Origin of the sequence: Pseudomonas sp. A-B-19 (assembly GCF_019947515.1) — a bacterium.
Taxonomy (GTDB): domain Bacteria; phylum Pseudomonadota; class Gammaproteobacteria; order Pseudomonadales; family Pseudomonadaceae; genus Aquipseudomonas.
On sequence record NZ_JAGYGN010000029.1, the window covers coordinates 1 to 57,671 of the forward strand.

Annotated in this window: 51 protein-coding genes and 1 pseudogene; 18 read left to right on the forward strand and 34 right to left on the reverse strand. The window is 55.4% G+C overall.

Annotation, left to right across the window (positions count from 1 at the left end; translation table 11 throughout):
* Nucleotides 1–271: 271 nt before the first annotated feature.
* From KGA81_RS24785 to mfd, 3 genes are read right to left on the reverse strand one after another with little or no spacing between them, the layout of a single operon-like run.
* Nucleotides 272–2,965 (reverse strand): DEAD/DEAH box helicase, encoded by a 2,694-nt coding sequence (locus tag KGA81_RS24785; RefSeq protein WP_223549382.1) that lies wholly within the window; start codon nt 2,963–2,965, stop codon nt 272–274.
* A gap of 6 nt (nt 2,966–2,971) precedes the next feature.
* Nucleotides 2,972–3,550, reverse strand: a complete 579-nt coding sequence (locus KGA81_RS24790) for a CsiV family protein (RefSeq protein ID WP_223549385.1) — start codon at nt 3,548–3,550, stop codon at nt 2,972–2,974.
* Nucleotides 3,551–3,560: 10 nt separating this feature from the next.
* Entirely contained in the window at nt 3,561–7,010 is a 3,450-nt protein-coding gene (gene mfd / locus KGA81_RS24795) for a transcription-repair coupling factor (protein ID WP_223549387.1), read from the reverse strand.
* Between the two features lie 363 nt (nt 7,011–7,373).
* Here mfd and KGA81_RS24800 point away from each other — a divergent pair, with 363 nt between their 5' ends.
* The 3 genes from KGA81_RS24800 to KGA81_RS24810 all read left to right on the forward strand — a co-directional run bounded on the left by KGA81_RS24800 (nt 7,374) and on the right by KGA81_RS24810 (nt 10,770).
* A complete protein-coding gene (locus KGA81_RS24800; RefSeq protein WP_223549389.1) occupies nt 7,374–8,837 on the forward strand; it encodes a glyceraldehyde-3-phosphate dehydrogenase in 1,464 nt (487 codons plus the stop codon).
* Nucleotides 8,838–9,053: 216 nt separating this feature from the next.
* Complete coding sequence (locus KGA81_RS24805) at nt 9,054–9,539, forward strand: hypothetical protein (protein WP_223549391.1); 486 nt, start codon at nt 9,054–9,056, stop codon at nt 9,537–9,539.
* A gap of 115 nt (nt 9,540–9,654) precedes the next feature.
* A complete protein-coding gene (locus tag KGA81_RS24810; protein ID WP_223549393.1) occupies nt 9,655–10,770 on the forward strand; it encodes a polymorphic toxin type 44 domain-containing protein in 1,116 nt (371 codons plus the stop codon).
* Nucleotides 10,771–10,819: 49 nt separating this feature from the next.
* Here KGA81_RS24810 and KGA81_RS24815 read toward each other — a convergent pair whose 3' ends face one another.
* Nucleotides 10,820–11,155, reverse strand: coding sequence for a hypothetical protein (locus KGA81_RS24815; RefSeq protein ID WP_223549394.1), 336 nt, complete (start codon nt 11,153–11,155; stop codon nt 10,820–10,822).
* A 722-nt stretch (nt 11,156–11,877) separates the two neighbouring features.
* On the opposite strand from KGA81_RS24815, the gene KGA81_RS24820 reads away from it, so the two are divergent.
* From KGA81_RS24820 to sthA, 3 genes are all read left to right on the forward strand, one after another.
* On the forward strand, nt 11,878–12,234 hold the full coding sequence (locus KGA81_RS24820) for a hypothetical protein (protein ID WP_223549397.1): 357 nt from the start codon (nt 11,878–11,880) through the stop codon (nt 12,232–12,234).
* A 608-nt stretch (nt 12,235–12,842) separates the two neighbouring features.
* Complete coding sequence (locus KGA81_RS24825; protein ID WP_223549399.1) at nt 12,843–13,865, forward strand: FAD:protein FMN transferase; 1,023 nt, start codon at nt 12,843–12,845, stop codon at nt 13,863–13,865.
* A gap of 207 nt (nt 13,866–14,072) precedes the next feature.
* Entirely contained in the window at nt 14,073–15,467 is a 1,395-nt protein-coding gene (sthA, locus tag KGA81_RS24830) for a Si-specific NAD(P)(+) transhydrogenase (protein WP_223549402.1), read from the forward strand.
* Nucleotides 15,468–15,509: 42 nt separating this feature from the next.
* On the opposite strand, the gene KGA81_RS24835 is transcribed toward sthA, so the two are convergent.
* Complete coding sequence (locus KGA81_RS24835; RefSeq protein ID WP_223549404.1) at nt 15,510–16,232, reverse strand: glycerophosphodiester phosphodiesterase; 723 nt, start codon at nt 16,230–16,232, stop codon at nt 15,510–15,512.
* A gap of 14 nt (nt 16,233–16,246) precedes the next feature.
* On the reverse strand, nt 16,247–16,828 hold the full coding sequence (locus tag KGA81_RS24840; protein WP_223549406.1) for a PilZ domain-containing protein: 582 nt from the start codon (nt 16,826–16,828) through the stop codon (nt 16,247–16,249).
* Nucleotides 16,829–16,922: 94 nt separating this feature from the next.
* Between KGA81_RS24840 and KGA81_RS24845 the strand changes: the two genes are divergently transcribed.
* From KGA81_RS24845 to KGA81_RS24855, 3 genes are all read left to right on the forward strand, one after another.
* Complete coding sequence (locus tag KGA81_RS24845) at nt 16,923–18,173, forward strand: lipoprotein-releasing ABC transporter permease subunit (RefSeq protein ID WP_223549408.1); 1,251 nt, start codon at nt 16,923–16,925, stop codon at nt 18,171–18,173.
* A 7-nt stretch (nt 18,174–18,180) separates the two neighbouring features.
* Nucleotides 18,181–18,864, forward strand: coding sequence for a lipoprotein-releasing ABC transporter ATP-binding protein LolD (gene lolD, locus KGA81_RS24850; RefSeq protein WP_177323267.1), 684 nt, complete (start codon nt 18,181–18,183; stop codon nt 18,862–18,864).
* A 63-nt stretch (nt 18,865–18,927) separates the two neighbouring features.
* The gene (locus tag KGA81_RS24855) at nt 18,928–20,172 is read left to right on the forward strand and encodes a lipoprotein-releasing ABC transporter permease subunit (protein WP_223549411.1); all 1,245 of its coding nucleotides are present in this window, start codon (nt 18,928–18,930) and stop codon (nt 20,170–20,172) included.
* 293 nt (nt 20,173–20,465) lie between these two features.
* Here the strand turns inward: KGA81_RS24855 and KGA81_RS24860 are convergent, their stop codons facing one another.
* On the reverse strand, nt 20,466–21,815 hold the full coding sequence (locus tag KGA81_RS24860) for a heavy metal sensor histidine kinase (RefSeq protein ID WP_223549413.1): 1,350 nt from the start codon (nt 21,813–21,815) through the stop codon (nt 20,466–20,468).
* Nucleotides 21,815–22,495, reverse strand: coding sequence for a heavy metal response regulator transcription factor (locus KGA81_RS24865; protein ID WP_223549415.1), 681 nt, complete (start codon nt 22,493–22,495; stop codon nt 21,815–21,817). The genes KGA81_RS24860 and KGA81_RS24865 overlap by 1 nt, the downstream gene beginning before the upstream one ends.
* Before the next feature lie 155 nt (nt 22,496–22,650).
* On the opposite strand from KGA81_RS24865, the gene KGA81_RS24870 reads away from it, so the two are divergent.
* On the forward strand, nt 22,651–23,187 hold the full coding sequence (locus KGA81_RS24870; RefSeq protein WP_223549417.1) for a plastocyanin/azurin family copper-binding protein: 537 nt from the start codon (nt 22,651–22,653) through the stop codon (nt 23,185–23,187).
* 61 nt (nt 23,188–23,248) lie between these two features.
* Nucleotides 23,249–24,079: an NADPH-dependent 7-cyano-7-deazaguanine reductase QueF gene (gene queF, locus KGA81_RS24875; protein ID WP_223549419.1), complete on the forward strand. Its 831-nt coding sequence runs from the start codon at nt 23,249–23,251 to the stop codon at nt 24,077–24,079.
* Between the two features lie 325 nt (nt 24,080–24,404).
* Here the strand turns inward: queF and KGA81_RS24880 are convergent, their stop codons facing one another.
* A complete protein-coding gene (locus KGA81_RS24880; protein ID WP_223549421.1) occupies nt 24,405–24,668 on the reverse strand; it encodes a DUF4404 family protein in 264 nt (87 codons plus the stop codon).
* A 109-nt stretch (nt 24,669–24,777) separates the two neighbouring features.
* Nucleotides 24,778–25,398 carry an HAD family phosphatase gene (locus KGA81_RS24885; protein ID WP_223549423.1) on the reverse strand — a complete coding sequence of 207 codons (621 nt, stop codon included), beginning with the start codon at nt 25,396–25,398 and terminating at the stop codon, nt 24,778–24,780.
* A 201-nt stretch (nt 25,399–25,599) separates the two neighbouring features.
* On the opposite strand from KGA81_RS24885, the gene KGA81_RS24890 reads away from it, so the two are divergent.
* The 3 genes from KGA81_RS24890 (at nt 25,600) to rssC (ending at nt 28,500) form a co-directional block, all read left to right on the forward strand.
* Nucleotides 25,600–26,289, forward strand: coding sequence for a VacJ family lipoprotein (locus KGA81_RS24890; protein WP_223549425.1), 690 nt, complete (start codon nt 25,600–25,602; stop codon nt 26,287–26,289).
* A gap of 547 nt (nt 26,290–26,836) precedes the next feature.
* On the forward strand, nt 26,837–28,018 hold the full coding sequence (gene rssB / locus KGA81_RS24895; RefSeq protein WP_223549426.1) for a two-component system response regulator RssB: 1,182 nt from the start codon (nt 26,837–26,839) through the stop codon (nt 28,016–28,018).
* Nucleotides 28,018–28,500, forward strand: a complete 483-nt coding sequence (rssC, locus tag KGA81_RS24900) for an anti-sigma factor antagonist RssC (protein WP_223462651.1) — start codon at nt 28,018–28,020, stop codon at nt 28,498–28,500. Before rssB ends, rssC begins: the two co-directional genes overlap by 1 nt.
* Before the next feature lie 762 nt (nt 28,501–29,262).
* Here the strand turns inward: rssC and tal are convergent.
* On the reverse strand, nt 29,263–30,189 hold the full coding sequence (tal, locus tag KGA81_RS24905; protein WP_223549428.1) for a transaldolase: 927 nt from the start codon (nt 30,187–30,189) through the stop codon (nt 29,263–29,265).
* Between the two features lie 473 nt (nt 30,190–30,662).
* On the opposite strand from tal, the gene KGA81_RS24910 reads away from it, so the two are divergent.
* Complete coding sequence (locus tag KGA81_RS24910) at nt 30,663–31,037, forward strand: hypothetical protein (RefSeq protein ID WP_223549430.1); 375 nt, start codon at nt 30,663–30,665, stop codon at nt 31,035–31,037.
* A 74-nt stretch (nt 31,038–31,111) separates the two neighbouring features.
* A complete protein-coding gene (locus KGA81_RS24915) occupies nt 31,112–31,738 on the forward strand; it encodes a hypothetical protein (RefSeq protein WP_223549432.1) in 627 nt (208 codons plus the stop codon).
* A 35-nt stretch (nt 31,739–31,773) separates the two neighbouring features.
* Here the strand turns inward: KGA81_RS24915 and KGA81_RS24920 are convergent, their stop codons facing one another.
* A complete protein-coding gene (locus tag KGA81_RS24920; protein WP_223549434.1) occupies nt 31,774–32,046 on the reverse strand; it encodes a hypothetical protein in 273 nt (90 codons plus the stop codon).
* Between the two features lie 4 nt (nt 32,047–32,050).
* Between KGA81_RS24920 and KGA81_RS24925 the strand changes: the two genes are divergently transcribed.
* A complete protein-coding gene (locus tag KGA81_RS24925) occupies nt 32,051–32,332 on the forward strand; it encodes a hypothetical protein (RefSeq protein WP_223549436.1) in 282 nt (93 codons plus the stop codon).
* Between the two features lie 78 nt (nt 32,333–32,410).
* Here the strand turns inward: KGA81_RS24925 and KGA81_RS24930 are convergent, their stop codons facing one another.
* The 22 genes and pseudogenes from KGA81_RS24930 to KGA81_RS25035 all read right to left on the reverse strand — a co-directional run bounded on the left by KGA81_RS24930 (nt 32,411) and on the right by KGA81_RS25035 (nt 55,341).
* Nucleotides 32,411–32,800, reverse strand: a complete 390-nt coding sequence (locus KGA81_RS24930; RefSeq protein ID WP_223549438.1) for a VanZ family protein — start codon at nt 32,798–32,800, stop codon at nt 32,411–32,413.
* Nucleotides 32,797–34,881: a YjbH domain-containing protein gene (locus KGA81_RS24935; RefSeq protein WP_223549440.1), complete on the reverse strand. Its 2,085-nt coding sequence runs from the start codon at nt 34,879–34,881 to the stop codon at nt 32,797–32,799. Before KGA81_RS24935 ends, KGA81_RS24930 begins: the two co-directional genes overlap by 4 nt.
* Nucleotides 34,878–35,609 carry a capsule biosynthesis GfcC family protein gene (locus KGA81_RS24940; RefSeq protein WP_223549499.1) on the reverse strand — a complete coding sequence of 244 codons (732 nt, stop codon included), beginning with the start codon at nt 35,607–35,609 and terminating at the stop codon, nt 34,878–34,880. The genes KGA81_RS24935 and KGA81_RS24940 overlap by 4 nt, the downstream gene beginning before the upstream one ends.
* A gap of 32 nt (nt 35,610–35,641) precedes the next feature.
* Entirely contained in the window at nt 35,642–36,301 is a 660-nt protein-coding gene (locus tag KGA81_RS24945) for a YjbF family lipoprotein (RefSeq protein WP_317850816.1), read from the reverse strand.
* Between the two features lie 13 nt (nt 36,302–36,314).
* Nucleotides 36,315–37,427: a polysaccharide biosynthesis/export family protein gene (locus KGA81_RS24950; protein WP_223549442.1), complete on the reverse strand. Its 1,113-nt coding sequence runs from the start codon at nt 37,425–37,427 to the stop codon at nt 36,315–36,317.
* An 88-nt stretch (nt 37,428–37,515) separates the two neighbouring features.
* Nucleotides 37,516–37,800 (reverse strand): hypothetical protein, encoded by a 285-nt coding sequence (locus KGA81_RS24955; protein ID WP_223549444.1) that lies wholly within the window; start codon nt 37,798–37,800, stop codon nt 37,516–37,518.
* Nucleotides 37,801–38,102: 302 nt separating this feature from the next.
* A complete protein-coding gene (gene galE, locus KGA81_RS24960; protein ID WP_223549446.1) occupies nt 38,103–39,176 on the reverse strand; it encodes a UDP-glucose 4-epimerase GalE in 1,074 nt (357 codons plus the stop codon).
* Between the two features lie 156 nt (nt 39,177–39,332).
* Nucleotides 39,333–39,500, reverse strand: a pseudogene (gene cpsB / locus KGA81_RS24965) (mannose-1-phosphate guanylyltransferase/mannose-6-phosphate isomerase); the annotation flags it as partial.
* Between the two features lie 518 nt (nt 39,501–40,018).
* The gene (locus tag KGA81_RS30105) at nt 40,019–40,138 is read right to left on the reverse strand and encodes a hypothetical protein (protein ID WP_317850817.1); all 120 of its coding nucleotides are present in this window, start codon (nt 40,136–40,138) and stop codon (nt 40,019–40,021) included.
* Nucleotides 40,139–40,506: 368 nt separating this feature from the next.
* Nucleotides 40,507–41,214 carry a WecB/TagA/CpsF family glycosyltransferase gene (locus KGA81_RS24975; protein ID WP_223549449.1) on the reverse strand — a complete coding sequence of 236 codons (708 nt, stop codon included), beginning with the start codon at nt 41,212–41,214 and terminating at the stop codon, nt 40,507–40,509.
* Nucleotides 41,215–41,399: 185 nt separating this feature from the next.
* On the reverse strand, nt 41,400–42,644 hold the full coding sequence (locus KGA81_RS24980) for an O-antigen ligase family protein (RefSeq protein ID WP_223549451.1): 1,245 nt from the start codon (nt 42,642–42,644) through the stop codon (nt 41,400–41,402).
* Nucleotides 42,645–43,065: 421 nt separating this feature from the next.
* Nucleotides 43,066–43,278, reverse strand: a complete 213-nt coding sequence (locus KGA81_RS24985; protein ID WP_223549453.1) for a hypothetical protein — start codon at nt 43,276–43,278, stop codon at nt 43,066–43,068.
* A gap of 268 nt (nt 43,279–43,546) precedes the next feature.
* Nucleotides 43,547–44,674 carry a glycosyltransferase gene (locus KGA81_RS24990; protein WP_223549455.1) on the reverse strand — a complete coding sequence of 376 codons (1,128 nt, stop codon included), beginning with the start codon at nt 44,672–44,674 and terminating at the stop codon, nt 43,547–43,549.
* A gap of 111 nt (nt 44,675–44,785) precedes the next feature.
* Nucleotides 44,786–45,121: a UDP-N-acetylglucosamine 2-epimerase gene (locus tag KGA81_RS30305; RefSeq protein ID WP_223549457.1), complete on the reverse strand. Its 336-nt coding sequence runs from the start codon at nt 45,119–45,121 to the stop codon at nt 44,786–44,788.
* A gap of 55 nt (nt 45,122–45,176) precedes the next feature.
* Nucleotides 45,177–46,613, reverse strand: coding sequence for a lipopolysaccharide biosynthesis protein (locus KGA81_RS25000; RefSeq protein ID WP_223549460.1), 1,437 nt, complete (start codon nt 46,611–46,613; stop codon nt 45,177–45,179).
* 39 nt (nt 46,614–46,652) lie between these two features.
* The gene (locus KGA81_RS25005) at nt 46,653–47,822 is read right to left on the reverse strand and encodes a glycosyltransferase (protein ID WP_223549462.1); all 1,170 of its coding nucleotides are present in this window, start codon (nt 47,820–47,822) and stop codon (nt 46,653–46,655) included.
* 307 nt (nt 47,823–48,129) lie between these two features.
* Nucleotides 48,130–49,251, reverse strand: coding sequence for a DegT/DnrJ/EryC1/StrS family aminotransferase (locus KGA81_RS25010; RefSeq protein ID WP_223549463.1), 1,122 nt, complete (start codon nt 49,249–49,251; stop codon nt 48,130–48,132).
* Between the two features lie 3 nt (nt 49,252–49,254).
* Entirely contained in the window at nt 49,255–49,836 is a 582-nt protein-coding gene (wbpD, locus tag KGA81_RS25015; RefSeq protein ID WP_223549465.1) for a UDP-2-acetamido-3-amino-2,3-dideoxy-D-glucuronate N-acetyltransferase, read from the reverse strand.
* A gap of 7 nt (nt 49,837–49,843) precedes the next feature.
* Entirely contained in the window at nt 49,844–50,794 is a 951-nt protein-coding gene (gene wbpB, locus KGA81_RS25020; protein ID WP_223549467.1) for a UDP-N-acetyl-2-amino-2-deoxy-D-glucuronate oxidase, read from the reverse strand.
* 79 nt (nt 50,795–50,873) lie between these two features.
* Nucleotides 50,874–52,187, reverse strand: a complete 1,314-nt coding sequence (gene wbpA / locus KGA81_RS25025) for a UDP-N-acetyl-D-glucosamine 6-dehydrogenase (RefSeq protein WP_223549469.1) — start codon at nt 52,185–52,187, stop codon at nt 50,874–50,876.
* Nucleotides 52,188–52,634: 447 nt separating this feature from the next.
* Nucleotides 52,635–54,863 carry a polysaccharide biosynthesis tyrosine autokinase gene (locus tag KGA81_RS25030; protein WP_223549471.1) on the reverse strand — a complete coding sequence of 743 codons (2,229 nt, stop codon included), beginning with the start codon at nt 54,861–54,863 and terminating at the stop codon, nt 52,635–52,637.
* 37 nt (nt 54,864–54,900) lie between these two features.
* The gene (locus tag KGA81_RS25035; protein ID WP_223549473.1) at nt 54,901–55,341 is read right to left on the reverse strand and encodes a low molecular weight protein-tyrosine-phosphatase; all 441 of its coding nucleotides are present in this window, start codon (nt 55,339–55,341) and stop codon (nt 54,901–54,903) included.
* Between the two features lie 648 nt (nt 55,342–55,989).
* On the opposite strand from KGA81_RS25035, the gene rfaH reads away from it, so the two are divergent.
* Nucleotides 55,990–56,520: a transcription/translation regulatory transformer protein RfaH gene (gene rfaH / locus KGA81_RS25040; RefSeq protein WP_223549504.1), complete on the forward strand. Its 531-nt coding sequence runs from the start codon at nt 55,990–55,992 to the stop codon at nt 56,518–56,520.
* Nucleotides 56,521–57,671 lie beyond the last annotated feature (1,151 nt).

Consider the following 57,671-nt stretch of genomic DNA (forward strand, 5'->3'; position numbering starts at 1 on the left):
GAAAACCTCAGCGCTTTTCGAGGTTTTCCGGCAGCGGCGCAAACAGCGCCTCGATATCATTGCTCTGCAGATTCCAGTCCCCGGCCTTGCGCCCATCCAGCACGCCGGCCGTGAGTCCTTCGCTGGCAAGCCAGCTCCTACAGGTTCAGTGGCGTTCGTTAACATTGTGTTTGGCGCCACAGGTTTGGTGGCGTGCGCAGAAGTTGTGTCCGACGCACTCACTGTAGGAGCTGGCTTGCCAGCGAAGAGGCCGGTTCAGGCGCCGAAGATCTCAACGCTTCTCGAGGTTTTCCGGCAGCGGTGCAAACAGCGCCTCGATATCATCGCTCTGCAGTTTCCAGTCCCCGGCCTTGCGCCCATCCAGCACGCCGGCCGCGAGGTCGGATTTTTCTTTTTGCAGGTGCTGAATCTTTTCTTCCACGGTGCCGCGCGCAATCAGTTTGTAAACGAACACCGGCTTCTCCTGGCCGATGCGATACGCGCGGTCGGTCGCCTGGTTTTCCGTCGCCGGGTTCCACCACGGGTCGTAATGAATCACCGTGTCCGCTTCGGTCAGGTTCAGGCCAACGCCACCGGCCTTCAGGCTGATCAGAAATATCTGACGTTTGCCGCTCTGGAATTCCTTCACCGGTGTGCGGCGGTCGCGGGTCTGGCCGGTCAGCAGGGCGTAGGCCACGCCGCGTTTGTTCAGTTCGTCTTCGATCAGCGACAGCATTGAAGTGAACTGCGAGAACAGCAGGATCCGCCGACCTTCCTCGAACAGTTCCTCGAGCATTTCCATCAGGCTGTCGAGCTTGCCTGACGTGCTGCCACGGCTTGGCAGGGTCGCCTCGTTGACCAGGCGCAAATCGCAGCACACCTGACGCAGCTTGAGCAGGGCTTCCAGAATGATGATCTGGCTGCGGGCCACGCCTTTGCGGGTGATCTCGTCGCGGACTTTCTTGTCCATGGCCAGGCGCATGGTTTCGTACACGTCCCGTTGGGCTTCGTTGAGTTCGACCCAGTGGATGATCTCGGTTTTCGGCGGCAACTCGGTGGCCACCTGTTCCTTGGTGCGGCGCAGCAGGAAAGGTCTGATCCGGCCGTTGAGGTGCTGGAGCCTGACCTCGCTGGTGCGTTTTTCAATCGGCACGCGGTAATCGCGGTTGAAGCTTTTGACGTCGCCCAGCCAGCCGGGCAAGAGGAAGTGAAACAGCGACCAGAGTTCACCGAGATGGTTTTCCAGCGGTGTGCCGCTCAGGCACAGGCGCTGCCGGGCGTTCAGTTCACGGGCTGCGTGGGCTGCCTTGCTGGCGGGGTTCTTGATGTATTGCGCTTCGTCCAGCACCAGTATGTGCAAGGGCTGCGTCGCCAGGCGTTCGACATCCTTGGGCAGTAGCGCATAGGTGGTCAGGATCAGATCGTAGTCGGCCAGCTTGTCGAAGTGCTTTTTGCGGTTGGCACCGTACAGCGCCAGCACCTTGAGCTGTGGCGTAAAGTGCGCCGCTTCATCGAGCCAGTTGGGGATCAGGCTGGTTGGCATCACGACCATGCACGGCCGATCGAGGCGGCCGGCGTTTTTCTCGCTCAGCACATGCGCCAGTGTCTGCAGGGTTTTGCCCAGGCCCATGTCGTCCGCGAGAATTCCACCCACTTCCAGCTGCCGCAGCGATTGCATCCAGCTCAGGCCTTCAAGCTGATACGGACGCAGTGTCGCATTCAAGCCTTCCGGGGCGGTGGCCGTGTGGTCCTTGATGTCGCGCAGGCGCTGGGCAAAGGTGCGGATCTGTTCGCCACCCTCCCAGAGCAGTGGCATGTCTTCCAGCGGGTTCAGGCGCGTGGCATCGGCCTTGCTCAGGCGCAGCGTGGTGTCGCCGGGCTCCTGCAGGTAGAACTCGCCGAGGGTGGCCAACACCGGCTTCAAGCGGCCGAAGGGCAGGGCGACTTGCAGCGGGCCGTGCTCTGAGTTCGGGCGATTGGGGATATTGACCAGGATCAGTTCGTCGTCGCGTCGTCGGGCCAGGCGTTCCGGGTTGAGGATCTCGGTGTGGGAGCGCATCAGGTTGAGCAGGATCGGCAACAGGCTCAGGCGTTCGCCGTTGACGATGATCCCCAGTTCCAGGTCGAACCAGTCGCGCTCCGGTGCCTGTTCAACCGTGGCGTACCAGTCGTCTACCGCCGTCAGGTCGAAACCGAAGTCCTCGTCGATCTGTAATTCCCAGCCCTGGGTGCGCAACTTCGGCAGTTCATTGAGGGTAAAGGTCAGCCAGGCGCTATCATTGACCATCTCGAACAGCTCGCCGGCACTTTCCGGCAGGGCCTTGCTTTGTCGGGTGGCGACTTTGAAACCGAGGATTCGCAGCTGTTCCCGGTAGGACTGTTCCACTTCCGGGTGGCGTTTTATCCGCAGCGTCTGGGTTTCCTGGCGTATCAGGATGTCGGAGTTTCTCTGTCCGCAAACGTACTCGTCCAGGTAACTGAAAGACAGTGCCGCCCGATGCTGTATGTACCGCTGCATTCGGCCGTTGCGCGGTTCGAACGCACTGAACTCGATGCTCGCCAGCCACAGGCGCGGGACGGGTTGCACATTGTCCACCAGCACTTGCGGCGGGGCTTTCGGGCTGCGGTTTTCCAGGACTGCCTGGAGTTTTTCCAGCAGTTCGGCGTCTTTGGCGGCGGCGGGGTAGTTGAGGGTTTCCTGCACTTGCAGGAGTACCGCTGCGCAATGTTTGCAGTTGTTGTGGACCGGGCACGAACAGGTGGCGTCGACCATCAGCAGCGTGCCTTTGGCTGACTCGCGCAGGCGAATGGTCTGACGGTAAACGTTACTGCCAGAGCCTTCGCAAGCGGCGATGATCGTGGCGTCGCCGGCCTCGACGATCCTGACACGGTTCTCCAGCGCGTAACGGCGACCACGCTCCAGGCTCTGTTCCTTGAATCGGCTGACCCAGGATGGTGCCAGGGGTTTGCTCAGGGTCGCGGACATAGGGAATCAGTCCGGAATTTCTTCGGGAGCAGCTCGGGGGGCGGGGGCTGTCAGCGAAGTGATCTTGATCAGCAGGCCGAGATGGCCATTGTCGAGGAAGTTCAGTTGGCCGTTCTTGGTGTGGCTTTCCTGTTTCAAGCGCTCGCTGGCGGTCACCATGCCATTGGCATCGATCTGATTGACCCAGAAATCGGCGTCGACGTCGGTAAAGCGTCCCAGCTTCATGCTCAGCGTGCCCTCGATCGGGAACTGACCATATTGCTCCTTGCCGTCGCTGATCGCCACTTTGCTGGCCGTTTCGCCGAGGGGCTGTTGCCAGGCCTTGTGCATCAACACCGTGTAGTCGGCGCTGCTGGTGAGCTTTTCCACTTCGCCATTCAGGCTTGGCGTACGCAGGTTGTCGGGGCTGACGGGTTGGGCGCCAGCGGCCCAGTCTTCCGGCGCGGCGCGGCTGACAATCGCCGGCACGGCGTTTTGACGGACCAGAATCATTTCGACCTGATACAGGTCATCGGCAAATGCCGTGGGTGCGACCAGCGCTGGAATGAGCAGGGTCAGCAGAGTCAGTGAGCGAAACAGGCGCATGCGGCGTCCTTCAAGCAGTTTTCGGAACGAGGCGCTCGAACAGCGCCTCTACAGTATTAAAGCGCTCTTCCGGGCGCTCCATCGGAACCATGAACTTGAACATCGTGGCGCCTTCGAATTTGTAGCGTTTTGGCTGACCCTGGATCAGCTTGATCAGGGTCAGCGGGTCGACCGGCGTCTGCGCGGCGAACTCGACGCGACCGCCTTGCGGGCCGCCATCGACTTTCTTGATGCCCAGTTGTTCGGCCTGCAATTTCAATGCAGTGATGCGGATCAGGTTCTTGGTCGGTTCCGGCAACAGACCGAAACGATCGATCATCTCCACTTGCAGATCCTTGAGGCCTTCCTCATCGGTGGCCGAAGCAATGCGCTTGTAGAGAATCAGGCGGGCGTGGACATCCGGCAGGTAGTCCTCGGGAATCAGCGCCGGAACCCGCAGGTTGACCTCCGGACCACCACCGAGCGGCTGATCGAGGTTTGGCTGCTCGCCCTTGCGGATCGACTTCACGGCGCGCTCGAGCATTTCCATGTACAGCGTGAAGCCGACCGCCTGGATCTGCCCGCTCTGACCGTCGCCGAGCAATTCGCCGGCGCCGCGGATTTCCAGGTCGTTGGTGGCGAGCACGAAGCCCGCGCCAAGGTCCTGGGTGTTGGCGATCGCTTCCAGGCGCTTTTCCGCGTCCGGGGTGATTTGCTGGCGCGGTGGCGTCAGCAGGTAAGCGTAGGCCTGGTGGTGGCTGCGTCCGACCCGGCCGCGCAACTGGTGCAACTGGGCCAGGCCGAACTTGTCGGCACGCTCGATGATGATGGTGTTGGCGCTCGGCACGTCGATGCCGGTCTCGATGATGGTCGAGGCGATCAGCACGTTGAAGCGCTTGTGGTAGAAGTCGCTCATTACCTGTTCGAGATCGCGTTCGCGCATCTGCCCGTGACCGATGCCGATCCGTGCTTCCGGTACCAGTTCGGCGAGGTCGGCGGCGCACTTCTCGATGGTCTTCACATCGTTGTGCAGGTAATAGACCTGGCCGCCACGCAGCAACTCACGCAGCAAGGCCTCTTTGACCGTGCTCTTGTTCTGCTCCATGACGAAGGTGCGTACCGACAGGCGACGGGCCGGCGGCGTGGCGATGATCGACAGGTCGCGCATGCCCGACACCGCCATGTTCAGCGTGCGCGGAATCGGCGTGGCGGTCAGGGTCAGGATGTCGACTTCACTGCGCAGGGCCTTCAGTTGTTCTTTTTGGCGTACGCCGAAACGGTGTTCCTCATCGATGATCACAAGGCCGAGGTTTTTGATCTTCACGTCGTCCTGCAACAGCTTGTGTGTGCCGATGACGATGTCGATCTTGCCTTCGGCCAGGTCCGCGACCGCCGCATTCACTTCCTTGGCCGACTTGAAGCGGCTCATCACTTCCACGGTCACCGGCCAGTCGGCGAAGCGGTCTCGGAAGCTGTTGTAGTGCTGCTGGGCGAGCAGGGTGGTCGGCACCAGGATCGCCACCTGGCGACCGCCGTGGACTGCGATGAACGCCGCGCGCATCGCCACTTCGGTCTTGCCGAAGCCGACGTCGCCGCACACCAGGCGATCCATCGGCTTGGGCGCGAGCATGTCCTCGCGCACCGCTTCGATGGTGGTTTGCTGGTCCGGGGTTTCTTCGAACGGGAAACCGGCGCTGAAGGTGGCGTAGTCGGCTTTCGGATCGGCAAATGCGTAGCCTTCGCGGGCGGCGCGGCGGGCATAGATGTCGAGCAGCTCGGCGGCCACGTCACGCACCTGTTCGGCGGCTTTGCGCTTGGCTTTCTGCCAGGTCTCGGAGCCGAGACGGTGCAGCGGGGCCAGCGCGTCGTCGCTGCCGGTGTAACGGGCGATCAAATGCAGGTTGGCCACCGGCACATAAAGCTTGGCACCCTCGGCGTATTCCAGGGCGAGAAATTCGGCGGCCTGGTTGTCGATCTCCAGCGTGGCGAGACCGAGGTAGCGACCGACACCGTGGTCGATGTGCACCACCGGCGCACCTTCGCGCAGTTCGGTGAGGTTCTTGATGACGGCATCGTTGTTGGCATCGGCGCGTTTTTCGCGGCGTCGGCGTTGCATCACGCGCTGGCCGAACAACGGGCTTTCGGCGACGAGGGCCAGGGCCGGGTCGTCGAGCAGCATGCCTTCGTCGAGCGGTGCGATGGTAATCGCCAGGCGTTCCTTGCCGGCGACAAAGTCCGGCCAGCTATCGACGGTCTTCGGTCGCAGCTTCAGGCGTTCCAGCAGTTCCAGCAGCACCTCGCGGCGGCCTGCGGATTCGGCGGTGAACAGCACGCGACCGGGGAACTGGTCGAGGAACCCGGCCAGTGCCGCCATTGGCTGAGTGGCCTTGGCTTCGATGGCCAGGTTCGGCAGTTCTTGCGCGGGGAAGCGCTCGCGACCGCTACCGCTTTCCACGTCCTGTTGACTGACCACCACGCGCGGCCAGTTCTTCAGGCGCGCGAAGCAGTCTTCCACCGGCAGGAACAGTTCTGCTGGCGGTAATAAAGGCCGGGAGGGGTCGACGCGGCGTTCTTCATAGCGATTGCGCACGTCGTTCCAGAAGTTTTCCGCGGCTTGCTCGATACCCGGCAGGGAAAACACTTGGGTGTCCTGGGGCAGGTAATCGAACAGCGTCGAGGTTTCTTCGAAGAACAGCGGCAGGTAGTACTCGATACCGGCCGGGGTAATCCCGCTGCTCAAGTCCTGGAAAATCGGGCAGCGGCGGAAGTCGACGTCAAAACGCTCACGAAAGCGCGCCTTGAAACGGGTGACCGCTTCTTTCTGCAACGGAAACTCTTTGGCCGGCAACAGCTTGACCGATTCGACCTTGTCGATGGAGCGCTGGTTCTCCGGGTCGAAGGTGCGCAGGGTTTCGATTTCGTCGTCGAACAGATCGATGCGATACGGCAGCTTGCTGCCCATCGGGAACAGATCGATCAGCGATCCGCGAACGGTGAACTCGCCGTGCTCATACACCGTATCGACGTAGCGATAGCCCGTGGCTTCAAGGCGGGTACGCATTTGCTCGACGTCGAGCTTCTGACCGATATCCAGCACCAGGCTGCTGCCGAGCAGGAATTTGGTCGGCGCGAGGCGATGCAGGGCGGTCGTGATCGGCACCACCAGCACGCCATGGCTCAGTTCCGGCAGCCGGTAGAGGCTGGCGATGCGCTGGGAAATGATGTCCTGGTGCGGCGAGAACAGGTCGTAGGGCAGGGTTTCCCAGTCGGGAAAGTGCAATACGGGCAAATCCGGGGCGAAGAAACCCAGCTCCTGTTCCAGCCGTTCGGCACTTTGGCTGTCGGCGGTCAGCAGCAGGGTAAAGCGCTTGGCAGCGCTGGCGGCCTCGGCGATGGCCAGGCTCAGGGCGGCACCGGGCAGGTTGCCCCAGTGCTGTTTACCTGCCGCGGCAGGGAGAAGCGGTAGACGCAGAACGGGCACGGAAGGTTGAGCTCCAAGCGTTGCGACAAAGTCGGTAATTGTAGCGGTCTACGATGCCGCCTGTCAGTTGCTGACTGCGTCTAAAGCATGGGTTTGGTGAAATGTAGTGGTAAAGACAAAATTCGGCGGATTTTTGCCGGAAATTGCTGGATATGTAGTGACAAAAACAACGAGTGTTACGGAGGGTTACGGATAACGAAGCGTGACCTCCAAAAAATTGACTACGCTGCAAGCCCCGGTTTTATTGGGCTGGCGCGAAGCGTAAGTTTTTTGAACGACGAATTGTTACGTAAAGCACGACGGGCGCGCATTGCTACCGCGGTCACTCGGCGGCATAATGTAGCCCCTTTTTTCTGCCCCTACATGTGGAAGGTTCCCGTGACTCAGAAGCCCGACCAGTGTCTTGGTGAATGGATCGACCGTGAAGCACTCGCAGAAGCGATGATTCCGCTTATCGGTCAGCTCTACCGCAATAACAACGTGGTGAGCTCGATCTATGGCCGCAGCCTGATCAATCGTTCAGTCATTGCGATTCTCAAAGCTCACCGCTTTGCTCGTCACCGTCAGTCCGACGAAAGCGAGCTGTCCGTCCACGAAACATTCCCGCTGATCAAGGCGATGAGCGAGCTCAAGCTCGGTGCCGCTTCGGTGGACCTGGGCAAGCTGGCGGCCAAATTCAAGGCCGAAGGCAATGGCCGTACTGCCGAGCAGTTCGTCCGTGAAGAACTGGCCGACGTGGTTGGCCAGCAAAACGCTTCGGCCCGCAAAGGCACCGACGTTGTCCTCTACGGCTTCGGTCGTATCGGCCGTCTGCTGGCGCGCATCCTGATCGAGAAAACCGGTGGTGGCGACGGCCTGCGCCTGCGCGCCATCGTGGTCCGCAAGGGCGCCGAGAACGACCTGGTCAAGCGCGCCAGCCTGCTGCGCCGCGACTCGGTCCATGGTCCGTTCGATGGCACCATCACCATCGATGAAGCCAACAACACCATCACCGCCAACGGCAACCTGATCCAGGTGATCTACGCCAAGAGCCCGGCCGAAGTCGACTACACCCAGTACGGCATCGAAAACGCTCTGATCGTCGACAACACCGGTGTATGGCGTGACGCCGACGGCCTGGGCCAGCACCTGGCCTGCCCGGGCGCTGCCCGCGTGATCCTCACCGCACCTGGCAAGGGCGCGCTGAAGAACATCGTGCACGGTATCAACCACGGCGACATCAGCCCTGACGACAAGATCATCTCGGCGGCTTCCTGCACCACCAACGCCATCGTGCCGGTGCTCAAGGCAGTCAACGACAAGTACGGCATCATCAACGGCCACGTCGAAACCGTTCACTCGTTCACCAACGACCAGAACCTGATCGACAACTTCCACAAGGGCAGCCGTCGTGGCCGCGCCGCGCCGCTGAACATGGTCATCACCGAGACCGGTGCCGCCACCGCAGCCGCCAAGGCGCTGCCAGTGCTCAAGGGTAAGCTGACCGGCAACGCGATTCGCGTGCCTACGCCGAACGTGTCGATGGCCATCCTGAACCTGAACCTGGAAAAGGCCACCACTCGCGAAGAGATCAACGAGTACCTGCGCCAGATGGCCATGCACTCGGACCTGCACAAGCAGATCGACTACGTGAGCTCCCAGGAAGTGGTTTCCACCGACTTCGTTGGCTCGCGCCACGCAGGCGTAGTGGACGCGGAAGCGACCATCACCCAGGATAACCGCGTTGTTCTGTACGTCTGGTACGACAACGAGTTCGGTTACAGCTGCCAGGTGGTTCGCGTGATGGAAGACATGGCCGGTGTAAACCCGCCAGCATTCCCGCGCTAAGCCTTTAGCGGCACATGAAGCGCCCCGACTTTGGTTGGGGCGTTTTTGTTTGTGCGCTCCGCAATAAATACGCTTTAGAAGCAATCCTGTAGGAAAAGGATCGTTTCTTTTGGCGAAATTTCTGAATCATTCTTTTGACCCTGCCGTGAGGGTCGCGACGCTGTTAGCGTCCGCCGCATTATTTCTGAACACCCTTCCAGGGATAAGGATTTTGAAATGAATGCACCCTTGCAGCCTTTGTATACCAACGATGTTTCTCCAGAGTATCTGCGCAGTCTGGACAATCCACACTTCACCGAGCAGCAAATTGCGCAATTCCATGAGCACGCCCAGGTGGTTGTGCGTCAACAGCAGGCTTATATCGACACTCATCCTGCTATCGCCATCTTCCGGTGCGCAACCGAGGGCAGCCACACCCGTAACGGCGGGGTGATCCAGCAAGGGACAGGGCCGCTGGAGTTCAAGTTGGAAAATGGACGCTCGGTGCGCGTAGCGCGCAAAGGCGACTACGTCCTGTATGCCGATGGCAGTACGGCGCAAATCATCACCGGCGCAGGGCTAGACAACAATGATGTGGCGCTGGTCGGCAGCGTGCTCAGCAATGGCGACGAAATCATCAATACACCGCAAGGCGGCTACGTGTTTATTGCGCGCGAAGGTGTGTCGATGGGCGAGGATTTTTTGCCATCGGTCGCGGACTGAGTGGCGAAGTCTGGCGCTGTCCAAAGCTGTCTCAGTGCTGCGTTGCTTAAATGCTCACGCAGCTGATGGTCGAAAACTTTCTGGACTCGGCCGGAAGTAACGGAGAAAAAACTCAATGAAAGAAGGACATTTCATCGGTCTGAATGACCGAACCACCTGTGGTGGCAAAGTTCTGGATGGTGACACCCGGATCATGATGTATGGCGTTGCCCACGCCTGCGATGGTGATCGGGTCACCTGTGGAAAAGACGGGAAGACCTATCGGATCGTCGGTGGCATTTCGCACATGATCAGTCATGGAAAGCTCATGGCTGGTACGCTGGACAGTTACAGCAACTGCCCCTGTAAAGCTCGGCTGATCCCCACCGTAATGACGGCCACGTATCAAAGCAACGCAAGCCCTGTGCAGCCGGCCGCGAGGGCTGCAGGCTCACCGGCGGCCCCGGCTGAAAACAGCTTTACAGCCAGGCCTCAGGTGGTTGATCTGAAGCTGGCAGATAAAATCTCTGCACCACCCGCCGACTTTGGTGGAAGCGAAGCCTGTAACCATCCAGACCAGATGGAAGAGCTTGCCAGCTACATCGCAGGTGAGATGAACAGGAACATCAAGCATCCGTCCGTGTTGAAAATGAAAGAGCTGATGAGCTACGACAGCAGTGCGGAAGCCAGGAAATTTCGGGCGTTACCCTGGTACGCCAGGCTGGCTGGACCACCAAATTTCAACGGAATTGCATGGACGAAGAAGCTTGAGGCGATGGCGATCTGGACGAAGCAGGTGGGTCAAAATATGGAGTGGGATCACAAGCCGAAGCTGGAAGCGATGTATGACGGTGTCGTTCGGCACAAGCAAGGGAAGTACGAGTACTACTACGATATCTGGTCGAATATTCACTATGGGTATGTTGGTATTGCAGGTGGGCTTTCAGAAAGTGTGCTGCTGGATGGAGCAGGGGCTGAGCAGGTTGTCTCGGATTCCATGCGTAAGGTTGAAGAGTTACTAACAAAGCCAAAAGAAGAAAGAAAGCTCCTAGGCCCTCGTCCTACAGACAGTCCTTGGACGAAGTTGCGATCATGGGATGATGTAGCTGATAGAGTATCGATCAGCATCGGCATCAAGCTCGCCAACCATTACCCTAATGGCGGGATAACCGCGCAGATCATTATGAATGAAGTGTTGGGAATTGCTCCAAAAAATTGGGGGGAAGGAGTCCGTGTCCACGTCTGTAAATAAACCAAGATCACGTTACATTAAGTGGCTATGGATTCCGTTGCTACCGCTATTACTGCCCCTGCTGGTGCTTTTGCTGATTGTCCTCTGGCGAATTATTGTGCTGCCTACCGCAATCGTCCATTACTCCAAGAACGGCGTTGACGAACTGCGGTTCATCTGGAATGTGCAACACCGGATTTACAAAGGACGCCTCCCTCCAGGCAGCAGCACACGGGATCATGGGTTCTTGTTTCCAGATGAGAAGTTTTTCATGGAGATCTCTTGGTGGAACGATAAAGATCTCCGACACTGCGTAAATATCACCCCGACATGGTCCAATACGCACGTCTACCTCGATGCCAATGGCGATATTGATCACAGCGAAGGCAGCGGTACGGATTCGCATCGACTAAAACAATGCATCACTGATACAGCGAGCCCATGAAGAGCCAAGGGATCAAAGCGACATGCAATGCGATTCTGGGAGATGGAGTTCGTGTCCATTCCAGTAAAAAAACCTAGGTCGCGTTACATTCGGTGGCTATGGATCCCGCTGTTACCGCTACTGCTTCCGTTGCTCGCGCTACTGCCAATAGTGCTATGGAATATTTTTGTATTACCTACTGCCACCGTCCATTACTCCACGGATGCCGTACAAGAACTGCGATACATATGGAACGTCCAGGACCGGATATATAGGGGGCGAATGCTTCCGGGAGGCGCCGTTATCGATCATGGGTTTCTATTTCCGGATGCTGAGTTCTTCATGGAGTTTTCTTGGGGGAGTGAGAAAGGCCGTTTGCACTGCATCAGCATTAAACCTAAGTGGCCAAATACGCATATATTCCTCGACTCCGACGGCAATATTGATATGCAGGAGGGGAGCGGTACTGACGTGGATCAGTTGAAGGAGTGCCAGTGGGACTTGGCGAAACCTTAATGTGTGCCATAGTTGATGACCAGTATCGGTGTGAGGTGGGGCAAGTAATACCCACAGAGCGGGATATCCATGGGTGATCGTGAATAAGGTGTCGGCAATTATTTTATAAAGCTGAGGGGATGGAGATCGTGTCCACACCTGTGCGTAAAATAGGTCCAAGGTATAGAAGGTGGTTGTGGATTCCATTTGTGTATCTGGCCATTAGCTACTGGGATATTGCACTTCCGACCGTAACCATTCACTACTCCGAAAATGGAAGGGAGGAACTCAGGTATATCTGGAATGTCCAGCACCGGATATACAAGGGCGGGATGCAACCCGGCGGAGGTACGGTCGATAATGGTTTTTTGTTTCCGGATGATAATTTTTTTATGGAAATCTCCTGGTGGAGCAAAAATGTTCGTGCCCACTGCGTCAACATAACTCCGAAGTGGCCTAATACGGATATCTATCTTGATGCCAATGGTGATATTGATCTCAGCGAAGGCAGCGGCACAGATTCGGATCGACTAAAACAATGCGTCACCGATACCGCGACTCCATGAAAAGACCCCATCCGCAGCCGTTGCTGTTCGATCAAGTATTTAGTAAGAGCGAGCTTGCTCCAGGCGGTGTTTTGATGATGGAGCCAAGAACGCTGCGTTGAATCAGTAAACGAGCGTTATCGTTGACGACCATCGCGGGCAAGCCCGCTCCCACAGGGTTATCAGGTGTACGCAACATCTGCGGGTATCCAAAAAACATTGTGGGAGCGAGCTTGCTCGCGATAGCGGTCTGACAGGAATATCAATGTTGAATGTGATGGCCTCATCGCGGGCAAGCCCGCTCCCACAGGGTTATCAGGTGTACGCAACATCTGCGGGTATCCAAAATCAATGTGGGAGCGAGCTTGCTCGCGATAGCGGTCTGGCAGAAATATCAATGTTGAATGTGATGGCCTCATCGCGGGCAAGCCCGCTCCCACAGGGATTGGTGGTGTTTGCGCGGTCGTGATTACGCCAGCCATCCAATGTGGGAGCGAGCTTGCTCGCGATAGCGGTCTGACAGAAATATCGATGTTGAATGTGATGGCCTCATCGCGAGCAAGCTCGCTCCCACAGTTTCTATCGCATAATGGCGAGCCTCGCTGGTGTGTCAGGAGGTTCTTCAGGGGATGCAGGATTTGTTGATCTGGCGGATAGGGTGCTTTGTGTTGATTGTCCTGTTGTCTGGTTGCGGCAGCAGTGACTCCCTCGAAAGCTTCGGCGGTCCGACCATGGGCAGCACCTATTCGATCAAGTACGTGCGGCACGCCGGTCTTCCCGCGCCGGCAGACGTGCGCGTCGAAGTCGAAAAGATCCTCGCTGAAGTCGATCGGCAAATGTCGACCTACCGCAGCGACTCGGATATCGAGCGCTTCAATGCATTACCAGCCAACCGCTGTCAGGCAATGCCGGCGTCGATTCTCGAACTGGTCCGCGTGGGCGAGCAGCTGTCAGTGCAAAGCGAAGGTTCCTACGATCTGACGGTGGAGCCGTTGCTCAATCTCTGGGGATTTGGTCCGCAGGCTCGCGGGGAAAAAGTCCCGGCTGCCGAAGCGCTCGCCGAAGCCCGCAAGCGCGTCGGCCATGAACACTTGCGCATCGATGGCGACCGGTTGTGCAAGGACGCCGCTGTCGAGGTCGACTTCAACAGCATCGCCGCCGGTTTCACCGTTGACACGATTGCTGCAAAGATCGAGGAAAAAGGCATCCACGATTACCTCGTTGAAGTCACCGGAGAACTCAAGGCTGCTGGCAAGAAGCCCGACGGCTCGCCATGGCGCATCGCCCTGGAGGAACCTCGGGATGACCGGCAGGTGGCCGAGCGGGTCATTGTTGTCGACGGTTATGGCCTGTCCACTTCCGGCGACTATCGTAATTACTTCGAACAGGACGGCCAGCGCTTTTCCCACACCTTCGATGCGCACACCGCCGCGCCGGTCTCTCACAAACTGGCATCGGTCACGGTGATTCATCCTTCGGCGTTGATGGCCGATGGCTTATCGACGCTGTTGCTGATTCTCGGTCCTGCGCGCGGTTGGGACTACGCAGAAAAACACGATATCGGCGCATTTTTTGTGATGCGTGCCGATACAGGTTTCGTCACACGCAGCAATCACGCTTTTGAACGCCTCAGTGGCCAGAAAACCGAGTGATTGTGGCGATTCGAGCATTGAAAACTGGCGTTGTGGAGCAGGCAAAAGTAGCCTACGACGCGACCAAGGGTTAATGTGCGCGGCGTTGACGCTTCTATAGACTGTGTCCGGGTTCTGCACTGGCCCCAAATTGTTCCTTCATGCCACGCATTGGCGTGATTTAGCCGCAGGTGCCGAGGGTGCCGCGGCCTGTTCTGAGGAGTACGCATGGCTGTCTACAACTACGACGTGGTGGTGCTGGGTTCCGGCCCGGCAGGGGAAGGCGCGGCAATGAACGCCGCCAAGGCAGGGCGCAAGGTGGCGATGGTCGACAGCCGTCGCCAGGTCGGCGGCAACTGCACTCACTTGGGCACCATCCCGTCCAAGGCACTGCGTCACTCGGTGCGGCAGATCATGCAGTTCAACACCAACCCGATGTTCCGGGCCATTGGCGAGCCGCGCTGGTTCTCGTTCCCGGACGTGTTGAAAAGCGCCGAGAAAGTCATCGCCAAACAAGTCGCTTCGCGTACCGGCTACTACGCCCGTAACCGCGTCGACGTGTTCTTCGGCACCGGCAGCTTCGCCGACGAGCAAACCATCGAAGTGGTCTGCGCCAATGGCGTGGTCGAAAAACTGGTGGCCAAGCACATCATCATCGCCACCGGTTCGCGCCCGTATCGCCCGGCGGACATCGATTTCCACCACCCGCGCATCTACGATAGCGACACCATCCTCAGCCTCGGCCACACCCCGCGCAAACTCATCGTTTATGGCGCCGGCGTAATCGGTTGCGAATACGCCTCGATCTTCAGCGGCCTGGGTGTATTGGTTGAACTGGTGGACAACCGCGGGCAACTGCTGAGCTTCCTCGACTCGGAAATCTCCCAGGCCCTGAGCTACCACTTCAGCAACAACAACATCACGGTTCGCCATAACGAAGACTACGACCGCGTCGAAGGCGTGGACAATGGCGTGATCCTGCACCTCAAGTCCGGCAAGAAGATCAAGGCCGACGCCCTGCTCTGGTGCAACGGTCGTACCGGCAACACCGATCAGTTGGGTCTGGAAAACATCGGCGTGAAGGTCAACAGCCGTGGTCAGATCGAAGTCGACGAGAACTACCGTACCTGCGTGACGAACATCTACGGCGCCGGTGACGTGATCGGCTGGCCGAGCCTGGCCAGTGCCGCCCACGACCAGGGTCGTTCGGCCGCTGGCAGCATCGTCGATAACGGTAGCTGGCGTTTCGTGAACGACGTGCCGACCGGCATCTACACCATTCCGGAGATCAGCTCGATCGGCAAGAACGAGCAGGAGCTGACCCAGGCCAAGGTGCCGTACGAAGTCGGCAAGGCGTTCTTCAAGAGCATGGCGCGGGCGCAGATCGCTGGCGAGCCGCAAGGCATGCTGAAGATCCTGTTCCACCGTGAAACCCTGGAAGTGCTGGGCGTTCACTGTTTCGGTTATCAGGCGTCGGAGATCGTGCACATCGGTCAGGCGATCATGAACCAGCCGGGCGAACAGAACACCCTGAAGTACTTCGTCAACACCACGTTTAACTACCCGACCATGGCCGAAGCCTATCGGGTAGCGGCATACGACGGCCTCAACCGGCTTTTTTGAGCGGCTCCGGCCGGTGGCCTGAGCCGGCCGGGGAGACCGATTTCAGCAATTCTCGAGCGTGGCAATGGCCAAACCGGGAAAGTCTGTAATCAGGCTGTCAACGCCGAAGTCGGCGAGTCTGCGCATCAGCGCGGGCTCGTTGACGGTCCACACCGACACATGCAGCCCCTGACGCTGCGCCCTTTGCAGGCGTTCCGGCGTGCACAGGGTCCAGTTCAGCGCCAGAATCTCACAGCCATAGCTGGCCGCGACCTTCAGCGGGTCGAGCCAGGCGTACTCGGCCACCAGCCCGCGGGATACGTCCGGCACCAGTTCCAGCGCCGCCTTGAGCACTTCGCGGGAACTCGAGGTGATCGTCACCTTGTCCAGCAGGCCATGACGCTGCGCCATTTCACGAATCGCCAGCACGGTGGTGGCGGCACGCATCCTTGATGCACTTTTGACTTCCAGCTGCCAGTGATCGAAGTCGCATTTCTCGAACAGTTCTTCCAGCCTCGGAATCGGGCACGGCTTGATCCAGCCCGGGCCGCCCTTGCGTGCGTCATAGGTCACCAGCTCAGCCGCCGTGTGTTCGACGACCTTGCCGCGACGGTCCGTGGTGCGTTTGAGGGTCGGGTCGTGAATGACCATCAGCTCGCCATCCATGGACAGGTGCAGGTCCAGTTCGCAGCGACGTACGCCGTGCCTGAGGCATTGCTGAAAGCTGGTCAGGGTGTTTTCCGGTGCTTCGCCCTTGGCGCCGCGATGGCCGTAGATGAGGGTCACGGTTCTTCCTTAAATTAATTGCCTGATTCGAGTTTTTCGCGGGCCAGGCGTCGTATCTGGGCCTGCTTTTGCAAGATGTGGCGGGCCAGCAGTTGGCGCTGGGCGTCGGTCAGGTGTTCGAACTCGGTGCCGACGTCATAGCCATCGCCCTTGCGGTCGCAATGGGTGACGCGAGCGCGCAGCAGCAGGCCCAGGGCTTGCGGCATCAGCACCAGCTTGACCGACAGGCGTGTGCCGATGGCGATGGGCGTTGGGTGCTGAAAGTCGATGCCGCCTTCGGAAATGATCACCGGCTGCGGTTCGCCGATCTGCCCGAGCACTGTCAGAGCGACGACCTGACTCAGCAAATCGATGCGTTTGTTCTGGGATTTGAGGAATGCGGCGGTCGTGCGGTCGCGGTCGCTGAGCTGGCGCAACAGGTGTTGCGACTCGAATTCGCTCAGGTGTAGTTCGCTGAGCAAGTTGAAGAGTGGGGAAGCATCCTGCAACACTTCCTGGCCTGTGGCTTCAGCAGCGGACAGGAGCCGAATTTCCAGTGCGATCGTATCCTCGATACGGTAGTATTCGCGGCGATCTTCTTCATCTAATGTCGACATGGCGAACCCATGGTAGCGGCGGTGGTCTGAGTGTAAAGCTGGTTATCGACCCCCGCCACAAGGACGTTCCTTTTCCCTCCGAACAAGCCCCGACATGTTCAGACCTCTCTTCGTATTTATCGGCACGCGTTACACCCGTGCAAAGCGTCGCAATCATTTTGTGTCATTCATTTCCCTGACTTCGATGATCGGGCTCGCCCTTGGCGTGGTCGTGATGATCGTGGTGCTGTCGGTGATGAACGGCTTCGATCATGAAATGCGCACCCGCGTGCTGGGCATGGTGCCCCACGCGACCATCGAGTCCGGCGAGGCCATCAGCGATTGGCAAAGCCTGGCCGCCAAGGTCAAGCAGAACCCGCAGGTGACGGCCGTGGCGCCGTTTACGCAAATGCAGGGCTTGCTGACCAACAACGGCAAGGTCTCGAAAGTCCTGCTCAATGCCATCGACCCGGTGCAAGAGCGCCAGGTGTCGATCATCGATCACTTCATGACCCAGGGAAAACTCGACGACCTGGTGCCGGGCGAGTTCGGCATCGTCATCGGCGACAAGGCGGCGGCCAAGCTCGGCGCGGCTATCGGCGACAAGCTGACCTTCGTCGCTCCGGAGGTCACCGTGACCCCGGCCGGGATGTTCCCGCGCATGAAGCGCTTTACCGTGGTCGGCATTTTCCATGTCGGCGCCGGCGAGCTCGATGGTTATCTGGGTGTCACCAACCTGCAGGATCTGGCCCGGCTGCATCGCTGGAAACCGGATCAGGTCCAGGGCCTGCGCCTGAAGTTCGACGACCTGTTCCAGGCGCCGCGCACCGCGTGGAGCATCGCCCGCGATCTCGGTGAAGACCGCTTCTACGCCCGCGACTGGACCCGCACCCACGGCAACCTGTACCAGGCGATCCGCATGGAAAAAGCCATGATCGGCCTGTTGCTGTTGCTGATCGTTGCCGTCGCGGCGTTCAACATCATTTCCACACTGGTGATGGTGGTGAACGACAAGAAGGGCGACATTGCGATCCTGCGCACATTGGGCGCCACGCCGGGCACGATCATGCGCACGTTCATGGTGCAAGGCACGGTCATTGGCGTGGTCGGCACCGCGATCGGCGCGGTGGTCGGGATCTTCGCCGCGCTGAATGTCAGTGCCGCGATCTCGGCCCTCGAAGGCCTGATCGGCCACAAATTCCTCAACGCCGACGTGTATTTCATCGATTACCTGCCATCGCAAGTGCAGAGCCAGGACGTCGTGATGGTCTGCTCTGCGGCGTTGGTCCTGAGTTTCCTCGCCACCCTGTATCCAGCCTGGCGTGCCGCGCGCACCCAGCCTGCGGAGGCGTTACGTTATGAGTGAGTCGGGCATGAGTGATAAAGCAATCTTGAGCTGCCGCAGCCTGGGCAAGTCCTACGAGGAAGGCCCGGAATCGGTGGAAGTGTTGGCCGGCCTGCAACTGGAGTTGCACCCGGGAGAGCGTGTGGCGATTGTCGGCAAGTCGGGCTCGGGCAAAAGTACCTTGCTCAACCTGCTGGGCGGCCTTGATACACCGACCAAGGGCAGCGTCTGGCTCGACGGTGAAGAGCTGTCGGCGCTGAGCGAGAAGAAACGCGGCCTGCTGCGTAATCGCGCCCTCGGCTTCGTGTACCAGTTCCACCACCTGCTGCCGGAATTCACTGCGCTGGAAAACGTCTGCATGCCGCTGCTGATCGGCAAGACCGCGATCCCGGAGGCGCGTCAGCGTGCCACGGCGTTGCTGGAGCGGGTAGGGCTGGGCCATCGCCTGGAGCACAAGCCGGCCGAATTGTCCGGTGGTGAGCGTCAGCGCGTGGCCATCGCCCGCGCCCTGGTGAATACACCGGGCCTGGTGATGCTCGACGAGCCGACCGGCAACCTCGACTCCCACACCGCCCAGGGCATTCAGGACTTGATGCTGGAACTCAGCACCTCGATGCGCACGGCGTTCCTGGTGGTGACCCACGACATGAACCTGGCCCGTCAGATGGACCGCGTCCTGCATTTGCAGGAAGGTTGCCTCACGCCTATCTGATTGGCTGAAACCCGATGCCTGGAAGGGCGTCGGGTCTTTTATTTCCATACGGTGCCCCAGCGAATGTTCAGACCGTTATCGATCTTTATCGGCACGCGCTATACCCGCGCCAAGCGCCGCAATCGCTTTGTTTCCTTCATCTCGATGACCTCGATGATCGGCCTCGCCCTCGGTGTGTTGGCGATGATCGTGGTGCTGTCGGTGATGAACGGCTTTCAGCGCGAAATGAGCTCACGCATCCTCGGCATGGTGCCCCACGCCACCATCGTCGGTGTCAACCCGATTGACGACTGGAAGCCCGTGGCAGCGGCCGCGATGAAAAACCCGCAAGTGACGGCGGCGGTGCCGTTCACCGAGATGGAAGGCATGCTGTCCTACAAGGGCACGATGCAGCCCATCCAGGTCAGCGGTGTCGACCCGGCGCTGGAAGGCCAGGTGTCGATTGTCGCCAAGCACATCGTCCAGGGCAGTCTCGAAGCCTTGAAGCCGGGCGAATTCGGCGTGGTGATCGGCGAGATCACGGCGCGCCGCTTCCGCTTGAACGTCGGCGACAAGATCACCCTGATCGTGCCGGAAGTCAGCAATGCGCCGGGTGGTATCACCCCGCGCATGCAACGGCTGAATGTGGTCGGTGTGTTCAAGGTCGGTGCCGAACTGGACGGCACCATGGCGCTGATCCACATGGCCGATGCCGCGCAGATGCAGCACTGGGAGCCGAATCAGGTGCAGAGCGTGCGCCTGGCGGTGAAGGACCTGTATGCCGCGCCGCAGGTGTCGAGCGACATCGCCACGGGGCTGGGCGTCGCCTACAAGGCTGACGACTGGACCCACACCCAGGGCAGCCTGTTCAGCGCAATGAAAATGGAAAAAACCATGATCGGCCTGCTGTTGCTGATGATCGTCGCGGTGGCGGCGTTCAACATCATCGCGACCCTGATCATGGTGGTGAACGACAAGGGCGCGGACATCGCGATCCTGCGCACCATTGGCGCCACGCCACGGCAGATCATGGCGATCTTCGTGGTGCAGGGCACCGTGATCGGTATCGTCGGCACCCTGATTGGCGGTGTGTTGGGCGTGATTGCCGCGCTGAACGTCAGCCAGATCGTGGGCTGGATCGAGCGGGTCAGCGGGCAGCACATCTTCAGTTCCGACGTGTATTTCGTCAGCAACCTGCCGTCCGAACTGCAAGGCGCGGACGTGGCGCTGATCTGTACGGCGGGCTTCGTCATGAGCTTCCTGGCCACGGTGTACCCGGCCTGGCGGGCAGCGAAAATCGAACCGGCTCATGCGCTGAGATATTCGTAACCCGTAACACCGCCAGCTCTTCGTAGGAGCTGGCTTGCCAGCGAAGAGGCCGGTCCTGCCAACCTCAATGTCCCTTCCGGAAGCCGCTTGCTCTTCGTAGGAGCTGGCTTGCCAGCGAAGAGGCCGGTCCTGCTGGCCTCAATGTCCCTTCCGGAAGCCGCTTGCTCTTCGTAGGAGCTGGCTTGCCAGCGAAGAGGCCGGTCCTGCCAACCTCAATGTCCTCTTTCAGTAGCCGAAGCTGCCTTCGCTGGCAAGCCAGCTCCTACAGGTGAGGGAGGCCGGTCCTGCTGGCCTCAATGTCCCCTTGGCAATTCGATCACAAACCGTGTCCACCCATTATCCGATTCGCAACGAATCCGCCCGCCATGGGCACGGATGATCGACTGGGTGATCGCCAAGCCCAATCCCGCATGTTCACTGCTGCCTTCGCGGCGTGCCGGGTCTGCACGGTAGAAGCGGTCAAATAGCCGTGGCAGTGACTGTGCGTCTATCCCGCTCCCGGTGTTTTCGACGCTCAATCTCAGGCCATTCGCTTGCTCGACGATGTTGACCCGAACCTCGCCATCGACTGGCGTGAACCGCAGCGCGTTGTCCAGCAGGTTCGATAGCGCTCGCCGCAACATGCTGCGGTCACCTTCGATGCGGGCATTGCCGTCACGACTCAGTTTTACCTGTGCGTCTTCCGCCAATGGCGCAAAAAACTCCAGCAACAGATCCGCTTCCTGCCCCAGTTCCAGCGCTTCGCGCTTGGGCATCAACAATCCATGGTCAGCCTTGGCCAGGTAGAGCATGTCATTGACCAGTTGCGCCATCCATTGCAGTTCCTCGAGGTTGCTGTGCAGGGCCTCGCGGTAGTCCTCGAGGGGGCGCGCGCGAGTGAGGGTCACCTGGGTGTGGGTCAGCAGGTTCGACAGTGGCGTGCGCAGTTCATGGGCAATGTCGGCGGAGAACGCGGACAGGCGCTGAAACGAATCGTCGAGGCGTCCGAGCATGGCGTTGAAGTTGTGGGCCATTTCCGCCAGTTCCGGCGGCATGTTTTCTTCAGGCAACCGCGTGTTCAGCGATTGCGCGGAAACACCGCTGGCCAACGCACTGATCCGCCGCAGCGGGCGCAAGCCGCTGCGTGCCGCCCAGGCGCCCAGCAGTGCGGTGGCCAGGGCTGACAGGCCGACGGTCAGCCAGATCAAACGCTGCATGTGTTGCAGAAAATGCTGGTGGTGGGTGATGTCCAGCAGCAGGGTCAGCTGCGGTGACTCGGGTTTGTCCGCGAAAAGCGGCGCATTCAGCACGCGGTAATCCGTGCCTTCATGGCTCACCGTCGACAATCCGGGCTGGCGCGGCAATGCCGGCGGAATGTTGCTCGAACTGTCATACCAGCGCTGGCCGTCGCTGCCGGTGATTCGCAGGGGCAGGCCAGCCAGCCGGCTCAATTCCTCGGCCAGTTTCACTTCACTGTCGCTCGACTGAAGGTCGTGCAGGCCCCGCCGCAAGCCAATCAGCTTGCCATCCAGCAGTTGCTGGTCGAGCTCGACGAAGTGCGCCTCGCTGGCGCGGCTGAACAGTACCCCGGCGAACAACGACACCACGGCAGTGCAGGCGGCAAACAACAGCGCCAGGCGGCTGCTCAAGGACAGCCGGCGCATCAGGCGGGGCGCTCTTCGAGGACGTAACCCATGCCGCGCACGGTGTGGATAAGTTTGTTGGGGAATTCATCGTCGATCTTCAGGCGCAGACGACGGATCGCCACCTCGATGACATTGGTGTCGCTGTCGAAATTCATGTCCCAGACCTGGGACGCAATCAGCGACTTGGGCAGGACTTCACCCTGACGGCGCAGGAGCATTTCCAGCAGGGCGAACTCCTTGGCGGTCAGGTCGATACGCTGGCCGCTGCGTTCGACCCGGCGACGGATCAGGTCCAGGCGCAAATCGGCCAGTTGCAGGCTGGTCTCCTGAGGCGCGGCACTGCCGCGACGCAACAGGCTGCGCACTCGCGCCAGCAGCTCGGAGAAGGCAAACGGCTTGACCAGATAGTCATCGGCGCCCAGCTCGAGGCCGTGAACCCTGTCCTCCACGGCGTCACGCGCCGTCAGAAAAAGTACCGGCGTGTCCAGACCGGCGCTGCGCACCGCTTGCAGAATCTGCCAGCCGTCACGACCCGGCAGCATCACATCGAGAATCAGCAGGGCATATTCGCCGCTGAGGGCCAATTGCTGGCCGGTGTTGCCGTCGGCCACCAGTTCTGTGTTGAACCCGGCCTCGGCCAGACCCTGGCGCAGGTAATGGCCGGTTTTCGGTTGGTCTTCGACGATCAGCAGTTTCATGGGCGACTCATGGCAAATGGAACGAACGCTTTATACCGTGGGCGGCATTCCTACAGGTCAACCTGACAAAGTTGTAATCTGGCTGTCAGGTTGCGGGCAGTGCTGGCAGTTTAGAGTTTTTCCCATGCCGAGCCTTATCTTGTTGGAGTATGACGATGTTTTTACGCAAATCCGTGGCGCAAATCGTATGTTTGCTGGCGTTGAGTTCTCCGGTGTGGGCGGACGCCGGGAATACCTACGATTTCGGTCAGCCGGCTCCGGCGGCCAAGGCGACCCGCAGCGTCGAGGTGGTGATGGGCGACATGTCCTTCACGCCAGAGGCCATCGATATCAAGGCCGGGGAAACCGTGCGCTTCGTACTGGTCAATAAAGGCCAGTTGTTGCATGAGTTCAATCTGGGTGATGCGGCGATGCACGCCAAACACCAGCAGGAAATGTTGCAGATGCAACAGAGCGGCATGCTGACACCCACCGGCATGAAGGCAATGGACCACGGCAACATGGCCGGTATGGATCACGGTTCGATGGACCACGGCATGAAGCATGACGACCCGAACAGCGTACTGGTGGAGCCGGGCAAGACCGCCGAGCTGACCTGGACCTTCAGCAAGGCCACCAGTCTCGAGTTTGCCTGCAACATCCCCGGTCATTACCAGGCCGGCATGGTCGGCAAAGTGACTGTCAGTCAGTAAGCACTCAAAGGCGGGAGCAAAGGCTGATAGAATCCGCTGATTCTTCAGTCAGGTTTCCGCCATGCATCCCGCAGCCGAACACTCGCCGCTGGGCAAGTCCAGCGAATACATCGCCACCTACACGCCGTCCTTGCTGTTCCCGATCCCGCGCACCGCGAAGTGGGCCGAACTGGGCCTGACGGCAGAAACCCTGCCGTATAAAGGCGTGGACTTCTGGAACTGCTTCGAACTGTCCTGGCTGCTGCCGTCGGGCAAGCCGGTGGTGGCGATCGGCGAATTCAGCATTCCGGCGGATTCGCCGAACATCATCGAATCGAAGTCGTTCAAGCTGTACCTCAACTCCCTGAACCAGACGCCGTTTGCCGATACCGCGAGCCTTGAGGCGACGTTGGCCGAGGATTTGTCGGCGGCTGCCGGCAAGCCGGTGGGCGTGCGCATTCGCAGTCTCAAGGATGTCGAGAGCGAAGGCGTCGTGGCCTTGCCGGGTGTGTGCATCGACGAGCTGGATATCAGCGTCAGCAACTACGAGCATCCACGGCCGGAACTGCTGCGTTGCGATGATTCGCGCATTGTCGAGGAGAGCGTGCACAGCCATTTGCTCAAGTCCAACTGCCCGGTCACCAGCCAGCCGGACTGGGGCAGCGTGGCGGTGGAATACCGTGGCGCGGCGCTGGATCATGCGAGCCTGCTCGAGTACATCGTCAGCTTCCGCCAGCACTCCGATTTCCACGAGCAGTGTGTAGAGCGGATCTTCCTCGACCTGCAGCGGTTGCTCAAACCGGAGAAACTGACGGTGTATGCGCGTTATGTGCGTCGCGGCGGGCTGGATATCAATCCGTATCGCAGTACTGAAGACGTACAACTGCCGAACCATCGCCTGGTCCGTCAATAACAAAACCCTGTAGGAGCTGGCTTGCCAGCGAAGGCGGCCGTTCAGTCGACACATCCATCAACTGGGAGATTGCCTTCGCCGGCAAGCCGGCTCCTACAGGAACTGTGCGGACACCAAAAATGACGGTGTGCGCACGGGGACGGTGTGGACACCAAAAATGACGGTGTGCATACGATTTTGTAGGAGCTGGCTTGCCAGCGAAGGCGGCCGTGAGACGTGCAGCGTCATCAGAAACGCCTTCGCCTCGCGATGGTGTGTCAGTAGACGCCAAGGTCGCTGACCCTCCATCGCGAGCAAGCTCGCTCCTGCAACGGCATTGTCGGGTTCAGATCCCCATGTTGACCAAGACCTGCCCGATGTTGCGCAGGGTGCCGGCAAGGGTAGGGTGTTCGAGTTCGAAGCGTTCCACGGCCAGGTTGACGTTATCGGCGAGGCTGGAATCCTGGGTTTTGGTTTCGAGCTCAAGTTTCAACTCGATCTGTTGCATCAGTTCGTGTAGCTCGGCGCGCTCGGCGTCGGACAACGGAGGATTCTGTTCCAATTGCTCGCGCAGGGCATTGAGCTGTTCTTGCAGTTCGCGGGCAGGCATGGCGTTCTTCCTTCTCTCGATTGGCACTGGCATAGACCAAGGCGGGGAGCCAAAGGTCTATGGCTGACCTTTAGATTAATCCACTCGCGCGCAACCTGCATGATCTCGGTCAGGGCTTTTCGCCCTTGAGCCGACGCAAGCTGATATCGGCCAGGCAGGTGTCGAGTTCACCAAGGTGATCAATCACCGAATGCACACCCAGACCGAACAGTTGCATCGTGGCCTTGGAGCGCTTGATGTCGCGCCCCTGCGGGGTCAGCGCTTGCCATTGCTGAGGCGTCAACCCGCACAGCGAGCCGCAGGACGCCAGGCCAATGGTCCACAACCCGGCATTGAGCCCCGCTTGCAGCAGGCGGGGTTCGCCGCTCACCAGTACGCAGCCGTCGAGTCGCTCGACATTCAGAGACATCAAGGCTTGCCAGCAGGCATTCGGGGCAGGCCATGGGATATTTGTTGCTAGATGTTGCGCCGGCTTGATCCATTCAGGCAACGCAGCGGCCAGGGATTGGCTCAGGGCAGGGGGCAGCTCATCGAGCCAGGCGCAGGGGATTTTCCGGCGCTGCAAGCTGCGCAGGCTATCCAGTGCGCCGGGTGTGGCCTCGGCGTGTTCGGCCGAGTGGCTGCCGTGCCGGTGTGTGTATGCGCCGAAATCCACCAGGCAGCCACTGAGGCCGAACAGTACGGCGGTCAGGTCGGGTGCGGTTTGGGGCAAGGCTTCGGCGAGTGGCATGTGGACGTCCCTGAAATAGCCTGAAGGCTAGTGGGCGACGGTGACAGTTGAGTGACATGCACGTGAATCGCTCGCATTTGGCACGATTGCTTCAATTTGGATTTCGTGCAAAGTGCCTTAAACGGCGTTTACGTCTTATACTGGGCAACTTATTGCCTGGGCCAAGTGCCCGAGCCAGTACAAACCAAGGAGTTTTTTTCTATGCGCTGGAGCAATCATCTAGCCAGGATTTGTGTGTGCGCCAGCGCGATGCTGGTTCCGTTCGTTGCCCAGGCAGCCACGGAAGAGGATCCTTGGGAAAGCGTCAACCGCCCGATTTACAAATTCAACGACGTGATCGACACCTATGCGCTGAAACCCCTGGCCCAGGGCTACCAGTACATAACGCCGCAGTTTGTCGAAGATGGCGTTCACAACTTCTTCCGCAATATCGGCGATGTGCGCAACCTGGCCAACGATATCCTGCAGGCCAAACCTCGCGCCGCAGGCGTTGATACCGCACGAATCATTTTCAACACCACCTTCGGTTTGCTGGGCGTCATCGATGTCGGCACCAAAATGGGCCTGCAGCGCAATGACGAAGACTTCGGTCAGACGCTGGGTTACTGGGGTGTCGGCAGCGGCCCTTACTTGATGCTGCCATTGTTGGGGCCAAGCACCTTGCGTGATGCACCGTCCAAGTACGTCGACAGCTATACCGGTGCTTATCGTTACGTTAACGACGTACCAGTGCGTAACTCGTTCTTTGCCCTGGATATCATCGATACCCGCGCCAACCTGCTGTCGAGCGAGAAGCTGATCACCGGCGACAAGTACACCTTCATCCGCAATGCGTACTTGCAGAACCGTGAGTTCAAGGTGAAAGACGGTCAGGTTGAAGACGATTTCTGATCTCGACCGGTAAACTGAAAAAGGCGGCCATCAAGGGCTAATGCCAGTCAGTCAGGCACCGGACACTGTGGGAGCGAGCTTGCTCGCGATGGCGGTTGGACAGTCACACATGCAGTGCCTGACAGTCCGCCATCGCGAGCAAGCTCGCTCCCACAGGTTTTGTGTATTAACTGATCAGCATTAGCCATCAAGGGCCGCCTTTTTTTGTCTGCGAAGACCCGCAGGCGAATGTAATCGCGCGTTTCACTGCAGTCCCGGCCGGTTTGACTCATGGGTTCGAACCTTCCATTGGGTTACGGATTTGCCTGTTCTTATAACTCTCGGTGATTTGACAAATAAAGACGTCAGGAGACCATCGGCGTGAGCTTGAAACGCCCCGCGGATGGGAGTACCGTCTGCGCCTTAAAGGGCACCTCTGGTGTACATGTGTGTAGGGCAAATGCTCGAAAACGGTGCGACAGAGAGGCTAGAAAGCGAATCCAGTAGTCAGTGCCGGGCTAAAGTCCCCGCCTGCTACGCCAACCTAATTCTGGCGCCGTTTGCCCACATGCGAAAAACCAGTGCCACGCTGCTGATAATCGATGATGACGAAGTAGTTCGCGCGAGCCTCGCCGCCTATTTGGAAGACAGTGGTTTCAGCGTCTTGCAGGCCAGCAATGGTCAGCAGGGCCTTCAGGTATTCGAGCAAGACAAGCCCGACCTGGTCATTTGCGATCTGCGCATGCCGCAGATGGGCGGACTCGAACTCATCCGCCAGGTGACCGAACGGTCGCCGCAAACGCCAGTGATCGTGGTTTCGGGTGCGGGCGTGATGAACGACGCGGTCGAAGCCCTGCGCCTGGGCGCAGCGGATTACCTGATCAAGCCTCTCGAAGATCTGGCCGTGCTCGAGCACTCCGTGCGCCGGGCCCTGGATCGTGCGCGCCTGTTGCTGGAGAACCAGCGCTACCGCGAGAAGCTGGAGAAGGCCAACCGCGAGCTCGAAGCCAGCCTGAACCTGCTCCAGGAGGACCAGAACGCCGGTCGCCAGGTGCAGATGAACATGCTGCCGGTCAGCCCCTGGACCATCAACGAGTTCAAGTTCGCTCACCAGATCATCCCGTCGTTGTACCTGTCGGGTGATTTCGTCGACTACTTCCGGGTCGACGAGCGCCGGGTCGCCTTTTACCTGGCGGACGTTTCCGGTCATGGCGCCTCTTCAGCCTTCGTCACCGTGCTGTTGAAGTTCATGACCACGCGCTTGCTGTTCGAATCCAGGCGCAGCGGTACCTTGCCGGAATTCAAGCCTTCAGAGGTTCTTGGTCATATCAACCGGGGCCTGATCAGTTGTAAGCTGGGTAAACACGTCACAATGGTCGGTGGAGTCATCGACGAGGAGACCGGTTTGTTGACCTATAGCATCGGCGGTCATTTGCCGTTGCCAGTGTTGTACACGCCAGACAGTGTTCGTTATCTGGAAGGGCGTGGCCTGCCGGTGGGCCTCTTCAACGAAGCCACCTACGAAGACCACGTGCTGGAACTGCCACCGACGTTCAGCCTGACGCTAATGTCTGATGGCATTCTGGATCTTTTGCCAGAACCCACACTCAAAGAAAAAGAGGCAGCGTTGCCCCAACGGGTCAAGGCTGCGGGCGGCACCCTGGATGGGCTGCGGCAGGTTTTTGGATTGGCCACGCTAGGGGAGATGCCGGATGATATCGCCCTGTTGGTGTTGAGCAGGAATCTTTGATGAGTACTGGTAGAATCCAGTTCGCCGAGCAGGACGGCACCTTCGTTCTCAAGTTCGTCGGTGAAGTTCGCCTGACCCTGTGTTCGGCGTTGGATGCGACTATAGAGAAAATCTTCACCGCGAAGAATTTCAACGCGATCGTGATCGACTTGACCGAAACCCGCAGCATCGACAGCACCACCCTGGGCCTGCTGGCCAAGCTGTCGATCCTGTCGCGGCAACAGGTCGGCCTGCTGCCGACCGTCGTCACCACTCACGAAGACATTACCCGTCTGCTGCAGTCCATGGGCTTCGAGCAGGTGTTCAACATCGTCGACAAACCCATACCCTGCCCGGAATGCCTGGACGACCTGCCAGACCAGGATCAGTCCGAAGAAGTGGTGCGGATCAAAGTGCTCGAAGCGCACAAAATCCTCATGGGCCTGAACGACACCAATCGTGAAGCGTTCCACGATCTGGTGAATGCGCTGGAGCGCAATTGAGCCCCTGAAATGATGCGGGCCGGGCCGGCCCCATCGCGAGCAAGCTCGCTCCCACAGGTTTTTCGTTCAGCACACGACCTCAGCCATCCCGCAAATCCCTGTGGGAGCGATCTTGCTCGCGATGGCGTCCGCAAGAACCCCACCTCAACGTTCCAGGATCTGGTGAATGTGCTGGAGCGGCACTGACTGAGATAAGTCTGTGGCGAGGGAGCTTGCTCCCGCTGGGCTGCGAAGCAGCCCCAAGGCCATATAACCTATGGTGTCAGAGATATCCCGGTAGCAGAAATCACGACTGCTACGCAGCCGAACGGGAGCAAGCTCCCTCGCCACAATGGGGAATCTGCACCCACTCAGATCTCAGCTTGGCCTCCCACCGGTTCCTCGTTCAGCACACGACCTCAGCCATCCCGCAAATCCCTGTGGGAGCGAGCTTGCTCGCGATGGCGTCCGCAAGAACCCCGCATCCACAAAAAAGGGCGAACCCACCAAGGTTCGCCCTTTTTGCATCACACCCACTCAGATCACAGCTTGGCCTGCAACAACGCCTCAAGCTCCGAATTGATGCGGGCCGGACTGGCCCCATCGCGAGCAAGCTCGCTCCCACAGGTTTTTCGTTCAGCACACGACCTCAGCCATCCCGCAAATCCCTGTGGGAGCGAGCTTGCTCGCGATGGCGTCCGCCAAAACACCACACATTACCCAGCATCCACAAAAAAGGGCGAACTTGTGAGGGTTCGCCCTTTTGCGTTTGCCCGTCAGCCGTTACAGCTTGGCCTGCAACTGCGCCTCAAGCTTCTCCTGATCCCGCGCGAACTGACGAATGCCTTCCGCCAGCTTCTCGGTCGCCATCGCATCTTCGTTGGACAACCAGCGGAACTGCGCCTCGTTGAGGCTCAGGCGGGCTTCACCGGCATTGCCCGGTGCCAGCTTGCGTTCCAGCTTGCCGGTATCCGCCGCCAGCTTGTCGATCAGGTCCGGGCTGATGGTCAGGCGGTCGCAGCCGGCCAGTTGTTCGATCTGGCTCAGATTGCGGAAGCTCGCCCCCATGACCACGGTCTTGTAGTCATTGGCCTTGTAGTAGTTGTAGATGCGCGTCACCGACTGCACGCCAGGATCATCGGCACCGGTGTAGTCGTTGCCGTTGGCTTTCTTGTACCAGTCGTAGATGCGGCCTACGAACGGCGAAATCAGGAACACCCCGGCATCGGCGCAAGCGGCGGCCTGGGCGAAGGAGAACAGCAGGGTCAGGTTGGTCTGGATGCCTTCCTTTTCCAGGATCTCGGCAGCGCGGATGCCTTCCCAGGTGGACGCGATCTTGATCAGCACGCGGTCGCGGCCAATACCGGCCTTATCGTACAGCTCGATCAGGCGATGGGCGCGCTTCAACACGGCGTCAGTGTCGAACGACAGGCGCGCATCCACCTCGGTGGAAATACGGCCCGGGATCACTTTCAGGATTTCTTGCCCCACGGCCACGCCAAAACGGTCGCTGGCCAGGCCCACATCGCCCTTGCAGTCATTGACGCAGGCGTTCAGCAACTCGGCATACGCCGGAATGGCCGCAGCCTTGAGCAGCAGGGAAGGGTTGGTGGTGGCGTCCACGGGTTTAACGCGAGCGATAGCGTCGAAGTCGCCGGTGTCGGCAACCACGGTGGTCATTTGCTTAAGTTGTTCCAGCTTGGAAGTCATGGGCGTGCTCTGTCCTATGGATCTGATGACATTACCCGAGCGCTGACAGCCACTCAAGGGCGCGTACGTGTATCTCGATGCCCCCTGCGGCAACAGCCTGAAAACAGGTGTTTGAAAGGTGGGGCGCGGTGTCGATAGATAAGATGCCAGGCAGGCTCACAGGTTCAACCGATCTGACGGTCAGCGCCTTGCGACCCGATCATCTGACGCCTGAATCCTCTGATAACGCCCGCCGCAGCCTGGGTGTAACTACCGATATCGTTGAAGTCTATATCGTTCGATTACAGGCTCGATAATTGTTATAAAAAGTCAATTAATACACTGACTAAGTTAATCATCGCACTAACAAATGTAATGTTATTTAACAGGCGTATTGATCGTTAGAATACGTCCAGTACATACATGGAATAAAGTGTAATGTAAAAATCGGGAATGTGTGTTTGCAGTAATAACTTCACAGCGTGAAGAGGACTATGTTTTTGGATGCGTTTGATGATTTGATGCTTGGCTACGCACTAAAAAAATTGACCGACGTGTTTGAAGAAATCGAGGAGGTTTCGAAAAACACCGCTTCGGGCAAGGCAACGTACGTGCCGGGTATCAGACAATCCAAAGCCGCAAAAAAAATCCCCGTCTGGCTGAGGCGACTGCGAGGCAACACCCCTTATCAAGTCACGCATGCCCTGATCGACCAGATGCACGCCTCCCGAAAACTCAATCTCGACCTGCGCTTCGCGGCACAAGCTGCCTTGCTCGAAGCGCTGATAGAGGACGGACTGGCAATGCACATCGCGAGCTATTCGGTGGTTGTCGTAGAGAACCGCCTGAAGTGCTTTCTGGATCGATGAGCGTTGTACCTACTGAACACGCGCCCAGTGCCCATTGCACTGGGAAATTGCACGAGGCGTGAGGAAGTAGATTGATGTCAAAACTGTACATCACACAATACGCCGGCATCACCGTCATGCTTCCGGCGGCCATGGTCGTCGCCGGTTGGCTGTGGAGCATGGCATCCAGAAAACTCGCGCTCTTATGGCTAGGCGTACTGTTCGTGGCCTATTTCGTCGTAGGTCTGAGTAAAGTGCTGTTCAAGGGCTGGGGAATCGGCCTGGCAAGCCTGGATATCGCGGTCATCAGCGGCCACGCAATGAACGCCTGCCTGGTGTCGACCGTGGTCCTGAGTTTGCTATTGCGCCAACTGGATCATCGGCTTCGATGGCTGGCACTGGGGGCAGGGCTGCTGTCGACCTGGTGGTTCAGCGTCCAGTATGTCGGGCAGACGATTCATCCTCTGCCGGAAGCGATTGCCGGGGCGGTCGTGGGGTCAGCCGCGGCGTGCGTATTTCTTTTCAGGCTGGAGCGAAAGGAAGTCCGCAAAATTCCCCGGGCGGCCCTCATGCTAGGGCTCGCGGTTATCATGCTGAGTACGAGTCTTCCAAAATATACAGCCGAGAGGCTCTTGAACTCTTTCGCAGTCACTCTTTCGGGGGCAGAAAAGGCATTCATGCAGCCTCACTGGCGCACTCGCGGAGAATCGTCAAGGTTGTAGATTCTGCTTCGGTTGTGAGTTCTGGCGAAGTGGCGTCACCCGAATTCACGACTGTTTTTCTCTTCGATCCGATCCAGCAGCTCTGCAGTTTTCTTCTGCATCAGTGCAATATCGCCACGACTCTCAACCTTCAACAGAATCTCGCTCTGCGCTGGGCAGATCTTAAAGCGCCATTCAGTGAACGTCAGGCTCAGGCCGTCGCTGTCATCCACATCCAGTGCCTCACCGGCATACAGGGCCCGCAAGTACTCGAGTAGCGCAACGGGATTGCCGACCATGCGCCGAATGTCACCCGAGGAAGGAAACAACCCGATGCGCTCCACCAACAACTTTGGCTGTGGGGTGATAGTGGCGGGGGCTCTTTCGTATGTCCGCAGCCAGGCCATCAATCCACTGTTGCCCTCGGTGAACTTCTGCCCCAAAACCATAGTGGCCGGTGCAAAAGGGTCCAGCGATTTATGGACGGAGTCGATCGGTGATCCGCAAGCGTTCATAGTGGTCTGCCTTGAAAAAGTTTATGGCCGCTCAAAAAATGCGGCACCCAAGAGCAAAAAAAATACCGTTTACAGGCCTTTCTTATACAAAACCGCATAACAGAAATGAGTGGCGTCGATTCAGTGCCTTGATGTTTTCAGGCGTAATGTCGTTATGCTCACGGGGCCAGCCATAGTCCTAAGAGTCCGGGAGCTCAGCGGACTGTTTGACGGGCTGCATCCAACGCCACGCAATCAAGCCAAGCAATACGCCGACAGCATTGGCCAAGGCGTCGTAGGGTGTCGCCGTGCGCAGCGGCATCAGCGCTTGTGCATATTCGATCAGGATCCCCGTCAGCAGACAGCCCAAGGCAATCCAGCGTGCCTTGACCCGCAGGAAAGCCAGCTGGCAACTAAAAGCCAACACAAAAAAACCAACCAGGTGATGCAGCTTGTCTTCCTGGGCAAAGGCTTCGGGAATCGGCTGCGCACGCAAAGCGGCGGTCAGCAACACCACACTGACGCAGATGAAAAACAGCGTGCGTATCCTTTGGGAAAGTTGTGTGACACCCAGGAGTAAGGAACTCATTCGGTGATTTTCTCAAAGTTCTTATAGAACGCATCTTTGTCGCGGCCATTGGTCATCGTGTACAGCGAGTACTGGCGGTTAAGACGCGCACCACCATCGCGGGTCAAAGGAGCCCAGATCAGGTTGGCGCGACGCATCGTGGAAACGCTCATCAACTCGTCGAAGGGGACCGAAATATAGATACCCTTGTCGAAACTGCCCTCGCCGAACTCTTCTGCCGAGGCCGTGGTGCGGGTAACCCAGCCACCGAACTTCACGCCGTTAGTGAACTCATGCGACACATCAAACGTGGCACCCCAATCGCGCGCCAGGTAACGCCCAACGCTGATCGCCCCCTGCAAATCGAACGGCAGTTCGGTATAGGTGGTGATGTGACCGGTCACGGTCTTGTAATCGCGCAGACCAAACCCCTGGTCAAACTCACGCTGGCGTACAAAGTTCAAATCAGCACCCAGGGCCCAGCGCTCGCCCATGGGGCGGTACAGCAATTCACCGCCGACCCCGGCGAACATTGATTCCAGATAACCGCCATACACCATGCCGAACAAGTCTTGATCCAGCTGCTTGGCATGGTTGAGCTGAAATGTCGGCATCGTTACATCAGAGGTGATGACGTACTTGCGCAAATCGGTGCGCACTCGGGGCAGGTTGCTCGGCGCGTCGTACGTGAACTTGTCAAAGTTGTTCAGCAGGTTGGTGCTGATGACCCCGCTCGTCCAGGTGCTGCGGGTAAAGCGGTATTCCGCGTCCACATCAGCGGTCAACTGGTACAGCAAACCGTCAGGACCCCCAACGTTTTGCTTGTAACCCAGGCCGATACCATAGGTAAAACGCTCGAGGGCCTGGGAGTACAGCGTGTTTTCAACGTGTGGCGTGGCCCGGTTCAATTCGGTGGTGCGGTGCAGGTCTGTAAGGTCTTGCTGGTTGTTCACCACGGCCCGGAAGGTGTCGCGCGGCACACTGACTTCGTCCACAGGCATGTCGTAACGCTTGTTCACCATCGTGAACCAGTCGATGTCGTCATTCGCGCTGTTGTCCAGAATCCGGCTGGCCCGGCCCACGCCTTTGGCGGAGTAGAAATAGCGCGACTGCTCGCCATACACAATCAGCTCGGAATCACGCTGAGCAATACGCTCGACCTTATAACCTGCGTTGTTTTCCAGTCGTTTGGAAACCCCGGCCCAGTCGACCTGATCGAGCGGCGTGGTGGGCTCGTGTGCCGGCAGTGCTTCGACAGCAGGGTCGAAGCGTTTGGCCGGCGCTTTGCGGCTGGTGAAGTTGGTATGAAAAGTAATACCGAACAACGCGGTGTTGCCGCGCTCCCAACCGGCGCTCAAATCGACTGAGTCAGTTAGCTTGAACACCGCACCGATGTTGATGGGCGAGTCCTGCTTCAGGCTAGTGTTGAACGGCTCGTGCTTGTAGTCGTTACCGTCGAACTCGAGTTTCAGGCTCAAGGGCGACCAGGGCGTCTGATAGGCTACGCCGCCAAACAATGCGGGCGAGCCGCGAAAGTACGAGCCGGTATTGACGTTGCCCGCGTCCGCGCCCGTATTTACCGGGCGTGTGTCAAAGCGCTCATCGAGGTACCCCAGCGGGTTTTCGAAATCCCCGCGGTTACCGATGTAGCCCCAAGCTACGCCCAGGCTGAAATCCAGATCGTAGTAACGTTTGTTCGCCACGAAGTATTCGCTGGAGAACAGGCCGGTGCCCCCGACGTCCCGAAAGCCGAGCGCGACCTCGGGCAACCAGTGGCTTTCTTGCCAGAGGCGGGCTTTGACATCGACTGCCTTGTCTTTATAGACCTGGTCGCCACTGAATGACTCGGGCCCGTATTTTTGGTTGCCTATAGCGGTATAACGGAAACTGCCTTCCAGCCAATCAAGGGGCTGTATTGAAATGCTATAGCGCGAATAGGGGTCGGTCCGGTTGGCGTTCAGGCTGAATTCGCCGGCGGGTGCCATCCGTGCGGTGGGGGTTTGCAGCAAACCCACGCCACCGAAATCATTCTGGGTAAAACGCGGCTCTCCATGAGCCAGGCTGTAGGGCAACAACACTACGGCGGCAAAACGTAACTTCAAGGGGCCACCTCGGGCAGCGGTTGGGTGGCGAGAAACTGGGCAAGCTGCTCGTTCAAGTCGGGTGTGGGCAGGTCCGGATCATCGTTGCGCACGGGCACCAGAATCGTGCTGCCTGCGGCGGCAAACACCCCGTCTTCGTTGTTCCAGGCGGCGTTGCCGACTCGCCTGACCTGGCCATCGGGCTGAATCAACCACAGGTAATCGGCATCTGCGTCGGTCGTCGGCAGACAACTTTCGAGATATTCCTGGACGGGCTGCAGGGCGCGATAAGGCAGCGCGCAGGGCTGTTCAATGGCGCCCACCACAGTGACCGTAGTCGGGCGTACAGGGTAAGTCAGCTGGTCGCCGTCACTGAGCGAGTAATTGCGGGCGAACGCAACCTCCAGCGCCACGGGGTCGAGCACCGCGACTCTGCGGCCGGTAACGGGCAGTCGGCTGACCTGTTCAAACAGGCGCGCAGCCAGGGCCGCAAGGCTGTTTTTTTCGTCAAGCAAGGCCCCACGTTGCAACAATTTCAGATCGAACAGCACACCGGCTTTAAGGCGGATTTGCTGCTCCATCAATGGCTGGTGCAGCCAGGCGGCGGCCAGCCAGTAACTTTCCGCGTTCGGGTGTCCCTGGCTGACGGCATCGAGCAAGCGTGCACCTGGCACGAAGGCGAAGGAACCGGGGTTTTTTACATCACCCGTGACCGTGACAGCGGCCTGAGTCATCGCAGAACTGGCCATCAACAGGCAAGCCGACAGCGTTTTCGAATATCTCACCGAGCCGTCTCCCGGTCAGGGCGCAATTGCACAATCTTCAAGAAAAGGTCCGGCGTCAGATGTTGTTCGCTCTGCAGGATCAAGCCATCGTCAGGCCTGACCCAAAAACGGTTGGTGGCCTTGAATCCCAGCTCGGGTATGTCGATACGTTCGTCTATGCGCTGCAACGCATAGTCCTTGTCCAGGATGGTGACGGTTTCGATGGCCTGTCGACTGAAACGACTGTTGACCGCCAGCCCGACCCGCGGCCCCTGATAGACATCTATCCAGCGGGTACTGCTGTAGCCATCGGGCAATCGCTGCAAGCCCAGCTTGAACGGCGACTCGCCGTCGAAGCGCGTGCCATCGAGATTGATGCTAAGGCCGACGCTGCGCACGACGAGACCGTCGCGCATCAACAACACCTGTTTGCCGGAGGCGACCCAGAACTCCAGGTCGCCCTGCTGGCGTAGCTTGGCCAACACACCGTCGCTTTCCTCCGTGGTCACCTTGATCTGCGCATAGGGCACGGCCTCCACTTGCGCCGCAGTCAATTCCAGCGACGGGGCGCCCAGTGTGGAGGCTTTAAAGGTGTCCATGGACGCCTGCATCAACGGATTGCAGCCACACAGCAGTAATCCCACCGCCAGGCATGAGCTGTTACGCAAAGTTTTCAAAACGGCTCAAACCTTATCGACTGCTGGCTTCACTGAGATTGTTTGTGGCCGCTGCTCCGGTACCCAGGATAACGGCTGATGGCAGCAACTGGCTGATCAAGCGGTTCCAGCGGGTCACGCCTGCAGGGCCGACGTAGACAATGTCCTGGGGTTGCAGATCGAAGCGGCTGGCAAGAGCAAACGCGGTTGGCGATTCGGCTTCCAGTTGAAAGACTTTTGCAGGCTCGGTTTCAAGGTTCTCGGCACCTCGAATCACATACAGCGCATTGCCATTGGAGGTGGCCTGGTTCAGTCCACCGACCGTTCCGACCGCATCCGCCAGATTCATCCGATTGATTTTGAACGTGAGCGCCCGAGGCTGGCTGACCTCGCCCATGACGTAGATCTTTTTCCGGTCGTTGTAGGGCAGGTACAACTGATCGCCGTCTTTCAAATAGACGTTATGCAACACCGAGCCTTTGCCGTTAAGTGAGTCCAGGTCGAGCGGATATTCACGTCCGTCCCGGGTCAGCGTCAGGCCGGCAAGGTCGGCATTTAACGGATCGACAGTAGCAGTGCCCATGGCTTCGACGACACTGAGCGGCGACGTGGTAATGGGTTGTTGACCGGCTTTTAAAATGGCACCGGAAATGACTACTTTTTGACTGGCAAAACGCAACACGCTCAAGTCAACCTGGGGGCTGTCGACGAATTGAGTCAGGCGCTCAGCAATAAAACTGCGAAGCTCCTCGATGGTTTTGCCTGCGGCATGAATATTGCCAATATAGGGGTAAAACATGGTGCCGTCCGGGCGTACCAGGCGACCGTTCGCATCAATTTGCTGTTGCGGGCCCGATGGCGCAGTCAGCTCAGGATGGTCCCACACGGTGATGTACAACACATCATTGGCGCCAATCCGGTAAGCACCCGGCTTGTACGCCAGCAACTCGGCGGGTACCGAGGCTTGCACTTTTGTCGCCGCGTTCTGGGCAATCAGTTTGGGCGTTATCGGAATCAACTCGATCCGAGTGCTTTCCGGTGAGCCTTCACGGCCGACCTGACTGGTATCCAGGTGTTGACCAGGCGAGAACATACAGCCCTGCAGGGCAACACCTGCAAGCACAGCGAGCGACAAACTACGAATCATGATTGAGGACACTTGTGGAGGGAACACATCAGAACGGAACTACCCGGATTGCTCCGGGTAGTAGAAGGCTAACGACCTCGCGGTGCGCTTAGCGAGTACCGGTGGTGCCAGTGGTACCGGTAGTGCCAGTAGTGCCGCCGTTGTTGCTTCCGCCACTGGATGACAGCGCGGCGGCTCCGGCTACAATCACGGCGCCGAGGCCGAGAGCAGTCCCTGTGGTCAGGCTGCCCACGAGAGGGGTGTTCAGATTCAAAGGAGCGTTTTCTGCGGGTTTTGCAGGTTTGCCTGGAGCAGAAGACGCTGCGGGAGGCTCAGCAGCGAAAACGGAGGCACTCAAAGAAAGCATTAGAGCGGAAGCAAGTAGTTTGGTCATGGTAGATTCCTTTTTGATGCATCGTCGGTATTGGCGGTGAAACTATGAAGCGAGCGTGCGTTGCCAAAAACTCTGAGCGTCCAGTAACGTTAAGGATAGTATCGATTCGAACTCGATGAGTGCGGACCTCTGGGTCATTCCTCAGTGAGACTTATCTCGCGATCATTGCCTTAAGAATACCTGTGTAGGACGCCTGACAGGTCTGACGTTTTCTAACGTGCTCGCTGTTTCTAACAGTTGTTATTGGGTATGTGGTGCCAATGTAATAGTTCACGTCTGATCGCTACGCCATACGAGAGATGCTACCGGCCATAACCTTGTGGGTTAGCAGCTTGCCAACGCCAAGTATCGGCCATCATTTCCGGCAACCCGCGCTTGGCCTTCCAGTCCAATTCATTGGCCGCTTTTGTGGGGTCGGCCCAGCACTCGGCAATGTCTCCGGGACGACGCTCAACCAATTTGTAAGGCACGGGCCGACCACTTGCCTCCTCGAATGCCTGAATCATTTCCAGCACGCTGTAACCGATACCGGTGCCCAAGTTCCAGATGTTCACCCCGGTTTTTTGGAGGACTGTCCGTAGCGCGCACAAATGTCCGTCGGCCAGATCCTGCACGTGGATATAGTCGCGCACCCCGGTACCATCCTGCGTCGGGTAATCGGCACCGAACACCGATAACTGCTTGAGCTTGCCAATGGCCACCTGGCTGACATAGGGCAGGAGGTTGTTCGGCAGGCCATTGGGATCTTCGCCAATCAGCCCGCTTTGGTGCGCGCCCACCGGGTTAAAGTAGCGGAGCAGGGCGACGCTCCACCGCGGGTCTGATTTCGCTAGATCCCGCAACAGATCCTCGACCATCAGCTTGGAGCGACCATAGGGATTGGTCGGCACGCCAGTGGGGAAATCCTCCCGGATCGGCATCTGCGTCGGCTCGCCATACACCGTGGCGGAAGAGCTGAACACAAAATTGAAAACTCTGGCGTGGGCCATCGCCTGGCACAAGGTGACACTGCCTGCGACATTGTTGTCATAGTAGTGGAGCGGTTTGCGGACACTTTCCCCCACCGATTTCAAACCGGCGAAATGTAATACAGCGCTGATCCTCTGCGAAGCGAACAGCTCATCCAGCAACGCACGGTCGCGAATATCCCCCTGAATAAATTCCGGAAACTTGCCAGAGATAACCCCCACTCTATGAAGTGACTCCTTCGAGCTATTGCTGAGATTATCCAATACTATTACGTCATAACCCGCTTCGAGCAAAGCGAGAGTGGTGTGCGAGCCTATGTAACCGGCGCCGCCGGTTACCAGAATTTTTCCGGTCAAAGGAAAGAGTCCTTTAAAGTGAGCAAGAAGAAAGGAATGAGAAGTCAGCATTTACGTGCGACAACAACACGAAGAGGGAGTTAGGTCGCTTGAGTTTTTAAGTGAGTAACTAGACGAATTTGCCGCTTGTGGGAAGTATCGCATTCTGCATTCTGCATTCTGCAGAGCTGTTGGCTTACACGTTGCCGCCATTACAGCTTGTTTCGGCCTTCCATATTTGTCTTCGAAATACACGATATCGTCTTCACCGAGGTAAGAACCGGATTGCACCTCAATCAGTTCCGGAGGGATAACTCCCGGATTTTCCAAGGCATAGACTTGGCCATTGGGAATGTAGGTGGACTGATTTTTCGTGACTAGATAGGTCTTTGCACCGGGCGGTATGTGGTGCAGATTTGTTGACTTGCCTGATCTTCCAACATGACAACGATAAACAAAATTATCGGCAATAACCTTGCGGGTCGCCTAACTGCTAGCGCCAGGTATCAGCCATCCTTTCCGGGCTCGACTAGTCGTCAGCTAGAATGCCCGAATCATTTCCAGCAATCTGTAACCGACACCAGTGCCCGGGCTCCAAATGTTCACAACAGTCTTTTGGACAATAGTCCGTAGCGCACTCAAATGCCCCTCAGCCAGATCCTGCAAGTGGATGTAGTTGCGCACCCCGGTCCCATCCTGTGTCGGATATTCGGCACCAAAGCTGCTTGAGCTTGCCAAGGGCCGCCTACCTGACATAAGTCAGAAAATTATTTGGCAAGCCCTTAGAGTCTTCGCCAATCATCCAACTCTGGTGTGCACCCGCCGGGCTGAAATAGCGGAGCAGGGTGATGCTCCGGCGTGGCTCCGATTTTGCTAGATCTTGCAATACATCCTCGACCATCAGCTTGGAACAACTATAAGGGATTGGTCGGCACGCTAGTGAGAGAGTAATCGCTGATGGGGATCTGCGTCGACTCGCCATATACCGTGGCGGAAAAGCTGAATATCAAACTGAACACTCCGACAGGGGCCATTACCTGGCATAGAGTTACGCTGCCTGCGACGTTGTTTTCATAGCAGTCGAGGGGTTTTCAGAAACTCCCTCCACAGATTTAAAATTTTGAAACCGGCGAAATGTAATACTGCGCTGATTCTGTACGACGTGTAAAAGTTATCCAGCAAGGGGCGTTCACGGATGTCACCTTAAATAAACAGAGGCGCCTTGCCGAAGATCCGTGCGAAACGCAACAGCTACTCTGGCGAACTGTTGCACAGGTTGTCCAGCACTATCACTTCGTAGCCGGCCTAGAGCAGAACCACGACAGTGTGGGGACGATGCAACCGGTGCAGCCGGTTACCAAAAGTTTGTCAGACAAAACCCAGTTCTATTAGCGGTAAGAGCTCAAGTTCTGTGCTTTTTTATCTTGAACAAAAAAGCATCATAAGAGAACAAAACTAAAAACTTAATAAAGTCTGATGTGTATCGTTTTAAAAGTTTCGGTTCATCGGCAATTCTGAAAGCCCAGCGTAAGTTGAATCTATCAACCCAAGCAGGGTAATACCTAAGTCCCGCTTTTGCCGTTTGATGAAAAAAACCACCGCTAGTATAGCCGCAGCCCCGCCATCCCGCTTTTTTAAGATCAATAAGAAATTGCTCTTGGTAAGGAGTACCCATGCTAGCAATTACAAAATCTGGATTTTTCAGTGATATTTCCTTAAGATTTTGTTCTCTTTCTAAGGATGAAATAAAAAATCCATGTCTTATACCAGCCACTCGTAACTGCGGATAAGCCTTAATAATCCTGTCAACAGCTGCCTGTGCGATCTTTGGTTCGCCACCTATAAAATATATACTTTTGCTCTCCAATACAGCGAGATTAAATATTTTAGGCGCAAGAGACGTCATGTCAAAACTTTTGCGTTTTTTATGAATTCCTATCAAGCGTAAGAAAAGGCAAAGAACAATGCCGTCGCAATGGATTTCATCAAAGCTGGAAATCAGGTCAGGATTTTTCCTGGCTAATAGATAGGAATAGTGATTGAGGAAAGTATACAACCCAATATCAGATCCTGAATGATGGGAATTAATTTTTGTTAAGATGTTATTCATAAGGGCGCGTCATTTTCCATGTTTGATCGAGATGGTTAGTGTTTGCACAGTCTCGGTGCGCAGAAGGCAAAATAAAGAAACAAGCGAGGAGACGTAATCGACGTATTTTAAATAAGTATTCTGAGCAGATTTGACGCGGGGTCATTACATGCAGATATTTTTATACAGAACCTTAAATCTGAAGATCAATGAAGCTGGAGGGGGCGGTTGTTTTTTGTTGTGGTTTGGCTTACAAATTCAATTATTATCAACAAGAGCACAAACCAAATATTAAATGATAGAAATAAGGACTCCAGAGAGTTAACCATTACAAACGACAGAAAAAACAAAAGGCTAATCGTCAAATCCAACTCGTTATTTTTCTTAGGGACTATTTTTTTTATGAAGGCTAATACCAAAAATACTCCAACCATTCCTAAAGAAAATGCGAGATCAAGAAAGCCACTGTGGGTTGATCCAACTTGAAATCCGACATTGCTAGCAAATGTAGAGTTGGCGTTGAAAAATGCATCGAATTGATTTAGTCCATACCCAAAAACGGGGCGCTCAAAAAACATAGATAAAATAAAACCCCAAATAAAAACTCTACCAGTAAATGTAGTGTCTTTGTCGAAAATAGTTAACCCGGGCGGGGCAAAGCTAACTAAAAAAGGAATGACTGATATGAGAGTAATGCCTGCATATATTGGGTGGCGAAATTGATAAATCACGGCACGTATTTTTTTTGACTTCAAAAATAAATACACAGTAAGAACTAATATTAAACAGATTAATGCGGTTGTAGAGCTACTCATGAAAGTTAGAAAAATAGATAGGCCCAGTCCAATCAAAGGCTTCCAACCCATCCCCCTACCAATCATTGAGATGAAAATGCAGGTACCTAATACGGAAAAATTTCCTAACCCATTTTTGTGTGTAAATATCCCCTGCCAGTCTCCCTCATGGATACCGATAGAAACACCATAGCTGGGAATGAAAAGAGAAAATGCGATAGAAGTCAGCGACACAACAACAAAGAAATTAGTTAACTCTTGCAATATGACAATTCGTGAGAATTTTAAAAAATAAACTCTCACAAAAGCAAATATAAGCGGAATAGCCAGCAGTAACTTTGCGGAGGCAATCCGGTCTTTAGACCAAAAAAGCGATACAAATATATAAACAAGAAGCAGAACCATCCATTTGTCATTCCCCTTGATTATAGATTGTCTATTTTTTATACGGGCCCCAACGTATAACACGACGCAAAAAAACGCAAAAAAAGCCCATATCATGCTTGTAAAGTTTAAAGGGCCGGAGTAAGCCACTGTTACTACCTGACCCTCCGCTGTTGCTCCACCGGTTTTAAATAGCTCAACCGAGTCCGTGGAAAGATAAAGCATTAAAAAAAAACAGCATTTCAATGCCAAGTTGTAAATTTTGTTTTGCAAGGAAATTTCCCCGTCACATCATAATTCGCGCTATATAGATAATATCTGTGTTTTAAACTGTGGTACGTGTCAAGGTACCTATCGTCTTGATACTGCTGCGACTACCCATTGCGCCCTTAACTTCAGGACGTTCGGGGTTCAATTGCATCTGCCAACTTACAGTTGCGTGTCCTGCTACTCCAGCGGATTGGATTTATTTTCGCGACATCTTCATAAATCATTGCTCTAGCTCTGTAAAAGAGCTGTTGTTTTGCCTTCGTGACGTTTGTTCGGTATCACGTATATCAAGGCACTATGATGATGGTCTTTGATGCTCCACTCAATAAATTCTTTGCACCCAAAGTCCTTGCCCCAGATCGCATTGGCTTTTTTCTGAGTTCCACCAAAGCCTCCGCTTCAGCGCATACAGTATCTGATCGGATCAACTGGCGCTCCAGTTCTTTGATTCGTCGTTGTTTAGCTGTCTTCTCGCGCTGGGTTTCAGGTCAGACAGGATACTGGCGTTTTGGCAGACCTCGTACCACTGCTGAATTTGCTCCAGATAAATGCCCTTGATTCGACAATATTGAGAGATTTCCACCTCGCTCAATGGCGCGGCTTCCATGACGGCATTGAATTTATCGGCGCTGGACATTGATCACTGGTTTACTTGTTTACCAGCACGAACAAACCCTTGTCTCTAGCCATTTGTCTTCAGTTACGCAGTGACCGTGGCGTCAGATTGAGTGCAACGGCAAGGTCTGTCACTGAGCGATTGCGGGGCGGCATCATTTGCAGAACGGCCAAATGTTTGTATTCCTCTCATAACGCTTGGACATTGCTACACACCCTCGCCCTCTTGAATAAATGAGTCAATCAACAAGGGCGACAGGTAGCTTGACACGGAGGGACTGGTCAAAAAACTATAAGTCGCTAACAAAAATCTTTACTTTACCTTTGTAATCTACATTTTGTGCAGCAAACGCCCTAATGCTCTCTGCTGTACCCCCATTTTTTTCATAGCTCTCATACCACTCTATGAGATTTCTGATATCAATTGCAGAGTCGTCGGCCGTTGACCTATAAACAAAGTCAATTGCATCAGGAATATCTGGATCGTCAGCAGCAATCACGATTGGAACGCCACGTGAAAGGTATTCTCTACTTTTAAGGTCCGAAGCAATGCGCAAGCCTTTACGGTGAACTCCTAGTGAAGAGATGCCTATGTCTACTTGATTGAAAATATTATTCAGTGACGGGCCATGTAATGTTCCTTTGAAACTAACATACTGAGATAGGTTCAGTTTGTTCACCATTGATTTAAGTCTTAACTCTGCGCCGCCACTGCCAACGATAATAAAATATACGTTGGCTTGTTGCTCTGTAACACTTTTTCTTTTTTCATAGTAGTTACTTAATCCTTGAATGACTCTGTCGTAACCGTGCCATTCCTCAAGAGCGGCTACGCCGATGAGCGTAATTGAAAGTGGTGTTTTATCTTTTTTGCACCCTTTCAACTCAATGGAAGATACATCAATACCATTAGCTCCAAGAACCATTTTGTTTTTGAGTCCTATTGAGAATCGTTCTGACTCTTCGCTGTATTGAATAATTCGGTGTGCTGGGTAGAGCGCCAGTGGGTAATTAAGTTTTATCAATGAACATAAGAGTATTTTTTTGAGGTTTGTTTTTTTGCTACTTTGGATTTCCTCAAGTACGGAAACTAGAGGAGTTGGGACATCAATGACTATCTTTGCCCCCCTTAGTCTTTGTATCAGCATAGGCAGACTGCAAAGAAGCATAGAGAATGCTGTGGATCTGATAATCAATAAATCAGCTCTACTGGTAAGAATTGCTAGAGGCAATAGTAAGTGCCCTATAACTCCACCTTTTTCTATTATTTTATGCTCGGCTTGATAACCGTTTGCTGACAAAGCTGATGTTGTATTTTTGATTTTTTTGATAACGCCAATAGAGGCGCTTTCACTCCAGCGGGCTAAGTACTTTATTTTGGCGTTTGCATGTAGTGTAGGTTTTTTTTCGATGTTCAATTTACAATTATGCATTTGGCTACTTTAGGGTGATTGATCTTGGACAGAGCAGAGCACTGGCAGGTCGGCCGTTTCAAGCCCCTTGAAATACAGTGCATGCGTACTGGATGGTCAATGTTTTCTGCTCGATGGATCGTGCATGGTAATGTTTAGCGTATCGAACCCCTCCGGCTTACGGTTGAGCCCTTTGTTATAGAGAGTGGCATCGTAAATCACGTGGCCCTCCACTCGGACCTTGGCATCGCCAATACCTCCGTTACGCTGGATCTGAAGAGCTGTCTCGGTGGGTGAAAATAGCAGTGTAGAGATGTGCTCAATCAGTACCCGGTTGATTTCAGCCGACATACGGCGGTTGTGCGAGCATAGGCCCGTCTCAACATGCGCCACCAGGGAATGCAGCTTGGTAGCTAATAGTGCGCTGGGTACTGTCGGTGTCGCGCTACACAAGGATCAGTACGACCGACTACATAAAAATGGTGAGCTTATACGAGGAATCTGTAGATCATATATTTTGTGAAGATGTTTTTACTTTTATATGACGCTGCATTTCTACTCTTGCGGCGCTCAGCGAGTTCTTGAAACATAAAATACCGGCTATGCCAATTGCAGTCCATGCAGTAATCATTAGGACTTGATGGTCTTCCCCGATCATGGATGTGGAAACAGCAGCGAGCAGGCATGTAAACGTTGCTCCGTATAGTTTCAAACGGGGTATTTTTCGCCAAACAAGACAAGAAAGCTCTGTTCGGCAGACTAAAAATATCCAGAAGGCAACAGCTGTAGAGGTCGCTGCGCCTGCGGCGCCGTATATGGGAGTTAGCCAATAATTTCCAGCAAAATTAATTGCTGCGGCAATAAAAGAAGCAGCCATTGAGTAGCTAGTTTTACGGGCTATGCCGATACCTACTGCGGTCGTTTCAGAGAGGGCGTATAGCAAAGGAACCGCCATGCATGCGGTTACTAGGTATTGCACATTGTCATATGTGGACGGAAGCAGAAACTGAAGCGCCCAAGAAAACATACCAGAAAGCGTGAATATAAAAAATGCGGCAGCCAAAACATGCTCGGAGATCTGGTTGATTTTTTCTGGATTGATTCCTTCGGCGGCCCATTTGTAAACGGTCGGGGCCCAGATCGTGGTGAAAACTCCTGAAAAAATACCTGCCGCAGAAGCTACACTAACTGCTATGGAGTAAATGCCAAGTTCTTCAAAGGTAGACAGGCTGCGAAGAAATAATTTATCCATCGCCATCAATGCCCAAGATGCCATGCCACCAAATATCAATGGCAAACCGAATTGAAGCATAGTGCCGAGCTTTTGTTTATCGATGCTTTTGCCAACAGCAGGTAACCATTCAGTTCTGGTATTCCAAGCGTATATAAGCATGACTGCCAGCATGGAGAGAACGTAGGCTATTATCAGTTTCTCAAAGCTGAAACCGACCTTTAGAAAAATATAAACTCCAATTATAAAAAGAAAGAGTGCTTTGGGCAGGACCTGGCTCATGGAGAACGCTAGTCCTTTTTCCTGTATGCGTAATATTAAAGACAAAAAACGCGAGATAAAGGTAGTCAATAGACAGCAGGCAAGCAAAATGCTCAAAGCAGAGCTATCCAGAGAAAAAATAACTCTCGATAGAAGACCTGGATCATAAAAAATAAAACCCAGTGATACTACCGTCAGTAATAAAAGTCCAGGGGCAGACACGGTTTTTAACAATGAAGGTTTATCTTCTGTTTCGTGATACTCACGTACATAAGCTTGGTCCAACCCGAGGCAGAAAAAAATAACCGCAAAGCTGCAGACAATCTGCAGCATGGAAATACGACCAATATCCTCGACAGAGAAGAACCAGGCCATGACAGGCAAAGTAGCGAAGCCCAGTATAGCTGAGCCAATCGGTCCTACAGTGAATCCGAGAATTTTTGATCTATTCATAATGCCTGACAAAAAAAGTTAGATAAAATACCCGCCAAGTTATTTATCAGATAAGATTTCTTTATATATTGATTTGAGGCGGAGCGCGATTGTTTTCTCGCTGAATCGATCAATACACGATTGCTTGATTCTCCCGGAATCATAATCTCCAGAATTTTGGTAAAGCTTCGACATAGCACCCGCAAGGCTCTCAATGTCGTCTACCGGCACCAAAATTCCGTCACCCTCGTCCACGATTGACTCAGGTCCGCCGCAGCGTGTAGCCACTACAGGCTTGCCGAGGGCCAAGGCTTCTATAACAACTACACCAAAAGTCTCGTATCTACTTGGAAGAACAAAAGCATCTGCTTTGGATATCTCCTCTAGTACTTGATTTCGACTTAAAAGTCCAAGAAATTTTATTTTTGAAGATAACCCAAGATCGTTTGATAGTTTTTCAAGCCTTGGACGCTCCGGGCCATCACCGCCTATTGTAAGTGTGATGTTTTTATTGTATTGAAGTGCTATTCCAAATGCTTGTATTGCGTTATGGATGCATTTATTTTCTGATAGCAAAGCGACGCATATAAAATTAAAACACTCATTTTTATTTTTTTGCCCGGCTTTATGATTAATGAAGTTGTCATGAACTATGTTTGGTATTTCATGCCAAGAATTAGGAGGAGTCCCTAACAAATTCTCCATTTGTCTGCAGAAAGATTGGCTGACGGCGATATTTTTACTGGACAATTCTGTTGATTTTTTTGTAAGAGCTATTCCGCGCTTAGATATAAGGCCACGTGAGTAACCCGATGAATGCTCTGTGAGAACGTATGAGATGTTGTCTTTTTTATTTATATGTTTTGCTAATCCGCCACCATAAAGCGCGGAGTGTACGTGGATGATGTCGGGCTTTCCATGTTCAATAATATATCTGTTATATAGAGTGATGCCGTGTTTTATCCAAAGCCAAGAGTTTGCATTTGGCATCCGTGGGAACCAATTTGTTCCGTGAGAACGATAGGTGGGCATTCCATCATCAAACTCGCTGGTGATACTATATTGACCGGAGAAAATTCTTTTCCAGTCCCTCAATGAACGAAGTTGTGGGTAAATAACGCCCACCTTGCAACCATGTTTTTGCAAAGCTAATGCCTGTTCACGGAAAAAACTACCGCTAATGTCACCTGGTTTATGTGGGTACCACGAAGGAATGATAAGAATATGCATTTTATGTGAGCTTTGAGATTGGCGTGGGCATTGTTTTTACCTTGAGAATCATAATTTCCCGATTGCTTTTTCTGGGGCGCCAGCAATGATTAAGTACTTCCAAGGGATTTCGTTACGACTGAGTTGGCACCAACAATATTGATATGTGTAGATTCGCCTGTTGATACATTTTCACGAGGTCCGATTAGAATGCGTTTTGCTCCGGGAATCGATTTTTTTGCGCCCATTTTTATATCACATAACTTTGAGCTTCTCTATGCGCCCAATTCATTGCTTTTGATATGAGAAGCTCGATTATTGTTTTTATTTAACTTTTAAATGTCAGAGGTTGAAGTATTTGTGTAAGCTCTTCTTTTTTAATGTAAGGGTGCATCGGAAGGCTAATTACTTGCTCGGCAACGTTGTCGCCTACTGGCAGTATGGACGCACTGCAAGCCACAGCTGGCTGCTTGTTCAGCGGAATCGGATAGTGCACAGAGGTGGGGATGCCGGATTCCTTGAACTTTGCCTGTACAGCTGCGCGATCGCTTACGCGCACTGTGTATTGGGCATAGACACTGGTGTTATACGGCTCTATGTACGGGGTAGCCAGAATGCTAAGCTTGCTTGAGGCGATATAATCTCCCCTGCATAAGCCAGCTAACCCCTCATCATAGTGAGTGGCAACTTGCTGACGTAGTTGGATTTCCTCTTCGAAGATGTCCAGCTTGGGTAGCAAAATGGCTGCTTGCAGGGTATCCAGACGGCTGTTTACGCCGACACGAATATGGTGATAGCGACGATCCTGGCCGTGGCGTGCGATTTGGCGTATGACCTTGGCCAGCTCTTCATCGTTTGTGAAGATAGCCCCACCGTCGCCATAGCAACCCAGCGGCTTACTGGGGAAGAAGCTTGTGCAGGCGATGGTGGTCAAGTTGCAGGAGCGCTTGCCTTTATACGTTGCGCCGAAGCTCTGTGCGGCATCCTCTATCACCGGGATACCGTATTTGGCGGCTATGGCATTGATGGCATCAAAATCCGCACACTGGCCATACAGTGAGACTGGGATGATCGCCTTGGTACGTGGTGTGATGGCTGCTTCCAGCAATTGCGGGTCGAGGTTGTATGTGCGTGGGTCGATATCGACATACACCGGCTTGGCACCGAGTAGGGCCACGGTTTCGGCTGTAGCGATATAGGTGAAGCCGGGGGTAATGACTTCATCGCCTGGACCGATGCCCAAGGCCATCTGGGCGATTTGCAGCGCATCTGTGCCGTTGGCGCAGGTGATGCAGTATTTGGCTCCGACGAAGTCTGCGAGCTTTTCTTCCAGCTCAGCCACTTCCGGGCCGAGGATGTATTGGCCATGGGCAAGCACGCGCTGAATGCCTGCGTCGATCTTCTCCTTGATGCGGACTTGCTGGGTTTTCAGGTCGATGAATTCGATCATTTACTATGCATCCACTTTGCTTAGGGTGTTACCGCTCAGTACATAGCGGGTATCGGTGTTCGGGCAGACGACTTCGCCATTACCCGTTACCGGCAGCTCCAGTTGTTCGCCGAACTCGCTCATCCAGCCGATCTGCCTGGCCGGTACGCCGACCATCAGGGCGAAGGCCGGCACATCCTTGTTGACTACAGCACCTGCGCCGACGAAGGCGTATTCACCGATGGTCACGCCGCATACGATGGTGCAGTTGGCGCCGAGGGTGACGCCTTTCTTCACTAAAGTGTCGCGATACTGGTCTTTGCGTTCGATCAGCGAGCGCGGGTTGTAGACGTTGGTAAACACCATGCTTGGGCCACAGAACACGCCTTCTTCGAGGATGACGTTGTCGTAGACGGAAACATTGTTCTGCACTTTGCAGTGGTCGCCGATCACCACCTGGTTGCCGACGAACACGTTTTGGCCAAGGGATACGCCCTGGCCAATACGTGCGCCGCTGCAGACGTGAACGAAGTGCCAGATGCGCGAGTCTGCGCCGATCTGCGCGCCGTCATCGACGATGGCGCTGGGATGCTGGTAGTGGGACATGGCGATCTCAGCGGTTCAGGGTGTTGAGGAACGGGTGGCCTTCATCGTTCTGCGCGCTGACGATAGCGGCGGAGCGAATGGTATTGACGGTTTCTACGCAGTGGCGGGCGTCTTCGATGCCATATCCGCGGCCGGCGAGGATTTCCTGGTAGCTGGTGGTGTGCAGGTCAGTAAAGCCTTCGGAGAACTCCATTTCTTCGCCGTTGACGGTGATGGAGCGGTAGGTGGGCTTCTTGCCCTTTACAGATGCAGGCAGGTCGTTGGCATCGATAGATAGGAACCAGCGCACGCGGGCTTTCTCGTATTCAAGGTAGCCTGCTGCCTTGTACTCGGAAGTGAAATGCACGACGTTGCGTTGCAGCTTGCCGAAGATGAAATGCAGCATGTCGTAGAAGTGCACGCCGATGTTGGTGGCAATCCCGAAGGACTTGCGCGGGTCGCCTTTCCAGCTCTCCGTGTACCACTTGCCGCGCGATGTGATATAGGTCAACTCGACATCGTATTTGTGTTCGCTGGCTTCGCGGGCGACCTTGTCCTTCAAGTTGAGAATCGCCTGGTGATGGCGCAACTGGAGGATGTTGTACAACTTTTTACCCGTTTCCTGTTCGACCAGCGCCAGCTCATCGAGAATTTCCGGGGTTGGCACCAGCGGCTTTTCACAAATTACGTCGCAACCGAGGCGCAGGCCAGCAGCAATATGCGAATGATGAAGGTAGTTGGGCGAACAGATGGATACGTAGTTAAGTGCAGTGGTCGGATCGCGCTTGAGACGGTAAGCGTGTTCGTAAAAGCACTCGAACTGGGTGAAAAACTCGCTCTGCGGCGAGATGCTGTCGATGATACCGACGGAGTCATTGATGTCGTAGGCGGAGACCAGCACGTTGCCGGTATCCTTGATGGCGCGCATGTGACGAGGAGCGATGTAACCGGCAGCGCCGATCAGGGCGAAGTTTTTCATGGGGATTCCTTGCGAAGCACGATAACCCGGCAAGACGTCTATTGTCCTTGCCGGATGGTTTCGACAGTAATGAAAGTAATCAAGCCTTAATGATGTGCTCTGCCGGGGTGCGGTACTTGCCACGGCTGTCGACGATCAGACGTGCATGCTGCTTGATCAGTTCGTAATCGAACTTGTCGTGGTCGGTAGCAAGCACCACCGCATCGAAGCTGGCAATATTATCAGCGCTCAGTGTTTCACTGCTCAGTTCGAAGTGGTGTTCACGCATTTTTGGAAAAACGGGTACGTGCGGATCGCTGTACCCGACGATGCCCCCCTTGGCTTCAATCAACTCCATGATTTCCACTGACGGCGATTCGCGCATGTCATCGACGTTCTTCTTGTAGGCGATGCCGAGTACGAGGACTTTGCTGCCATTGAGCGCTTTACCGCTGTTATTCAGGCCGTCCATCAGTTTGGTAAGCACGTACTCAGGCATGGCTTTGTTGACTTCACCGGACAGTTCGATAAAGCGGGTATGCAGACCATATTCGCGTGCCTTCCAGGTAAGGTAGAAGGGGTCGATCGGTATGCAGTGACCGCCGAGGCCTGGACCAGGGTAGTAGGCGGTGAAGCCGAAAGGTTTGGTGGCAGCGGCATCAACTACCTCGAAGATGTCGATGCCCATGCGGTCGGCGACGATTTTCATCTCGTTGACCAGGCCGATGTTGACGGCGCGGTGGATGTTTTCCAGCAGCTTGGTCATTTCCGCTGCTTTGGTCGAGCTGACCTGTACCACTTGGTCGATGGCCTGCTCATACAGAGCAATACCAACTTCTAGACATGCAGGGGTATGGCCGCCGATGACTTTCGGAATAGTGCGGGTTTCAAAGTTGGGATTGCCCGGGTCTTCGCGCTCTGGCGAGTAGACCAGGAAAATGTTCTTGCCGACAGTTAGACCGCCTTCCTGTACGCGGGGTAGCAGTTCTTCCTCGGTGGTACCGGGGTAGGTGGTGCTTTCCAACGAGACCACTTGGCCCGCGCGCAAATAGGGTTTAAGCGCATCAGTGGTGTTGATCACGAAGCTCATGTCCGGCTCGCGATATTTGTTAAGGGGAGTCGGTACACAGAGAATCAGAGCATCGCATTCGCTAACACGACTGAAGTCGGTAGTAGCGCTAAAGCCGCTCTCGCGCGCGAGTTTAATCTTGCTTGCTGGAATGTGTTCTATATAGCTCTCGCCCGAGTTCAACTTGATTACTTTGCTTTCATCAATGTCAATACCCAACACTCGGAAGCCGATGGCGTTGTAACGCAGCATCAACGGCAAACCTACATAACCGAGGCCGACGATGCCGATGATAGCTTCCTTGCTTTTGAATTTTGCGATACTGGTTTCTTGGTGTTCGGACATAGGAAAGACTCGGATTGGTAGGGGTAAAGTTAAGAGTTCTGTCGGTGTATCGCCTGCGTTTGTTTATTACGTGCCAGCGCAACGTTTCTACAGGTGACGGTCGCGACCTTTAATAGATATCTTTCGATAACAGCATGAAGGGCGTCCTTTATCAGAATTTTCATATCCAGCCACAACGACCAGCTATTGAGGTAAGTTGCTGTTTCTGTCTTTGGTACAGGCCGTTGATGGTCTTGGCTTTCCCCTTTTCCATGGCGGGAAGGGATCTGCCGTGGCCGATATTGAGGTTTTGGCACGCTACCGCCCCAGGATTTTTTGCTAGTCCCTGAAAGCGGTTGCATCTATTAATATGTCTGTATCATTTGTTGCAGGTGCAGGAAGTACGGTGCTCTGAACGCCCTTAGGGGCCTAGGGGCGCTCGCCTATCATTAAAAACGGTGGTGAAAATCAAACACTCTCTGACTTGTATTCGTAGTTGTAATAACCATAGTCGCTATAGCCATATTTGGAGGAGGCACGTTTTTCAACACCATTGAAAATAGCGCCTTTCAAATCAATGCCATTTTGAGCAAAGCGACGCATGGTCAATTCAATTTCACGAACCGGGTTAAGCGCAAAACGCGTCACAATCAAACTAGTACCCGACTGACGGCCGACAATCGCCGCGTCTGTCACTGCCAGCAATGGCGGGGTATCCAGAATCACCAGGTCGTACTGGGTGCTCACTTGGTCCAGAAAGGCACTGAAGTTCGCGTGCATTAGCAGTTCTGAAGGATTGGGCGGTATTTGCCCGCGGCCGATTACGTCAAGGTGCTCGAATTCAGTTTTATTGATCGCGGTTGCCAGGTCGCAGCGCTTGACCAGTAAATCTGAAAGCCCGTTTTCAGCGGGAGTCCCGAATACTTTATGCAAATACCCTTTGCGCATATCCACGTCGATCAGCAATACACGCTGGCCGGTCTGAGCGATGACGGCAGCGAGGTTGGCGGAAACGAAGGTTTTACCTACCTTGGGGCTCGGGCCGGAGATCATCAGGCGATTATTGCTGGCTTCGAGCATGGCGAAGTGCAGACTGGTGCGCAGGCTGCGCAAGGCTTCCATGGCCAGGTCTGTGGGGTGACTGCTGGCCAGTATGGGTGCGACGTTGTTGGCGCGGCCCCGGTTACCACGGGAGAGTTTGCTTTCTTCACTTTTCTGCAGCGAGCTGAACGGAATTGAGGCATACACCGGCAACCCTAGCTGTTCAATTTGATCTGGGTTTTCCACGCCGCGGTTAAGGGCTTTGCGAAAAAGCACCAATCCAATAGCCAGGAAGCCCCCGAGGAGGGTGGCGATGAGCACGATCAGTGCCTTCTTGGGTTTTACAGGCTTGAGCAGATCCACATCGGCGGTATCGACCAAGCGCACGTTGCCCACGGTGCCGGCACGCATCACATCCAGTTCCTGGGATTTATTCAGGAGCTGGGTATAGATTTCGGTGCTGACTTTTACATCGCGAGTGAGGCTAAGGAGTTCTTGCTGCGTTGAAGGCAGACCCTCGACTTTTTTGGCCAAGCCATCCTGCTTGGCTGTCAGCTCGCCTAATTGGCTGAGCAAAGCCCGATAGGCGGGGTGCTGACGGGTAAACTTGCGATCCATTTCCGCTTGCTGCATTTTCAGTGCGGAGATGTTGGTATCCAGCGCCACGATCTGATCGAGAATGGCTTTGGCTTCCAGGCTGATATCGATGGACTTGCTGCGAATTTGATACTTGTTCAGGGCGTTTTCGGCTTTTTCCAGGTCTTTACGGACCTGAGGCAGCTGATCTTTTAGAAACTCCAGGCTTTGAGCGGCTTCGGCCGATGTCCGCTCGACATTTTGCCGTACATAGAGCTTTGCGATTTCATTGAGAATTTGAATGGCTTCAGCCGGTTCCTCGCTCTCAAGAGCAAGCCCGATCATACCGGATTCCTTACCGCGTTCTGCTACATCAAGTACCTTTTGGTATTCCAAGATACTGGTCAGGCGCGGGTCACGCACAATGTTGAACGTTGTGCCAGGGTTGGCCTGCAACGCTTCGACCTGCAGTTTGATGCCGTCTTGGTCATAGGCCTGGCCCACTTGGCTTTGGACCAGGACATTGTCGTCCTCATCCAGTAACGTGAAGTGGCCGATTTCACCACTGACCAAAGTGAGTTGTTTACTCAGGAGTTCTTGCGGAAGCACGAGCTGAAATATTTTCAGGGTTTCGCCACCCCAGGCAAAGCTGTTCATGCCAAACCATGGCGTCGCGACCGTTTTATCAGCGTCTGGTTTGAAGCGCCGAGCAATAAAGTTACCAATCACCGGAAAACGGTTCGGCTTGACGGTAATATCGAGCGATAGATTGTCGACAACCTTGCCGATGATAGCGCGTGACTTGATTAATTCAATTTCTGTGGCTGAAGGCGACTCTTTACCCAACATGCTGTTGATATCGGAGAAACCGAGCATGTCATTTTTTTTAGCCTCCACCTGTATTAAGGCGGTAGCTTGGTAAACAGGTGTGGCCAACACCGCATAGGCTGTTCCCACGGCCATAGAGGCAGCAGTGATCCCGGCAATCAACCATTTATGATCGACTAGTGTCCCGAGTAGGCCCATCAGGTCGATTTCATCATCATCGTCATGAGAGGTTAATGCTGGAGTTTGCTGCATAAGTGGGTTCTTTTTTAACAGGTATTCAAGGAGTGGTTTAGCGTGCGAGACGCCGTGCCCAGGCGGTTACTGCTTCTTCAATCAACGCGTATGCATGCACAAAAGCAGGTTTGCCTTGACGGTAGGGGTCGCTGATTTCGCGGTTGTTCTGCCACTTGCCCAGCAAGAAGACCTTGCCTCGCGCTTCAGGCGCGATCTTGAGAACACGGTCTATGTGGGACTGCTCCATCACCAGGATCAGATCCGATTCGCTGATGGTGGCGGAGGTCAGTTGATTGGCTTTGTGCTCATTTGGCAGATGGCCATGCTCTTCCAGGACGACCCGGGCGGTGGGCTCGATTGGGTGGTCTTGTAGCGCGCCAAGACCGGCGGAGCTGACTTTGATGTCGGACCGGCCCAGTGCATCCCGCAACAAATGTTCTGCAGTAGGGCTTCGGCAAATGTTGCCAATGCAAACGATGAGAATCTTGTTAAACAAGGCAACCTCCCTGGAAATTCCACACTTGCGGTGATAGTGCAATTGGAAAGACTGAAATTCTGTTCTTCTTCAATGGCACTTTTGTGACGGCTTGCAGCTATTGGGTGTGTGCCTCTTTCCGTGAGGAATTGCCGTACTGGATGAAACTTTTCACTGCGAAGACTCTGGTCTGCTGGAGTCTCGACTTGGAGCGTGATTGTCTGTAGCTATGCTAAAAATCATAACTGGCAACCCACGACAAACTCAACCATTAAATGCCACGCGGTTATTGAGTGCGCGCGAAAAAAAAATATCAATATATAAAGTCAGATATTAAATAACGTTACTAACTCTTAAAATAACATTACGGAGTCTATTCGGACAAAAATTAACATTTCCGGTTTTTTTGTGTTGTGCTGAATTGGGCTGTGTTAAATAGCGTGAGGTGCGGCTTGATGATAAGTGCAGGGGGTTGCTTTGGATAAAGCGTTCTCCAGCATTCGTTTATTGCCAATGCGTTTTGCGTGTTTTCAAAGGGCGCAGTTTCCATGGTCGGCCAACTCCGTTTTTCAGGTGCGTTTTCATCCTCGGGAGAAATCCGTCGCAAGGTCGAGGAGAGAACCATGGCGCGTCCTGACCACATAGGCAGAGAAGGGGCTGATTGTGTCCATCCATAGTGCTTCGGCAGTTCAAACGATCTTGCCTGGGAGTCTCACCGCTAGCGCCTGGTATTTGGTGCAATGCAAGGCGAACCAGGACGAGCGCGCAGAGATCAATCTGGTTAACCAGGGGTATGCCTGTTTTCGCCCTACGCACCGGCGCGAGCGTGAATTACAGGGGCGCAGGAAGATTGTTCGCGAATCGCTGTTTCCGGGTTATCTGTTTATCCAGCTAGGCTCGGGTGAGAGCTGGGCGCCTTTGCGTTCTACCCGCGGCGTGTTGCGAATTGTCAGTTTTGGGGGCAAGCCGTTGCCCGTGGGTGATGACTTGATCGCCCGACTTCATGAGCACGATAGCGGAGCCCCTGTGGAGGCTCGGTTTGCCTGTGGTGAGCGGGTGCGTATCAGTGAAGGGCCTTTTGTCGATGTGGAAGCGATCTTCCTGGCGATGGAGGGAGAGCAGCGTGTGTTGCTCCTGATGACGTTGCTGCAGCGTGAGCAAAAAATCAGCATCCCCTTGGTTAATATCAGTAAGCATTGACGCGGCGCGTTGGTTCCAGACCGCCAATCAACGAGCAGATAACATTCTGGTAGCAAGGTCAGTTGCTCTCGTCTTCGCTTCCCCCCTCCAGTAGGCATTAAGCATTTTTCGCAGCGCCGGGAAGGTAGCGGTCTCAGTCGGGGCCGCAGCTTTGCGGCGTCGCTGACGTTCCAGCTTGCGAACAGGTTTATGTCTTCACGCGATTGCCCGGTATCCTTTTTTTGGTTCTTCACGCGATCCCGGGGAACTGTAGGGGCCGGCTTGCCGGCGATGGACTTAAGGACGCCGCATTTATCCGGTTTGCTCGCGTTATCGTTGACGACCATCGCTGGCAAGCCAGCTCCTACAAGACCGCGTTCTGGTCGAAAATGAAGTGACTTCCCGGGGAGCTGTAGGAGCCGGCTTGCTGGCGATGGACTGAAGTGCGCCGCGTTTATCCGGTTTGCTCGCGTTATCGTTAACGACCTTCGCTGGCGAGCCAGCTCCTACAAGGCCGCGTTCTGGTCGAAAATGAAGTGACTTCCCGGGGAGCTGTAGGAGCCGGCTTGCCGGCGATGGGCTCAAGTGCGCCGTGTTTATCCGGTTTGCTCGCGTTATCGTTGACGACCATCGCTGGCAAGCCAGCTCCTACAGGCGATGGGCTCAAGTGCGCTGTGTTTATCCGGTTTGCTCGCGTTATCGTTAACGACCTTCGCTGGCAAGCCAGCTCCTACAGGCGATGGACTCAGGTGCGCTGTGTTTATCCGGTTTGCTCGCGTTATCGTTGACGACATTCGCTGGCAAGCCAGCTCCTACAGGCGATGGACTCAGGTGCGCTGTGTTTATCCGGTTTACACGCGTTATCGTTATCGACCATTGCCGCACCGCAGCTTCTGCAAGGGGGCGTGCCCACGCTTTTTTTGCGGTCGACTGCTGCGTTGTGCCTGCCTGGAGGTAAGTCCGGGCAGGCCGATATCGCCCTGAATCGGGTCAGTAGGCTGTACGGTATCGAGCGGAGATTTAAAAGAAGTTGGCGATGAACATCGCCTGGAAAGTCGACAGCAGAACAGCCTGTCGCTGCAGTTGCAGGCGTGGCTGGTGAAGATCCAGCCACGGGTGACGAGGCTAACGCAGTGCGCAAATGGCTTGCGTCCCCTGGTTAGCCTGCAGGT

Excerpts from the sequence above, each read along its gene's own strand:
- KGA81_RS24890 (WP_223549425.1), top strand. The coding sequence starts at position 25,600 with ATGCGCTGGAGCAATCATCTAGCCAGGATTTGTGTGTGCGCCAGCGCG.
- KGA81_RS24880 (WP_223549421.1), bottom strand. The coding sequence starts at position 24,668 with ATGCCTGCCCGCGAACTGCAAGAACAGCTCAATGCCCTGCGCGAGCAA.
- KGA81_RS24940 (WP_223549499.1), bottom strand. The coding sequence starts at position 35,609 with ATGGCCAGTTCTGCGATGACTCAGGCCGCTGTCACGGTCACGGGTGAT.
- KGA81_RS24805 (WP_223549391.1), top strand. The coding sequence starts at position 9,054 with ATGAATGCACCCTTGCAGCCTTTGTATACCAACGATGTTTCTCCAGAG.
- rssB (WP_223549426.1), top strand. The coding sequence starts at position 26,837 with ATGCGAAAAACCAGTGCCACGCTGCTGATAATCGATGATGACGAAGTA.
- KGA81_RS25005 (WP_223549462.1), bottom strand. The coding sequence starts at position 47,822 with ATGCATATTCTTATCATTCCTTCGTGGTACCCACATAAACCAGGTGAC.
- KGA81_RS24885 (WP_223549423.1), bottom strand. The coding sequence starts at position 25,398 with ATGCCACTCGCCGAAGCCTTGCCCCAAACCGCACCCGACCTGACCGCC.
- sthA (WP_223549402.1), top strand. The coding sequence starts at position 14,073 with ATGGCTGTCTACAACTACGACGTGGTGGTGCTGGGTTCCGGCCCGGCA.
- wbpA (WP_223549469.1), bottom strand. The coding sequence starts at position 52,187 with ATGTCCGAACACCAAGAAACCAGTATCGCAAAATTCAAAAGCAAGGAA.
- KGA81_RS25000 (WP_223549460.1), bottom strand. The coding sequence starts at position 46,613 with ATGAATAGATCAAAAATTCTCGGATTCACTGTAGGACCGATTGGCTCA.
- KGA81_RS24930 (WP_223549438.1), bottom strand. The coding sequence starts at position 32,800 with ATGAGTTCCTTACTCCTGGGTGTCACACAACTTTCCCAAAGGATACGC.
- KGA81_RS24955 (WP_223549444.1), bottom strand. The coding sequence starts at position 37,800 with ATGACCAAACTACTTGCTTCCGCTCTAATGCTTTCTTTGAGTGCCTCC.
- KGA81_RS24855 (WP_223549411.1), top strand. The coding sequence starts at position 18,928 with ATGTTCAGACCGTTATCGATCTTTATCGGCACGCGCTATACCCGCGCC.
- KGA81_RS25010 (WP_223549463.1), bottom strand. The coding sequence starts at position 49,251 with ATGATCGAATTCATCGACCTGAAAACCCAGCAAGTCCGCATCAAGGAG.
- queF (WP_223549419.1), top strand. The coding sequence starts at position 23,249 with ATGCATCCCGCAGCCGAACACTCGCCGCTGGGCAAGTCCAGCGAATAC.
- KGA81_RS24975 (WP_223549449.1), bottom strand. The coding sequence starts at position 41,214 with ATGAATAACATCTTAACAAAAATTAATTCCCATCATTCAGGATCTGAT.
- KGA81_RS24800 (WP_223549389.1), top strand. The coding sequence starts at position 7,374 with ATGTGGAAGGTTCCCGTGACTCAGAAGCCCGACCAGTGTCTTGGTGAA.
- KGA81_RS24915 (WP_223549432.1), top strand. The coding sequence starts at position 31,112 with ATGTCAAAACTGTACATCACACAATACGCCGGCATCACCGTCATGCTT.
- KGA81_RS24865 (WP_223549415.1), bottom strand. The coding sequence starts at position 22,495 with ATGAAACTGCTGATCGTCGAAGACCAACCGAAAACCGGCCATTACCTG.
- KGA81_RS24910 (WP_223549430.1), top strand. The coding sequence starts at position 30,663 with ATGTTTTTGGATGCGTTTGATGATTTGATGCTTGGCTACGCACTAAAA.
- wbpB (WP_223549467.1), bottom strand. The coding sequence starts at position 50,794 with ATGAAAAACTTCGCCCTGATCGGCGCTGCCGGTTACATCGCTCCTCGT.
- rssC (WP_223462651.1), top strand. The coding sequence starts at position 28,018 with ATGAGTACTGGTAGAATCCAGTTCGCCGAGCAGGACGGCACCTTCGTT.
- KGA81_RS24825 (WP_223549399.1), top strand. The coding sequence starts at position 12,843 with ATGCAGGATTTGTTGATCTGGCGGATAGGGTGCTTTGTGTTGATTGTC.
- galE (WP_223549446.1), bottom strand. The coding sequence starts at position 39,176 with ATGCTGACTTCTCATTCCTTTCTTCTTGCTCACTTTAAAGGACTCTTT.
- KGA81_RS25030 (WP_223549471.1), bottom strand. The coding sequence starts at position 54,863 with ATGCAGCAAACTCCAGCATTAACCTCTCATGACGATGATGATGAAATC.
- tal (WP_223549428.1), bottom strand. The coding sequence starts at position 30,189 with ATGACTTCCAAGCTGGAACAACTTAAGCAAATGACCACCGTGGTTGCC.
- KGA81_RS24870 (WP_223549417.1), top strand. The coding sequence starts at position 22,651 with ATGTTTTTACGCAAATCCGTGGCGCAAATCGTATGTTTGCTGGCGTTG.
- KGA81_RS24845 (WP_223549408.1), top strand. The coding sequence starts at position 16,923 with ATGTTCAGACCTCTCTTCGTATTTATCGGCACGCGTTACACCCGTGCA.
- KGA81_RS24815 (WP_223549394.1), bottom strand. The coding sequence starts at position 11,155 with ATGCGAATCCGTACCGCTGCCTTCGCTGTGATCAATATCGCCATTGGC.
- lolD (WP_177323267.1), top strand. The coding sequence starts at position 18,181 with ATGAGTGATAAAGCAATCTTGAGCTGCCGCAGCCTGGGCAAGTCCTAC.
- KGA81_RS30105 (WP_317850817.1), bottom strand. The coding sequence starts at position 40,138 with ATGGCCCCTGTCGGAGTGTTCAGTTTGATATTCAGCTTTTCCGCCACG.
- KGA81_RS24985 (WP_223549453.1), bottom strand. The coding sequence starts at position 43,278 with ATGTCCAGCGCCGATAAATTCAATGCCGTCATGGAAGCCGCGCCATTG.
- wbpD (WP_223549465.1), bottom strand. The coding sequence starts at position 49,836 with ATGTCCCACTACCAGCATCCCAGCGCCATCGTCGATGACGGCGCGCAG.
- KGA81_RS24860 (WP_223549413.1), bottom strand. The coding sequence starts at position 21,815 with ATGCGCCGGCTGTCCTTGAGCAGCCGCCTGGCGCTGTTGTTTGCCGCC.
- KGA81_RS24785 (WP_223549382.1), bottom strand. The coding sequence starts at position 2,965 with ATGTCCGCGACCCTGAGCAAACCCCTGGCACCATCCTGGGTCAGCCGA.
- KGA81_RS24925 (WP_223549436.1), top strand. The coding sequence starts at position 32,051 with ATGCGCTCCACCAACAACTTTGGCTGTGGGGTGATAGTGGCGGGGGCT.
- KGA81_RS24810 (WP_223549393.1), top strand. The coding sequence starts at position 9,655 with ATGAAAGAAGGACATTTCATCGGTCTGAATGACCGAACCACCTGTGGT.
- KGA81_RS24790 (WP_223549385.1), bottom strand. The coding sequence starts at position 3,550 with ATGCGCCTGTTTCGCTCACTGACTCTGCTGACCCTGCTCATTCCAGCG.
- KGA81_RS24950 (WP_223549442.1), bottom strand. The coding sequence starts at position 37,427 with ATGATTCGTAGTTTGTCGCTCGCTGTGCTTGCAGGTGTTGCCCTGCAG.
- KGA81_RS24840 (WP_223549406.1), bottom strand. The coding sequence starts at position 16,828 with ATGTCGACATTAGATGAAGAAGATCGCCGCGAATACTACCGTATCGAG.